The 57671-nt window shown below is 69.3% G+C and carries 40 protein-coding genes (2 of these 40 only partly in view); 19 read left to right on the top strand and 21 right to left on the bottom strand.

Going from position 1 to position 57671, the window contains the following annotated elements:
- The 4 genes from IFSED24_RS15555 to IFSED24_RS15540 all read right to left on the bottom strand — a co-directional run.
- Positions 1–381 carry the start of a hypothetical protein gene (locus IFSED24_RS15555; protein ID WP_491332394.1) on the bottom strand. Its footprint begins 735 nt before the window's first position, so 381 of the gene's 1116 nt are visible here — the first part of the coding sequence; its start codon is at positions 379–381; its stop codon lies off the left edge, out of view.
- 103 nt (positions 382–484) lie between these two features.
- Positions 485–1501 (bottom strand): hypothetical protein, encoded by a 1017-nt coding sequence (locus IFSED24_RS15550; RefSeq protein WP_491332393.1) that lies wholly within the window; start codon positions 1499–1501, stop codon positions 485–487.
- A 345-nt stretch (positions 1502–1846) separates the two neighbouring features.
- Positions 1847–3358, bottom strand: a complete 1512-nt coding sequence (locus IFSED24_RS15545) for a right-handed parallel beta-helix repeat-containing protein (RefSeq protein ID WP_491332392.1) — start codon at positions 3356–3358, stop codon at positions 1847–1849.
- Positions 3359–3529: 171 nt separating this feature from the next.
- Positions 3530–4111, bottom strand: coding sequence for a hypothetical protein (locus IFSED24_RS15540; RefSeq protein WP_491332391.1), 582 nt, complete (start codon positions 4109–4111; stop codon positions 3530–3532).
- Between the two features lie 176 nt (positions 4112–4287).
- Between IFSED24_RS15540 and amrS the strand changes: the two genes are divergently transcribed.
- The 6 genes from amrS (at position 4288) to IFSED24_RS15510 (ending at position 19742) form a co-directional block, all read left to right on the top strand.
- A complete protein-coding gene (gene amrS, locus IFSED24_RS15535; RefSeq protein ID WP_491332390.1) occupies positions 4288–5532 on the top strand; it encodes an AmmeMemoRadiSam system radical SAM enzyme in 1245 nt (414 codons plus the stop codon).
- A complete protein-coding gene (amrB, locus tag IFSED24_RS15530) occupies positions 5529–7052 on the top strand; it encodes an AmmeMemoRadiSam system protein B (protein ID WP_491332389.1) in 1524 nt (507 codons plus the stop codon). Before amrS ends, amrB begins: the two co-directional genes overlap by 4 nt.
- Positions 7053–7058: 6 nt before the next feature.
- Complete coding sequence (locus IFSED24_RS15525; protein ID WP_491332388.1) at positions 7059–9155, top strand: spermine/spermidine synthase domain-containing protein; 2097 nt, start codon at positions 7059–7061, stop codon at positions 9153–9155.
- 130 nt (positions 9156–9285) lie between these two features.
- Entirely contained in the window at positions 9286–16236 is a 6951-nt protein-coding gene (locus IFSED24_RS15520) for a DUF7483 domain-containing protein (RefSeq protein ID WP_491332387.1), read from the top strand.
- Positions 16233–18275 carry a PorV/PorQ family protein gene (locus IFSED24_RS15515; protein ID WP_491332386.1) on the top strand — a complete coding sequence of 681 codons (2043 nt, stop codon included), beginning with the start codon at positions 16233–16235 and terminating at the stop codon, positions 18273–18275. The genes IFSED24_RS15520 and IFSED24_RS15515 overlap by 4 nt, the downstream gene beginning before the upstream one ends.
- Positions 18276–18296: 21 nt before the next feature.
- Positions 18297–19742, top strand: a complete 1446-nt coding sequence (locus tag IFSED24_RS15510) for an HD domain-containing phosphohydrolase (protein WP_491332385.1) — start codon at positions 18297–18299, stop codon at positions 19740–19742.
- 134 nt (positions 19743–19876) lie between these two features.
- Here IFSED24_RS15510 and IFSED24_RS15505 read toward each other — a convergent pair whose 3' ends face one another.
- Positions 19877–20401, bottom strand: coding sequence for a class IV adenylate cyclase (locus tag IFSED24_RS15505; protein ID WP_491332384.1), 525 nt, complete (start codon positions 20399–20401; stop codon positions 19877–19879).
- A 16-nt stretch (positions 20402–20417) separates the two neighbouring features.
- A complete protein-coding gene (locus IFSED24_RS15500) occupies positions 20418–21242 on the bottom strand; it encodes a phosphatase PAP2 family protein (RefSeq protein WP_491332383.1) in 825 nt (274 codons plus the stop codon).
- A gap of 103 nt (positions 21243–21345) precedes the next feature.
- Between IFSED24_RS15500 and IFSED24_RS15495 the strand changes: the two genes are divergently transcribed.
- The 3 genes from IFSED24_RS15495 (at position 21346) to IFSED24_RS15485 (ending at position 24803) form a co-directional block, all read left to right on the top strand.
- Positions 21346–22260, top strand: coding sequence for a transporter substrate-binding domain-containing protein (locus tag IFSED24_RS15495; RefSeq protein WP_491332382.1), 915 nt, complete (start codon positions 21346–21348; stop codon positions 22258–22260).
- Positions 22257–24509, top strand: coding sequence for a hybrid sensor histidine kinase/response regulator (locus IFSED24_RS15490; protein ID WP_491332381.1), 2253 nt, complete (start codon positions 22257–22259; stop codon positions 24507–24509). The genes IFSED24_RS15495 and IFSED24_RS15490 overlap by 4 nt, the downstream gene beginning before the upstream one ends.
- 69 nt (positions 24510–24578) lie before the next feature.
- Entirely contained in the window at positions 24579–24803 is a 225-nt protein-coding gene (locus IFSED24_RS15485) for a DUF2905 domain-containing protein (RefSeq protein WP_491332380.1), read from the top strand.
- Positions 24804–24809: 6 nt separating this feature from the next.
- On the opposite strand, the gene IFSED24_RS15480 is transcribed toward IFSED24_RS15485, so the two are convergent.
- Both IFSED24_RS15480 and IFSED24_RS15475 read right to left on the bottom strand, forming a co-directional pair.
- Positions 24810–25946 carry an NAD-dependent epimerase/dehydratase family protein gene (locus IFSED24_RS15480; RefSeq protein ID WP_491332379.1) on the bottom strand — a complete coding sequence of 379 codons (1137 nt, stop codon included), beginning with the start codon at positions 25944–25946 and terminating at the stop codon, positions 24810–24812.
- A 75-nt stretch (positions 25947–26021) separates the two neighbouring features.
- Positions 26022–27068, bottom strand: coding sequence for a toll/interleukin-1 receptor domain-containing protein (locus IFSED24_RS15475; protein WP_491332378.1), 1047 nt, complete (start codon positions 27066–27068; stop codon positions 26022–26024).
- 200 nt (positions 27069–27268) lie between these two features.
- On the opposite strand from IFSED24_RS15475, the gene gshB reads away from it, so the two are divergent.
- The 3 genes from gshB (at position 27269) to IFSED24_RS15460 (ending at position 28953) form a co-directional block, all read left to right on the top strand.
- Positions 27269–28303, top strand: a complete 1035-nt coding sequence (gene gshB / locus IFSED24_RS15470; RefSeq protein WP_491332377.1) for a glutathione synthase — start codon at positions 27269–27271, stop codon at positions 28301–28303.
- On the top strand, positions 28287–28460 hold the full coding sequence (locus IFSED24_RS15465; protein WP_491332376.1) for a hypothetical protein: 174 nt from the start codon (positions 28287–28289) through the stop codon (positions 28458–28460). Before gshB ends, IFSED24_RS15465 begins: the two co-directional genes overlap by 17 nt.
- Before the next feature lie 67 nt (positions 28461–28527).
- Positions 28528–28953, top strand: a complete 426-nt coding sequence (locus IFSED24_RS15460) for an OsmC family protein (RefSeq protein WP_491332375.1) — start codon at positions 28528–28530, stop codon at positions 28951–28953.
- A gap of 4 nt (positions 28954–28957) precedes the next feature.
- Here the strand turns inward: IFSED24_RS15460 and IFSED24_RS15455 are convergent, their stop codons facing one another.
- The 5 genes from IFSED24_RS15455 to IFSED24_RS15435 form a co-directional block, all read right to left on the bottom strand.
- Positions 28958–30319, bottom strand: a complete 1362-nt coding sequence (locus tag IFSED24_RS15455; RefSeq protein WP_491332374.1) for an HD domain-containing protein — start codon at positions 30317–30319, stop codon at positions 28958–28960.
- A gap of 11 nt (positions 30320–30330) precedes the next feature.
- The gene (locus IFSED24_RS15450) at positions 30331–31641 is read right to left on the bottom strand and encodes a MipA/OmpV family protein (protein ID WP_491332373.1); all 1311 of its coding nucleotides are present in this window, start codon (positions 31639–31641) and stop codon (positions 30331–30333) included.
- 211 nt (positions 31642–31852) lie between these two features.
- Positions 31853–33709 carry a DNA helicase RecQ gene (recQ, locus tag IFSED24_RS15445; RefSeq protein WP_491332372.1) on the bottom strand — a complete coding sequence of 619 codons (1857 nt, stop codon included), beginning with the start codon at positions 33707–33709 and terminating at the stop codon, positions 31853–31855.
- 118 nt (positions 33710–33827) lie between these two features.
- Entirely contained in the window at positions 33828–36317 is a 2490-nt protein-coding gene (locus tag IFSED24_RS15440; RefSeq protein ID WP_491332371.1) for a glycogen/starch/alpha-glucan phosphorylase, read from the bottom strand.
- A gap of 81 nt (positions 36318–36398) precedes the next feature.
- Positions 36399–37598: a hypothetical protein gene (locus IFSED24_RS15435; RefSeq protein WP_491332370.1), complete on the bottom strand. Its 1200-nt coding sequence runs from the start codon at positions 37596–37598 to the stop codon at positions 36399–36401.
- Between the two features lie 291 nt (positions 37599–37889).
- Between IFSED24_RS15435 and IFSED24_RS15430 the strand changes: the two genes are divergently transcribed.
- Together IFSED24_RS15430 and IFSED24_RS15425 are read left to right on the top strand one after the other, a co-directional pair.
- On the top strand, positions 37890–39833 hold the full coding sequence (locus tag IFSED24_RS15430; protein ID WP_491332369.1) for a choice-of-anchor J domain-containing protein: 1944 nt from the start codon (positions 37890–37892) through the stop codon (positions 39831–39833).
- Between the two features lie 153 nt (positions 39834–39986).
- On the top strand, positions 39987–41426 hold the full coding sequence (locus tag IFSED24_RS15425) for a PQQ-dependent sugar dehydrogenase (RefSeq protein ID WP_491332368.1): 1440 nt from the start codon (positions 39987–39989) through the stop codon (positions 41424–41426).
- A gap of 11 nt (positions 41427–41437) precedes the next feature.
- Here IFSED24_RS15425 and IFSED24_RS15420 read toward each other — a convergent pair whose 3' ends face one another.
- Positions 41438–42103 (bottom strand): cyclase family protein, encoded by a 666-nt coding sequence (locus IFSED24_RS15420; protein ID WP_491332367.1) that lies wholly within the window; start codon positions 42101–42103, stop codon positions 41438–41440.
- 100 nt (positions 42104–42203) lie between these two features.
- Here IFSED24_RS15420 and IFSED24_RS15415 point away from each other — a divergent pair, with 100 nt between their 5' ends.
- From IFSED24_RS15415 to IFSED24_RS15395, 5 genes are all read left to right on the top strand, one after another.
- Positions 42204–42614, top strand: a complete 411-nt coding sequence (locus tag IFSED24_RS15415) for a hypothetical protein (protein WP_491332366.1) — start codon at positions 42204–42206, stop codon at positions 42612–42614.
- A gap of 319 nt (positions 42615–42933) precedes the next feature.
- Positions 42934–43566, top strand: a complete 633-nt coding sequence (locus IFSED24_RS15410; protein ID WP_491332365.1) for a hypothetical protein — start codon at positions 42934–42936, stop codon at positions 43564–43566.
- Positions 43567–43698: 132 nt separating this feature from the next.
- Positions 43699–45120: a FlgD immunoglobulin-like domain containing protein gene (locus IFSED24_RS15405; RefSeq protein WP_491332364.1), complete on the top strand. Its 1422-nt coding sequence runs from the start codon at positions 43699–43701 to the stop codon at positions 45118–45120.
- 183 nt (positions 45121–45303) lie between these two features.
- Positions 45304–49461 (top strand): hybrid sensor histidine kinase/response regulator transcription factor, encoded by a 4158-nt coding sequence (locus IFSED24_RS15400; RefSeq protein WP_491332363.1) that lies wholly within the window; start codon positions 45304–45306, stop codon positions 49459–49461.
- Positions 49462–49598: 137 nt separating this feature from the next.
- A complete protein-coding gene (locus tag IFSED24_RS15395; protein WP_491332362.1) occupies positions 49599–50750 on the top strand; it encodes a hypothetical protein in 1152 nt (383 codons plus the stop codon).
- Between the two features lie 64 nt (positions 50751–50814).
- Here the strand turns inward: IFSED24_RS15395 and IFSED24_RS15390 are convergent, their stop codons facing one another.
- From IFSED24_RS15390 to IFSED24_RS15360, 7 genes are all read right to left on the bottom strand, one after another.
- A complete protein-coding gene (locus IFSED24_RS15390) occupies positions 50815–52878 on the bottom strand; it encodes a S9 family peptidase (protein ID WP_491332361.1) in 2064 nt (687 codons plus the stop codon).
- A 136-nt stretch (positions 52879–53014) separates the two neighbouring features.
- Positions 53015–53956, bottom strand: a complete 942-nt coding sequence (locus tag IFSED24_RS15385) for a FlgD immunoglobulin-like domain containing protein (RefSeq protein WP_491332360.1) — start codon at positions 53954–53956, stop codon at positions 53015–53017.
- A gap of 360 nt (positions 53957–54316) precedes the next feature.
- The gene (locus IFSED24_RS15380; RefSeq protein WP_491332359.1) at positions 54317–55498 is read right to left on the bottom strand and encodes a tetratricopeptide repeat protein; all 1182 of its coding nucleotides are present in this window, start codon (positions 55496–55498) and stop codon (positions 54317–54319) included.
- The gene (locus IFSED24_RS15375) at positions 55495–56109 is read right to left on the bottom strand and encodes an energy transducer TonB (RefSeq protein WP_491335068.1); all 615 of its coding nucleotides are present in this window, start codon (positions 56107–56109) and stop codon (positions 55495–55497) included. Before IFSED24_RS15375 ends, IFSED24_RS15380 begins: the two co-directional genes overlap by 4 nt.
- A 5-nt stretch (positions 56110–56114) precedes the next feature.
- Positions 56115–56531, bottom strand: a complete 417-nt coding sequence (locus IFSED24_RS15370; RefSeq protein ID WP_491332358.1) for an ExbD/TolR family protein — start codon at positions 56529–56531, stop codon at positions 56115–56117.
- Positions 56528–57148: a MotA/TolQ/ExbB proton channel family protein gene (locus tag IFSED24_RS15365; RefSeq protein WP_491332357.1), complete on the bottom strand. Its 621-nt coding sequence runs from the start codon at positions 57146–57148 to the stop codon at positions 56528–56530. The genes IFSED24_RS15370 and IFSED24_RS15365 overlap by 4 nt, the downstream gene beginning before the upstream one ends.
- Positions 57141–57671: the end of a MotA/TolQ/ExbB proton channel family protein gene (locus IFSED24_RS15360; RefSeq protein ID WP_491332356.1), read on the bottom strand. It continues 876 nt past the right edge of the window; 531 of the gene's 1407 nt are visible here — the last part of the coding sequence; its start codon lies beyond the right edge, outside the window — the gene reads right to left on this strand; its stop codon occupies positions 57141–57143. Before IFSED24_RS15360 ends, IFSED24_RS15365 begins: the two co-directional genes overlap by 8 nt.

Below are 57671 nucleotides of genomic sequence, written 5' to 3'. Positions count from 1 at the left end.
CGACATTCGCTGTCGGATCTGCTCGTGGAAGAGCAGGCAGTGGCGGCCGAGGCGGTTGAGCTGGTTGTCGATGGTGGTCGGAGAGACCTTCAGGTCGGTGGCGATCTGGCGGTTGGCCATGCAGCCGACGGTCTTGGTCATCAGCTGAGGCAGGATGTCGGGGCGCTTGAGGTAGTAGGTGGTGGAGAAGGTCTGTGAACTGAAGGAGACACGGCAGTGCTTGCAGAGGAACCGGCGGATACGGTGGGGGGCGGCCTTGCGGTAGAAGAAGCCCATGCGTTTGCAGGGCCAGGGCTCGGGCAAGTCGTTGTGGAACTTGCAGTCAGGATTGGGGCAATGTGGGGGCCGCCAATCCTGATGATAGATATGGTGAGTATTCATGCCCCCGATATCGCAAATCGGAGGCCGGACACAGTCTCGATGGTACAACGGGGGCCAAGAGTCTCCTCTTGGCCCCCTTGGGAACTTCAATCAAGCCATCTGTTTAGTTGAACAGAGCCTTGACGCCAGTCCAGCTGTGGTTCTCGACGGCAGTGGTGCCCTCGATGTTCAGCTCGAGCACGTAAGTGAACTCGCCGGAGCCATCGAAGGTCTGGGGGCCGACCCAGTACCAGACAGTCGAGCCGGCAGCGCCACTGATGAACATCTCACCGGGGGTGCAGGGGCCGACGGGCACGTTCTGGACCACACCAACCGAGCCACAGTCCTGGGGACCCAGCTCGAAGGTGTAGGTAGCGAACTCGGCATCAGCGGTGATCTCGAGGACGCCGCTCTCGGGGATGACGATCTCGAACCAGTCGGTGTCACGGCTCTGGCCACCGTCAGCGGTGATGTACCAGCCGCTCACGCCGCAGAACAGGGGCTCGGTGATGGGCTGGAAGGGGTTGCCGAACTCGGGGCTGTTGCAGCCACCGTTGAAGGCATCCTCATAGCCGTCGACCAGCGCGGGCTCGCCCTCGATCTGGGCACCGGCCGGGCACTCGATGACACAGGGCTCGAAGCCGGTGATGCTGATCACGTAGTTACCGGAAGCGCCACCGTAGCCGTCGATCACGACGTAGTACATGACACCGGCGACCACAGGCATCTGCTCGATCTTCGAGACATAGTCGCTGTAGAAGTCGTCGTTGCAAGCCACGAGGACCAGGTTCTCGTCGTAGACGTAGAGCTTGGTGTCGTAGTCCGAGCCGAGCAGGTCGACATCGAGAAGGTTGTCAGCGTCGGGAACGAAGGAGTAGACGACGTCCGGCGAGGTGGAGCCGCTGTAGGGGCAGACCTCATCGTAGTCGTTGGTGTAACCAACGGTGGTACCCGTGCCGCCCTCGACGGGCAGGGTGACCATCACGGCGTCCAGAATGGTGTCGCCGCCCTGGCGGTCGCCGGAGGGAACGTTCTGGGGATAGTTCACGACGGGCTTGGCAGGCTTCTCGTTACCGAGATCGAAAGCCATGGCCGAGCCGACCAGGGTCAGCATCAGGGCGAACACTAGCAGTTTCCGCATGATGTAGTCTCCTCATTCGATTGTGTTTCCGGGCCCGGAAACAACTTCGTTGCGTAGGGGCGATTGGAGCCCCACCTCGGATGCTGGATGACGAGCTAATTCGCGTCATCCACCGGACCTGGGTCTTGATGCCGACATCAAAGATCAAACTAGTTGATTTCACTCTGATGTTGCAAATTGACTAATTCCAGGTTCAGGAGATATCGTAGCAGATTTTTTTTTGTATGTAAACATGGAAAATTGCGGTTGGTGTTTTATTTTTAGTGATACTCTTCATTGCAAAATACAACACGAACGGCGGACACAAGTCCGCCGTTCATCACGAATAGGCACAATAGCTCAAAACTAGCGAACCAATTGCATCCTTCCCTGGGCCTGCTGGTCGCCAGCCTTGATCCGATAGAGGTAGAGACCGGAGGGCAGAAACCGTCCATCGTCACCGGTCCCGTCCCACGATACCTCCCGGCGACCGGCCTGCATGTGCCCGGCATCGACGCGACGGACACAGCGGCCACGCGCGTCGAGGATACGCACCTCCACTCCGGTGGCCTGGCCCAGGGTGAAGGCGATCCGGGTCTGGGGATTGAAGGGATTGGGGTAGGCGCCGTGCAGGGTCAGCAGCGCCGGCGTCGACTCGGCGTGCGTGATGGCGTACTCGAGGATCGAGGGGTCGAAGTCCACCGGCCCCAGCGACAGATCGTCCGCCTGGTGCCAGATCCGGTCCTCGACATCCTCGAGGGTGAGCACCTCGCCGGGTGGCGCGTAGATGTTGTTCTCGGCGCTGATGGGATTGCTGGTGTTGTTGAAGATGGCGTAGACCTCGTCGCCGAGCCCGTTGTCGATCATCACGTTCCCGCCGCTCGACTGGCCTTCCAGCGCCTCGGCATGCCCGAGGTCGGGCTGGGCGCCGCCGGTGATGGCGATGCCGTACCAGTGCTCGCGGATGATGTTGGCCTCGATCACCGGCTGGTTGTCCCCGTTGCAGGCGATGCCGAAGCCCCAGTTGACCGTGTCGGGATTGATGGTGTTCGCCACCAGCCGGTTGCCGACGATGGTGGGATTGGCGCCAACGGAGTAGCAGAGGATCCCGTACCCGCAGTCGCGGATGTAATTGCCCTGGATCAGCGCCTGGCTCAGGTTCCAGATGGCGATGCCGCCGCTCTTGGTCTGGCCGCCGATGATCAGGCAGTCGCGGATGGTGGGCGAGTTCACGCCCTGCAGGCCGATGTTGATGTACGGGTAGGGACTGCTGTTGTCGAGGTTGTTGCGCTCGAGCGTGCAGTGGTCGATGAGCGGGCTGCTGCCCAGGGTCATGTAGATCGTCTGGGCCCGGTTGTCGGTCAGCAGGCAACCCACGACCTCGCCGCCGCTGCCGGTCAGGTCCACCGCCTTCTCGAGCGTGTGCCGGATCCGGCAGCTCACGAGCCGGATGTCGGCGTAGACCACATCCACGCCGTAGCGGCCGTACTCCAGGGTGCAACCCTCCAGGTCGAGCACCGATCCAGCGTCGGTGTCGCGGAAACGGACACCGTACCAGTCGCCGGGCTGGGCCGTGGCCGAGGTCAGGTGGGCCTGGCGACCGATCAGCGAGCCGTGGACGTCGAGCTGCACCTCGCCGCTGGTGTCGGCGAACACGAGGGTCTGGCTGTGCTGGAGCTCGAGGCGGTCGGTGAGCGAGACGGTGATGCTGGCGTGGACAGTATACTGACCTTCGCTGCCGGTGACCGCGCCGTCCGAGGCGGCAACCAGATCGTCGAGGGTCCACTGGACGCCGGTGCCGGGGGTAGCGTAGTCGGCGAGGGCGGGGGCGGCGATCAGCGCCGCGAAGAGGGCGAGGAACGCGAGTCGGCGGAACATGACGGTCTCCTGGGTGGGGGTTCACGGCCGGTGAAATATCGCCCCATTGTAACACACCGGCCGGGGTCCATGGGACACCCGGCCGGTGAGAGTGACCGCGGCTGGAGAGGGGACAGCCGCGGTCTTGGGAACGGACTCGCCTGCAGAGCCGCTCCCAGTTCCTGAAGCCCTCTACTTGGTGGTGGCCGCCACCTTGTTGGGGACCGCCGGCTTCTCGGCCGACTTGGTCGCGGTGCCGCAGCTCGTCTTGCCGCTACAACTGGAACCGCACGTGGCGGCCGCGGCAGCGGTCGCCTTGGCCGATTCCACGGCCTGGTCGTAGCTCGCCTTCAGGCCAGCAGCATCCTTGCCGCAGCAGCCCATGCCGGCGGTCACGGCCTTGGCGCAGCACTCGTGCATGCCGGCCAGAGCGGTCTGCTCGGCCCTTGCCGTGGCGACCTTCTCGGTGTAGGCGGCCTGCAGGGCGGCGGCATCCTTGCCACAGCAGCCCTTGCCCGCGACCACGGCAGCGGCGCAGCAGGCGTGCATGTCGGACAGGGCCTTCTCGTTGGCCTGGTAGTCCGCGTACTTGGCCGCAACGGCCGCCGCGTCCTGACCACAGCAACCCTTGCCGTTCTGCGCGGCCTCGACGCAACACTCGCCCATGGCGACCGGGTTCTTGGCCTGGGCATGCTGGTGCAGGTCTCCGGCCACGGCCACCGCCATGAGACTGGACAAGGCCAGGACGGTCAGCAGGATGGAAATGCGCTTCATGGAATCTATCCTCTCGCTCTCGGCCCTTGATCGGGCCGTGATATCCGCGAATCTCATCGGGTGAAATCCGACAAGATCAGTGTACTTTACTGGGTGACCCGACGCCAGAGATTTTTACACCCCCATTTCCTTGCCTTGCCGCGGTCCTGAACCGATGATGAGATGGGAGGTGCATCATGCCCCGATCCCCTCGCCTCGACCCCGGACGGCGGCGCTTTCTGCGCACGTTCCTGCGCTCGCTGGCCGCCACCGGCGCCCTGGCGGCCTGGCCCGGATTCACCCTGGCCGCCGACCGGCGCGGCGCGACCCTGGCCCAGCTCCTGGAACAGGCCCCGGTGGCCCGCTGGTGGGTGGGCGCCGACCCGGATGGCGCCAGGCCGGCATCGGACTGCACCTCCTGCCACGAGATCGCCGACCTCGCAGGCCGCACCAGCTTCACCCACGACCATGCTCCGGTCCGCTGCCTGCTCTGCGCGCACCGCTGCCTCATCGCTGCCGGCGAACGCGGCCGCTGCCGGGCGCGCTACAACGATGACGGCATCCTGCGCAGCCTGGTCTGGGGACGACCCATCTCCTCGCACACCGACCCCATCGAGAAGAAGCCCTTCTACCACTTCCTGCCCGGCGCCAGTGCCTTCTCCCTGGCCACCAGTGGTTGCCCCCTGCGCTGCCGCTTCTGCCAGAACTGGGAGATCAGCCAGGCGCGGCCGGAGGACTACGCCGCCGACATCGTCACCCCTGACCGCATCACCCTGACCGCCCGCACCCGCGAGGCCGCCGTGGTCGCCTTCACCTACAACGAACCCACCGTGTTCTTCGAGTACCTGTTGGACATCGCCGAGCTGGCCCGCGAGGAAGGCCTGCGCTGCGTGCTCGTCTCCTGCGGCTACATGGAGCCCGGCCCACTGCGCGACCTCTGCGGCGTCCTCGACGCCATCAAGATCGACCTCAAGGGCTACCAGCCCGCGTTCTATCGCGACGTGTGCCAGGCCGAACTGGCGCCCGTCCTGCGCACCATCGAACAGATCGCCGCGTCGGACACCCACCTCGAGCTGGTCAACCTGGTGGTGCCCACGCTCAACGATGCCGACGGCGACCTGCGCGGCCTCTGTGCCTGGGTCCACGACCATGCCGGCGCCGACACGCCGCTGCACTTCACCCGCTTCCATCCCGATTACCAGCTGCGCAACCTGCCGCCCACGCCGGTGGCCACCCTCGAACGCGCCCGGCGTTTCGCGCTGGACACGGGTCTGCACTATGCCTACGTGGGCAACGTTCCCGGTCATCCGGGCAATCAGACCTATTGCCCGCAGTGCGGCGAGGTGGTCATCTCGCGCCAGGGATTCTTCGTGGCGCAGACCGACCTGGTGGACGGGTGCTGCCGCCATTGTGGCGCCATCATCGAAGGAGTCTGGCGATGATCGTCCGCCTGCTGCTGACCCTGTCGCTGCTGGCCGCCTCGGCCCTGGCGGACACCGTCCCCGATCCAGGAGCCCGGCCCGCCGCCGTCGCGGGCAGCTTCTACGAGGCCGACCCGGCCCGACTGCGCGCCGGGATCGAGGCCTTGCTGCGCGACGCCAGGACTCCCCGGCCCGGCCGGCCCCGGGGACTGCTCGCGCCCCACGCCGGCTATATCTATAGCGGTCAGCCCGCCGCCGACGCCTGGCGACAGCTCCAGGACCGCGACCTCGACCTGGTGGTGATCCTCGGCACCAACCACACCTGCCAGCCGTTCCGCGGCGCCTCGGTCTACCCTGGCACGGGATACCGTACGCCCCTGGGCACCGCTCCGGTGGATCGGCCGCTGGCCCGCCTGCTCCTCGAGGACCACGGCCCGCTCTTCCGCTATCGCGCCGACTGCCATCGTCGTGAGCATTCGGTGGAGGTCCAGGTCCCCTTCGTGCAGGTCCTGCTGCCCAGCGCCCGCATCCTGCCCCTGGTGATCGGGACGCGGGACCCAGAGACCTGCCGCGAGCTCGCCGAGGTCCTCGCCTCGGTCCTGCGGGGACGGCGGGCGGTGATCGTGGCGAGTAGCGACCTTTCCCACTACCCCGACGGGTCGGTGGCCGTCACGGCCGACAGCGAGGTCCTCCGGGCCGCAGCCTCGCTCGACCCCGAGGCCGTGAGCCGCACCATCGATCGCCTCCAGCGTCAGTCGCTGCCCGGACTGGATACCTGTGCCTGCGGCGAGGGCCCGCTGCTGGTGATGTTGCACGCGGCCAGCATGCTGGGCGCCAACCACGGCGAAGTCCTCAGCCGTGTCCACAGCGGCGAGACGGCGCTGGGCGAGCCACAGAGGGTGGTGGGCTACGGTGCGCTGCTGGTGAGCGAGCGCCGCGAACCCGGCCGGGAACTCGGCGCGCTCACGCCGCCATCGCCCGCAGACCCCGAGCAGCCGTTGACCGATCCCCAGGAGTCCGCCCTGCTCGCGCTGGCCCGCCGCACCGTCCAGCAGTTCCTGGCCACCGGCACCGCCCCGCTGGCCCGTGACCTCGACCCCCGTCTCGCGGCCCATCAGGGCGCCTTCGTCACCCTGATCGATCAGGACGGTCGTCTGCGCGGTTGCATCGGGCACATGGCCGAGGACCGCGCGCTCGGCGAGGTCGTGGGCGCCATGGCGATCCAGGCCGCCGTCGGCGACCGTCGCTTCCCGCCGGTGACCGCGCGCGAGATGCCGTCGCTGCACGTGGAGATCTCGGTGCTCACGCCCCTGCACCCGGTGCCCGGCCCCGAGGCCGTGCGCGTGGGCCGCGACGGGGTGGTGATCCGCCGCGGTGATCGCCAGGCGGTGTTCCTGCCGCAGGTGGCCACCGAGCAGGGCTGGGACCGCGACACGCTGCTCACCCGGCTGTGTCGCAAGGCGGGGCTGGACGGCAGCGCCTGGCGGCGTCCGGGCTGCGAGCTGTCGACCTTCCAGGCCCAGGTTTTCGGAGAGGAATGACCGACCATGCAGCTGGTCCTCGTCGGCTTCGCCACCCTCCTCGCCCAGGTCGTCCTGCTGCGCGAGATCGGCGTGGCGAGCTACGGCGGCGAGATCGTCTACGTGCTGGGCCTGGCCATCTGGCTCGGGGGAGGGGCGATCGGCGCGGTGGCCGGGCGCGCTCGCCCGCAGGCCTTGCCACTAGCGGCCCTGGTGCTGGCCGCGGCGGTGCCGGCCGGTCTGGTGCTGGCGCGCGGCCTACGCCCGCTCCTGGGCACGGCACCCGGCGCCGACCTGGAACTGGGCCGCCTGCTCGTCGGCACCATCCTGGTGCTGGCCCCGTCCGGAGCCGCCGCCGGCGTGCTCTTCCGCCTGGCGGCGGCACGGCGTATCGCCGACGGCGGCGTCCCGGGACGGACCTATGCCCTCGAATGCCTCGGCGCGGCCGGGGGCGGCGCCATGGCCAGCGTCTGGCCCGCGCTGGGCTGGCCCGCCCTGCTGGCCGCGGCCCTGGCGAGCCTGGCGAGCCTGGCTCTCGCCGCCACGGGCGGCCGCGGCTGGCGGCTGGGAGCGGTCGGCGCTCTCGTTCCCCTGCTCGTCATCGCCATCGTGGCCGGCGACACCGATCGCGCCCTGACCCGCTGGACCCACTCGCACCTGATCGACACACGCGACACGCCGCACGGCCGCCTGACCATCGAGGTCGACCAGGGGCGGCTCGCGATCTTCCAGGACGACAACCTCATCTTCTCGAGCGAGGATCCCAGCGGCGAGGAGCTGGTCCACCTGGCGGCCACCCAGCGCGACAGCCTGGGCCGGGTGCTCGTCCTCGGCGGCTGGCTCGAGAACCTAGCCCGCCAGCTCGCCCCTTACCGGCCCACCACCCTGGTGCAGGTGGAACCCGACGCCGACCTGGTCCGGCACGCCTTTTCCCATCTGCCCGACCGCGACCCGCCCTCGGCCGTGATCCTGGCCGACCCGCGCGCCTGGCTGCCCGCCAGCCAGGGCCGTTTCGACCTCGTGGTCTCGGCCCTGCCGGACCCCCTGACAGCCCGAGCCAATCGCTACTGGACCCAGGAATTCGCCGAGCTCTGCGCGCGGCGCCTGACCCCGAGCGGCGTCCTGGCCCTCCGCCTACGCACCAGCGAGAACCTGTGGACACCACGCCAGGCGCGACGCGTGGCCTCGGTGTACCGCGCGCTGCGCAACGTGTTCGCCGACGTCCAGGTCCTCCCCGGTCAGGCCACCGTGCTGCTGGCCTCGCAGCGGACCCTCGTCCGCGATCCGGACCGCCTCGCCGCTCGTTTCACGGACGCCGCCCCCAGCACCGCCCTGGCCTCCCCCGCCTGGCTCCGCTGGCGCTGGACGGGCGACCGCACCGCCGAGGTGGCCTCGGCGCTGGCCGAGGCCCAGGTGCCTGCCAACACGGACGTGCGCCCGGTCTGCTTCGGCGACACCCTGCTCTGGAATCTGGGCCGGGTCTTCCCTGGCCTGGGCTGGCGCTCGGCGCCGCGGCCCGGCCGCTGGCTCGCGCCCACCGTGGCGGTGGCCGTGGTCCTGGTCCTGCTGATCCGCCGGCGAGGCCGGGGAGTCCGGGCCCTGGTGGCCGGCTACGCCGGCCTCGCCGCCATGATGCTGACCAGCGTGCTCCTGCTCCATCATCAGACGCGGCTGGGCGTCCTCTATCGCGACCTGGGCCTGCTCCTGACCCTGGTCATGCTGGGCCAGGCGTTCGGCGCCCACCTCGGTTCGTGCCGTCGACTCCAGCGCACGGGCCGCTGGCGCCTGCCCGGGCTGCTGGTGGTGCTCTCGTTCTGGAGCTTCCTGGCCACCCTGGGCCTGCTCGCCGGCGGCAACCTCGTCGCCAGCGCGCTCTGGCTCACCGGGACCGGCATGATCACCGCCATGATCTTCGCCTCCACCGCCTGCACCCCCGGCGCCGACGTGGGCCGCCTCTACGCCGCCGACCTCGGCGGCGGGGGCCTCGGCGCCCTGGCCGCCGCCGTGCTCCTGATCCCCTTCAGCGGCCTGCCCGCCACCGCGCTGACCGTGGCCACGCTGGCATTCCCCGCCGCGCTGGCGGTCTGGCCTTTCGGCGTCCAACCCGGACCAGGACAGTCCTGAGCTAAAGCAGAAGTCTTTCCGACCGATCCCCAAACCGACGGAGGAGAAGCCGGACTGGTCGTGAGATCCGTCTGGGATTCGTCAACCCACTACATCGGACCGGACCAACGTGCCGGCTGGATCGAACCACATGTCCTGGCCGCCAAGCCGTAAAGAACGTTCCGACTCCTGCGCCAGGCGTCTCCTGGCGCTGGTGCTGGGCCTGTCGGCCATATGGGCGACCGAGGCCGGAGCCCTGATGACCACCGGATCCTATTCCGGCAACGGCGTCAGCGGCCACGAGATCGCCGGTCTGGGTTTCCAGCCCGCCGTGATCATCATCAAGGGCAACACCACCGAGTCGGCCATCATCCACACCGAGGCCATGCCGCCGGGCTGGTCGAAACAGCTCGCCCAGGAACGCGACTTGCTGCCCGACCGCATCACCGCGATCACCGCCGACGGTTTCCGTATCGGTAGCGACTGGGACGTCAACCGCGGCGGTGTGGACTATCATTACGTGGCCTTCAGCGACGATCCAGGCACGCTCGTCACCGGCACCTACGTCGGCGACGGCGCCGCCGATCAGCTCGTGGACGGACTCGGTCTCGCACCGGGCATGGTCCTGCTGATCCCGGGCAACTCGGCCCGCTGCCGGATCCGCACGGTGGACATGCCGGTGGGACAATCCGTTCCCTTCGATGATGTGGGCCTGGAAGGCGACGCCATCACCCAGACCACGGCGGACGGTTTCCACGTAGGGTCGAGCTGGCAGGCCAACGAGGCGGGGACGACCTACAATTACGTGGCCTTCGCCAGCACGGCGGGGCGGACCAGCTTCGGTTCATACACCGGGGATGGCTCCTCCAACCGGGTCCTCAACGTCGCCGACTTCCGTCCACTCTGGGCGTTGACCAAGGCTGGCGGCAGCGCACCCGGCGCCCATCTCACCACGGAACTCGCCGGCAGCAACGAGTCCCTGAACTTCTGGCCCGAGCTTAACTTCTCCGAGGGGCTCAAGCAGTTCACGGGCCAGGGCTTCTCCGTCGGTGCCCATCCCCAGGTCAACGAGGACGGCCAGACCTACTACTGGGCGACCTTCGCCGACGGCGGCGACATCGCCGACCTCGGCGTCGCCCTGGACCTCGACCTCACGGACGTCGAGCGCGGCGACACCGTCACCTTGACGGCCACCCTGTCCAACGGTGGGCCGAGCGCGGCCACCGGAGCCATCCTCCAGGTCGAGATCCCCGCGGGGCTCGCCCTGCAGTCCCTCACCCCCGACGCCGGCGTCACCGACGACCAGTCCACCGCGGACCTCGTCCATCTCGCCTGGGATATTCCCGGCGGCGAGCAGCGCCAGGCGGTGGCCGTCTTCACCGTGGAGACCGGAGCCGCCACCCGCGCCGTTACCGGCCGCGCGGTCAGCAGCCTGCAGCCCGACGACAACACCGCCAACAACGTGACCACCGCCGAGCTGACCGTGGCCACCGCCGACCTGGCCGTGACCATGGCCGCCGACGATCCGACCCCCACGGCCGGCACCGTGGTCCAGCTCACCATCGGCCTGGACAACGCCGGACCGGACGAGGCCCTGGGCACCGAGCTCACCGTCACCCTGCCCGCCGGCCTGACCCTCACCGGCTGGACTCCGGAGACCGGCAGCTTCGATGACGCCACCGGCGTCTGGACACCCGGCCCCGTTGCCATGGGCGGCCACACCGAGCTGCTGCTCGACCTCCTGGTGGGCGGCGACCAGGGCGGCCAGACCCTCACGCCCACGGTGGCGGTCACCGCCGGCCGCAACGACCCCCAGCCTGCCGACGACACCGCCAGCAGCGCCCTCATCATCGGCGACGCCTTCGACCTCGCCCTGGCCGCCGTCTTCGCCCCGCTGGCCGCCGACGCCGGCGACACGGTCGCCCTCACGGTGACCGTGAGCAATGCCGGTCCGGGCGCCGCTCCCGGTTTCGCGGCCACCGTGGACCTGCCCGCCGGCCTGGTCCTGGTGGACCACGCGGCGGACACCGGCAGCTTCGATGCCGGCACGGGCGCCTGGACATCCAGCGCGTCCCTGGACGCCGGCGACGCCCCCGCGCTCACCCTGAACGTCACTTCCAACGCTGACACCAGCGGCATCCTCACCGCCAGCGCCAGTCTCGACACCCTCGCCGGCGACACCGATCCTGGCAATCACGAGGCCACGGCCGATCTCACCGTGATCGCGGTGACCGACCTCGCCGTCACGGCCACCATCGAACCGGCCATGGCCTGGCCCGACGATCCGGCGACTCTCACGGTGATCCTGGCCAACGACGGCCCCGGTCTCGCCCCGGCCGCGCGGGTCCAGCTCTCGCTGGCCGCCGACCTGCTGATCGCCGGGCAGAGCGCCGACGCCGGCGTCTTCGAGCCCGGTACGGGCCTCTGGTCGCTCGACACGCCCCTGGCCAGCGGCGCCACCCGCACGCTCAGCCTGGATCTGATCGTGGATACTGGCGCCAGCGGCGTCCTGACGGCCATGGCCGTCGCCACCACCCAGGGCAGCAGCGATCCCCAGGCCGCCAACGACACCGCCGTCGCCGCGCTGACGGTGGGCGAACCCTCGGACATCGCCATCGAGGCCGCGGCCATGGCGGCCGACGAGCGCGCGCTCCTGCCCGGCGGTCCCGACGACGAAGTCCTGGACTTGCGTGTGATCAACCACGGCAGCCAGGCGGAACGGCTCACCGCCCTGACCCTGCACAACGCCGTCACCGGTGGCGTCGACCAGGCGGTCCAGGATGCTTACTGGAGCGATGTGGTGCTGCAGGATCATCACGGCATGGTCCTGTCCACCGACGGCTTCAGCGACGGGAGGCTAGAGGTCACGGGCCTCGACCTGATGGTGGCCGCCGGCGATACGCTCACGCTGCTCCTGCGCGGCGCCGCCGATCTGAATGCCCCCGACGGCGTCGAGCTGAGGCCCGAGATCCAGTCGGCCGGCGACCTGGCGTTCGCCGCGCCGGTGACCATCGTCGGCGACTGGCCGGTCCATGCGCCCGGCATTCTGAGCATCGACGGCATGACCGCCGCCCAGATCACGCTGCACGAGGTGGGCGCCGAGGTCTTCCAGATGGGGTCGGTGCGCAACCTGGCTCTGGACGTGACCCTGCCCGCCAACGGCGGTCAGCCCGATCATCTGACCAGGCTCAACGTGATCAACCTGGGCACGGCGACGCCGCTCTCGGTGATCGCCCGCGTGGAGGCCTGGGCCGACGACGGCGACGGGACCTTCGACGCCGCGGCCGACACGCGGATCGGCGACATGTACTGGACCGGCGGCCAGCGCTACGAGGCCAGCGAACTCTGGCAGCCCATCACCGCGAGCGGTCTGCGGGTCTTCGTCACCGTCGACGTGAACGAGGCCGCGCTGGGCGGCACCGTCCAGCTCAGCCTGCCCGCCGGCGACGACACCGGCGTGGGCGTGGCCAGCGGTAACGACGGCCCGGTGGATGTGCCGGTGATCAACCCCTACGTGCAGACCATCTCGGCCACCGACAAGGTCGTGGTCACCACGGTCTCCATCCCCGCGCGCATCGTCCATCCCGGCGACCAGCGCGTGCCGCTCCTGCATCTCGTGGCGCGCAACCTCTACGCCGGGGAGCGCACCGTGCGCCGGTTGCGCGTGCGCAACGTCTCCAAGGGCGTCGCCGGGGGCGCCAGCCAGGACGACCTCGACGGCATGGTCGATCAGCTCTTCCTGCAGGTCGACGGCGATGGTGACGGCCAGCTCGACGGGCCGGACATCGACCCCGTGGTCACCTCCACCACCTGGGTCGACGGTGTCGCCACCTTCGAAACCGTGCGCTGGGTCCTGCAACCCGACGCCGTGTCCCATCTCTTCCTCACCGCCAACGTCGCCACCCTGGGCGCCGCCGATGGCGACAGCCTGGGCGCCGTGGTGGGCGGCGCGGCCGACCTCGACCTCGATCCGCCCTCGGCCCTGGTCGGCGCCTGGCCCCTGGCCAACAACGCACGCCATCAGATCGACGGCATGGTGGCCGCCCAGTTGACCTGCCCCGCGGTGCCGCCGGTCTCGCTCACGGCCGAAGATGGCCCGGTCCTGGCACTGGACCTCACCATCCCGGGCAACGGCTACCTCGCCGACACCATCACCAGCCTGCGCCTGGCGAACCTGGGCAACGCCACCCCCGGGGACATCGCCAGCCTCGGCCTGTGGGCCGACGACGGCGACGGCATCTTCATGCCCGGCCTGGACACGCCCCTCGGCGATCTCGTCGGCTCGGGACAGGACTGGATCGCCCTGGACCTCGACCTGCCCGTGCCGGCCGCCGGCCAGCGGCTCTTCGCCGGCCTGACCGTGGCCACAACCCCCACCGATTCGGCCACCGTGCGCCTCAGCGTCCCCCGCGACGGCGTGGAGATGGTCTCGCAGAACGACGGCCCCCTCGACGGCGCGGTCACCAGCCCCACCTCGCTGCTCATCTCCACCGCACCCCTGCTCTCCAGCCTCGCCTTCGAGCTGGAGCGCAGCACCACGGAGATGAGCGTGCCGGTGACCATGACCGTCTCCAACGTGGGGGGCGAGGACGTGGTCGGCATCGTGCCCAGCGACCTACAGGCCACCGGCGACGGCAGCGTCACCCTGGCGTCGGGCCCCATCCCGGCGAGCCTCGACCTCGGCCAGGGCGAGAGCGGCACCTTCACCTGGGTCTACGACGCCACCGGCGCGGGTCCCGTCTTCATGACCGGCCGCTGCGAGGGCGACGGCGTGGTGGGCGGACAGCCGCGCGGCTCGCTGGCCACGGTTTCGGCGCCCCACACGGTGCTGCTGCCCGCTGTCGATCTCGGTCTCTTTCCGGTGACCAACATGCCCTTCTCCATCAACCGTGGTCAATCCGGAGTGGTCCCGCTCTCCCTGACCCTGCTCAACAGCGGCGGCCCTCAGCGCGCCGACCTGCGCCTCGAGCAGCTCGTGATCACCCTGGACGACGGCGACGACAACCCGGTGGCGCCCGCCGATCTGCTGTCGCGAGTGACCGTACACGAGGGCATCAACATCTACTGCGACCGCACCGAATTGGAGACGTCCGGCCAGACCATGACCCTGGCGTTCGATCCGCCCGTGGTGGTGACGGCCAGCGAACCGGTGAGCCTCCTGCTGCGTCTGGAAATCCTTCTGGATACCCAGGTGAGCCGCTTCCGCGTAAGCCTGGAATCGCCAGCCGATCTCCGGGTGGTCGACAACCTGAGCGGACTCTCCCGCAGCGTCCAGCTCGTCGATGAAGACTTCCCCATCCGCTCGACCACGGGCAGCATCGTGGCCCAGGCCACCGGCTTGACCGTGGCCGCCGCCCCCCTCGCCGATCGCACCGTCGGCGCCGGCCAGGACGCGGTCGAGCTCCTCCGGCTGCAGCTCGCCAGCCAGGGCGACGAGACGGGCAGCGAGGTCGAGGTCGGAGCGTTCGCGGTATCGGTGGTGGACACCCTCGGGCGACGGCTGCCCGACGTGGCGACACGGCTGTCCCGGCTCTGGGTCCAGGGTCCGCTGGCCACGCACGCGGTGCGCGACCTGACCGGTCCTGCCGACACCCTCGTGGTGTTCGAGTGCCTGCCCCAGATCACCGTGCCCGTGGGATCGCCTCCGGTCAACGTGTCGGTGCTGGGCGACCTGACTGCGGATCCCGTCCTGGGGCCGCTCCGCCTCCAGCTCGAGCCCGCCGACCGCTTCGATGCCCGCGACGCCAACATGGCCACCGACGTGCCGGTGATCTACCAGCCGGCCGCCATCGCCGGCCCGGTGGTCACCGCCCAGGCCCCGGCCTCCACGCTGGAGCTGAGCGGCTTCGCCCAGCTGCCGCCGCGGATCGCCCAGGGGGCCCACGACGTGGCGGCCCTCACCTTGCACCTGGACCATCCCGGCCAGCCCGGCACCGCCGCCGTCCGCCTCGACACCCTGCGCCTGGCCTGCCTCGACCATCGGCGCCGGCCCCAGGACGCCGACACGATCCTCGACGGCTTCCGGGTGCTCTGGAACGGCGTCGACCTCGCGCTCCCGGTCGCCTACCAGGACGACTTCGTGCTGCTGCTGCTCGACGGACGGCTGCTCGCACCGCAGACCCGGACCACCCTGGAATTGCGCGTCGACATCGAGGCCAACGCGCCGGCCGGCGGCCTGGAGCTGCTGGCCACGGCCGCCTGCCTCGTCGCCCGCGACGCCAACCTCCTGACCCCCGTCGCGGTGACGCCCGCCACCGGCGCCATCCTGCCCGTCAGCTCCGGTCTGGCCCAGCTGCAACCCGCCTCGGGCGAGGCCGTGGCCGGCTGGCTCGACCGCCTGCCGCCGCTGCTGCCCATCGACGGTTCGCTGACCGAGGCGGCCCACCTCGTGCTGACCAATCCGGCGCCCGCGGGTGCCGCGCCGCTCGAGCTGCCCAGCCTGGTCGTGCACGCCACCGACCGCGACGGGACCCCGCTGACGGCGGGAGCGGCCCTCACGTCGGCGGAGATCCTGGTCGGCGATGTCCTCTGGGCTTCGCTGGAGATCGCCGAGACCGACACCGCCATCGCGCTCGCCGCCGATCCGCCCCTCGTGCTCCCTGCCGGCGAGAGCCTCGCACTCGTGCTCCACATCGCGGGCCGCGCGGGCGGTGCCGCCCGCGGCGTGAGCCTGATGGTGTCGGCCGACGACCTGGTCTGCACCCAGCCCGGCAGCACCGATCGCGTCACGGTCCGTCCCGACGCCGGCCTGGTCTTCCCGTTCCGCACCCAGGCGGCCGGCCTCGGCGCCGCCGACCTCGCCGCCAGTTACATCAACTTTCCCAACCCCTTCGCCGCCGGTCGGCAGGCCACGGCCTTCGCCTTCAACCTGCCGCGTCCGGGGCGGGTCTCGCTCCGCATCTGGACGCCGCGCGGCGAGTCGGTGACCACGCTCCTGCGCGACCGTTCGCTCGGCGCCGGCCTCCATCAGGATCTGGGCTGGGACGGCCGCAACGGCAAGGGACAGGTCGTCCGCAACGGGGCCTACCTCGCCGAACTGACCGTGGATTACGAGGGCGGCGGCCGCGAGCGGCTGCTCCGCAAAGTGGCGGTGGTCCGATGACGGCGCGGCGCGGCCCGAGCCGCCTCCTCGCATCGCTGCTCCTGCTGTCGTGCTGCGTGCCGGCCTGGACCGCGCGCGCCATGGACGACGGCGGCGGACGCTCGGTCTTCGCCACCGGCGCCGGCAACCGCGCCCTCGCCATGGGCGGCGCCTTCTGCGCCCTGGCCGACGACGCCAGCGCGCCGATCTGGAATCCCGCCGGCCTCGGCCGCGTCCAGCGTCGCGAGCTGCAGGCCAGCCAGACCACCCTCTTCGGCCTGGGTTTCAACGAGCAGTACGCCTCGTTCGTGCTGCCGAGCTGGCGCTGGGGCACCACCTCGCTGACCTGGCGCCGTTTCGGGGTCGACGGCATCGAGGAGCGCGACGACCGCGGCTTCCTGCTGGGCGACGACCTCGAGGACAGCGAGACCGAGCTGGCCCTGGGCTTCGGCCGCAGCCTCCTGGACGGCGACCTCGCCCTGGGCGGCACGCTCAAGCTCCAGCGGCAGGCGCTGGCCGGCTATCAGGACAGTGGGGTCGGCATGGACCTGGGGATCTGGGCCCGCCCACTCGCCCTGGCCGGCTCGCAACATGGACTGGCCCATCAGCTGGCGCTGGGCCTGTCGATCCGCAACGCCATCGAGCCCACCATCAAGCTGGATCAGGACAACGTGCCCGACCCCACCGCCATCCGCGCCGGGCTGGCCTGGGCGGGCGACCTGGCCAGCGGCCTGCGGCTCCGCGTCGCCACCGATCTGGAGCAGACTCGTGGCATGGACAGCCGCTGGCACCTCGGCGCGGAAGCCCGGTTGCACGACATCCTCGCCGTCCGGGTCGGATCGGCCGCCGGCGACCTCACCGCCGGCCTCGGCCTGAGCTGGCAGGGCCTGGGCGCCGACTACCAGTACGAGGACAATCCCCTGGGCGACATCCACCGCTTCGGGCTGGCCATCCGCTTCGGCGCCACCGTGGCCGAGAGCCGGCAGGCCGCCCAGGCCGCCGCCGAGGCGGCGCTGCAGGAGCGTCTGGATTCGGCCTTCGCCAGCCGCAACCAGCAGCGGGAGCAGCAGCTGGTGGCCAGTACCCGCAGCGCGCTAGACGCCGGTTCCTGGCAGCGGGCTCTGGACCTGGTCGGCACGCTCACCGTGCTCGCCCCCGAACGCACGGACCTGGACGACCTCGCCGCCACCGCCTGGCGCGGACTGGCCCGCGATCAGGAACGCTCCGGAGACCTCAACGCCGCCGCCCTCAGCTGGCGCCGCGTGCTGACCATGGTGCCGGACGACTCCCAGGCGCGCCAGGGGCTCGCTCGCGTGCAGGCCGAGAGCGACCAGCGCGCCACCCGCAGTCGCGAGATCCGCGCCCGCTTCGCCGCGGCGCTCGACGCCTTCAGCAGCGAGGACTGGTTCACCGCCCGCGACGGTTTCGCAGCCATCCTCGAGATCTCGCCCGACGATACCGACGCCGCCACCATGCTCGACCGGACCGAGAGCGCCATGACCCGCCGCGCGGCGGCGCTCGCCGAGGAGGCCGTGACCCTGGCGCAGGCCGGTCAGCTCGAGATCGCCGGCAAGCGGCTCGAAACCGCCCGTCGTCTCGACCCCGAGGCGCCAGGCCTGGCCGCCGCCGCAGCCGAGTTCGACCACCAGGTCGCCCTGGCTTCCAGTCGCCTGGCCGAGGATCACCAGCGCGTCCAGCCTGACAGGGAGGCGCCAGGCACCCCGACGAGCGCCAGCCTGTCGCCCGAACGCCGGCGCGAGATCGCCGATCTCTACCGCCGCGGCCTCGACGCCATGGCGGCCGATCGCCGCCAGGAAGCCGTCCGCTACTGGGAACTGGTCTGGTCGGCCGACCCCGACCACGAGAACGTGCGGGAGCTCCTGGCCCAGGAGTACCTGTCCACCGGCATGGAGGCCTACGCCGGCGGCGGTCTGCGCCAGGCCGTGGCCAGCTGGGAGCAGGCACTACGCGTCGACCCCACGGACTCCCGGGCCCGCGGCTACCTCGAGCGCGCCCATCAGCAGCTCTCCCGCATGGAGAAGATCGTCGGCAGCCGCTAGCCTCCGGAAAGGATCGCCCTGATGACACCCCGACGACGACGCACCATGAGCATGAAGTTCATGATCTCGCTGGCCTCGGTGGGCCTGGTCTGTCTGGCGGTGGTCGGCATCTTCGGCATGACCGAGCGAAACGTGCGACGCGCGCTGCAGCGCGAGATGGAGACCCGGCTCCTGCTCGAGGCCCGCCACCTGGCGCTCCTCAGCGCGGACGCCCTGCTCACCGATTATCCAGAACTGACCCTCTGCCCCATCGTCAGCGAGATGCTCCAGCGCCGGCCGGACCTGGCCCGGGCCGTGGTCCTCGACCACGTCGGCCGCATCCAGGGTCATCCCGATGTCCGCCGGCTCGGCACCCAGCTGACCCTGCTCGACACCTTCACGCCCCACATGGCGCTGGCCAGCCTGGAGGACGACGAGATCATCCTGGTCAACAACGACATCATGGCGGCACGGGTCCCGGCGCGGCACGCCGGCGGCCAGGTGGTGGGTTCGGTCCTCGTGGCCCAGGACCGCCACCACATCACCACGGCGCTGGCCAGGAACCGCAAGCAGGTGGCCATGCTGACCGTGGCCCTGGCCACCGTGGCGGCGCTGGTCACCCTGCTGGTCATGGGCCGTCTGCTCGCCCCGCTGGATGCGTTGCGCGCCGGTCTCGAGCGCATCGGCCAGGGCGATCTCGACACGCCGATCCGGTTGCGCAGCCGCACCGAGCTGGGGTTGCTCGCCGAGGCCATCGACACCATGGCCGCCGAGCTCAAGGAATCGCAGGCCGAGACCCGCGCCAAGGAACAGGAGATCATCGCCACCCAGAGCGAGGTGATCCACACCCTGGGCGAGGTCGTGGAGAGCCGCTCCCACGAGACCGGCAACCACGTCGACCGCGTGGCCGAGGGAGCCGCGCTCCTGGCCCGGCTGGCGGGCCTACCGACCGAGGAATGCGAGCTGTTGCGTCTGGCCGCCCCCATGCACGACGTGGGCAAGATCGGCATCCCCGACGCCGTCCTCAACAAGCCCGGCAAGCTCACCGACGCCGAGTACGACCTCATGAAGACCCACACCACCCTGGGCCACCAGATCCTCTCCCAGTCCGACCGCCCCATCATGCAGGCGGCCGCCATCGTGGCCAACGAACACCACGAGCGCTGGGATGGCCGCGGCTATCCCAACGGGATCGCCGGCGAGGATGTCCATGTCTTCGGCCGCATCGTCGCCATCGTCGACGTCTTCGACGCCCTGACCAGCGACCGCTGCTACCGCCCCGCCATGCCACTCGCCGAGGCGCTCTCCATCATGGTCGAGGGCCGGGGCAGCCAGTTCGATCCCGAGCTGCTCGACCTCTTCCTCACGAACCTCGGCCGTTTCCGGGATTTCATGGAGGCGCGCTTCGACGAGGGGCAGCTCCTGCAAGAGGCAGGCGCACCGGCGCCGGATCAGGAACCGGAAGCACCCATGCTGATCGAGGTCTGAGGGAAAAAGAGGGAGGGGACGGAGGTACCAAAGGCCCCAACCCCCGCCCCCTTTTGGAGGGAGTCAACGACGTGAACAAGAAGGCGTTGACCCCTGGTAGAACGAAATCGGCCCGACAAGGTTCCATCCGAATCTCAGCCCGCCCCCGCACCCCCCGCCAGGAGATCCACGTAGGCTCCCGTCACCAGATCCTTCGCCGGCACGCCCAGCGACGCCATGAGTTCGTGCGCCTCCCGCTCGCCCGCCGCGGGGTCCTCCCCCTCGGCCAGGACCACCTCCAGCTCGAGGAAGGCGCCCAGGCCTTCGACCTGATCGAGATGCACGCGCGTGCGGCCCACCAGGTATAGCCAGCGCTCCTTGCGCACCTCCCCGGCACTGCCGAGAGCGGCCGAGAGGACGGCGTGGAGACCAGCAGTGTCTCCCGTGCGGTAGAGCCGGTAGGACGATGTCTTGGGGCCCGGCAGATCGGGACGACGGTAAGCGATGAGCTCGCCGGTGCCGTCGGGGAATCGGCGCAGCTTCAGGCGACCGGTGGGAGCGTGGTAGAACGTGTCGTGCTGGTGGATGACCTCGGGCGCCATCGCGGCCAATCGGGTGGCGACGGCCGCGACCCGCTCCGGGTCGCACAACCGCGCCTTGATCTCGACGTTGCTGGGCATCGATGCTCCCCATCGTTCAGAACCGGAAGGCGAAGGTGAGGCCCGGGGCGGCCTTGTCGGCGCCGCCGCCCGGATGGTCGACCTCGTGCAGGCGCGGCACCAGCCAGCCGATGAAGGTGCCGATGGCCGCGCCGGCCAGGACGTCGGTGGGATAGTGGCGGCCGGCGCGAACGCGCAGCCAGCCGGTCACCGCGGCAAGCGCCAGCGAACCGCCGCGCACCCAGTGGCGGCCGGGGTCGTCGGGATTCAGGCGTGCGTAGACCTCGCCGGTGAACATGGCCGAGGCGAAGGCCGTGGCGGTGTGGCCGCTGGGAAACGAGCGCACCGCGGTGTGGCTGCGCCTCAGTTCGGCCGGGATGCGGGGGTCGTCGTTGTAGACGAAGGGCCGGGGACGGCCCACCACGGTCTTGAGCAACCCCACCACGCCCTGATCGAGCAGGTGCGTCTGGGTGTACATGACCAGGAAGTCGCCCGAGCTCATGGCCGACCCCGTCTCGCCCAGCAACAGCAACGGGCCGGCGAGCATGCCCACCTGCAAGACATCACTGGCGGTGGCCGCAGCCGGCGACCACTGGCGCGTGGCCACGCGGTCGAAAGCGGCGATCCGGGTACGGTCCCGGCCGGTGAGATCGACGTCGGTGAGGGTCTCCTGGCGACCACCGAGCTGCCAGGTGCCCAGGCCGGCCAGCAAGCCCGTGCCATAGAGCGCGGCTTCGCGCCCGCTGTCGAGATCATAACGGTCGCCGGCGGTGGCCAGACGCAAGGGCATGATCGACAGCAGGACCGCCCAGCCCACGAGCGTCCCGCTGGATATGCGCCGTTTCGCCTTATGACCCGCCATGGAATCCGATCCCATCTCAAGAAAGGCTACATCGGTCCGATAAGGAGGAAGAACGGATCCGTACAACCCGACCATCTTACGTGTTAGCGCCGGAGAACCCAAGATGAGACCGATACCCCTGGCCCTGTTCCTCTGGCTGGCCCTGTCCTGGTTTGTGGCCCTCCCCGGCCAGGCCGCCGCCGGCGAGGCGCTCGTCGACCACGATCTGCCCACGGTGCTCGCCCGGGGTCAGCTACGCCATCTGGGCATCCGTTACGCCAACTTCGTGAACGGCGATGGCGGACTCGACGTCGAGCTCGTGCAACGCTTCGCCGCGCACCTCGGCGTGGCCTACGAGTTCGTGGAATCGGACTGGGACCACATCATCGGCGACCTCCTGGGCCGGACCGTGGTCCGCGACGGCGACCGGGTCTCGCTCGGCGAGGCCATCCCCGTACGCGGCGACCTCATCGCCACGGGCATGACCGTGCTGCCCTGGCGCGAGAAGCTGGTGCAGTTCTCGCGTCCGGTCTTCCCCACCCAGATCTGGCTGATCGCCCCGGCCGAGGCCGCCCTGAAACCCATCGACCCCTCGGGCGACACCTTGGTGGACATCCGCACGACCTGCCGCCTGCTGGCCGGCCTCTCCGTGCTGGCCAAGCCCAACACCTGCCTCGACCCGGGTCTCTACGACCTCGCCGGCCAGGGCGCCGAGGTGATCCTCTTCCAGGACAGCCTGAAGTTCATGGCGCCGGCGGTGCTCACCGGACAGGCCGAGGCCACCATCCTCGACGTCCCCGACGCCCTGGTGGCGCTCCGCCGCTATCCCGGCCGCATCAAGGTGCTCGGACCCATCAGCACGCCCCAGCACATGGCGGCGGCGTTCCCCCCGCAATCCACCGCGCTGTCCGTCGCCTTCGACCGTTTCCTGTCCGAGCTGCGGGCCGACGGGACCTACGACGCCCTCATCGATCGGCACTACCCCGCCGTGCGGCGCTACTATCCCACGTTCTTCGCCGCGGAGGTCGCGACCCCATGAGCTGGTGGCGCCGTCTCGCCCGGACGACACACTTCTGGACCAGCGCCACCCTGGTGGTCACGGTCGCGCTGGCCGGTTGCATCGGTCATCTGCTGCTGAACAACTACCGCGGCGATCTGGGGCTCCTGCAGAGGGCGCAGGCGGACACCGAACAGCTCACGCGCTACCAGGCCACGAGCATCGGCATGTCGCTCCTGAACGCCAACGACAAGCTCGTCGACCTCGGCCGGTCCACCGCCATCCGTGGCTATTTCGCCGGCCGCAACCTGGGCATGAGCATGCGCTATGGCCTGGGCGCCGCGGTAGCCGAGGTCGAGCAGTCATTCGCCGAACTGTGCCGAGACCGCCAGCTCTCGACCGCCACGTTCTCCAGCATCGCGCTGCTCGACCACACCGGTCAGATCGTGGCTTCCTACCCCGGACAGGGTGACCTACCGCTCGCCCTCGATCAGGCGCTCCCGATCGTGGGGCACCTGCCCACAGGCGGCACGCTCCACCTGCCACGGGCTGCCGGACAGCACTCTTGCTTGATCTCCATGCCCCTGGCGGATGACGGCCACTTGCACGGCACCCTGGTGGGCGCCATCCCGCTCGAGGAGCTGCTGGAACTGGTGAGCGCGCTGCACGAGGAACGGCTGGCCTGCTCGGGACTGGCGCATGGCGGCCGCGTCCTCGGCACCCATGACGCCGCGCACGACGGGATCTGGAACACGGAACCGGTGACGGCGGCGATCGGCACGCCCACGCCCTTCCAGTTCGTCCAGCCAGACCCAGAGCAGCGGCCGCTGCAACTGGTGCAGGCCCGCATCCCCTGGTCGCAGCTCGACCTCATCCAGATCCGCCCCTTGCCGCCGGAAATGGCGTCCGGCACGCCCCTGCGCAACCTGCTGCTCTTCGGCGGCGCCACCCTGGTCCTGCTGGCCGCCTCGATCCTGATCCTGCGCAGCCAGCTCAACACCATGCGCCTGGCCTCCCGGCTCGACGAGGAGGCCACCCGATCACGACTGCTCAACCAGCAGAAGGAGCTGCTGGTGCGCGAGATGGAGCAACGGGCCGGCTACGAGCAACGGCTGATGACGGCCAAGGAGACCGCCGAGCACGCGAGCAAGGCCAAGAGCCTGTTCCTGGCCAACATGTCGCACGAGATCCGCACCCCGCTGAACGGCATCCTCGGCATGACCGACCTCGCGCTGGAGACCGGACTGGACGAGGAGCAGCTCGAGTACCTGCAGATCATCAAGGACTCGGGCCGCGCGCTGCTCGGAGTGATCAACGACATCCTCGACTTCTCCAAGATCGAGGCGGGCAAGATGGAGGTCGCCAGGACGCGATTCGAACTGCGCACCGAGATCCAGAACATCACCAGGATGCTCGCCCCCAAGGCCGAACAGAAGGGCCTGGAGCTGGTGGTCGAGATCGCCGAGGACATTCCCGCGCACCTGCTGGGCGACCCGGTCCGCTTGCGCCAGGTCCTCGTCAACCTGCTGGGCAACGCGCTGAAGTTCACCCAGGAAGGATCCATCCGGCTCGAGATCCGCAGCGCCGCCATGGGCCACGAGCGGGTGACCCTGCTCTTCCACGTCCACGACACGGGCATCGGTATCGCGCCCGACCAGCAGCAGGCGATCTTCGAGGCCTTCAGCCAGGCCGACGGTTCGGCCACGCGAGAGTATGGCGGCACCGGCCTGGGCCTGACCATCAGCAGCCGGCTGGTGAAGCTCATGGGGGGACAGCTAGTGCTCGAGAGCGAAATCGGGCGCGGCAGCACCTTCAGCTTCAACCTGCCCTTCGAGCTGGCGGCCGGAACACCGGCGGTGGTGGTCGACGAGGACCTCTGCACCGCGGATCAGCGGCCGTTGCGGGTGCTGGTGGCCGAGGACAACCCCATCAACATGCGTCTGGCCACGCGGCTGCTCGAGAAGTGGGGGCACGTCGTGACCATGGCGACCGATGGCGCCCAGGCCGTGCAGGCCTGGCGGGACGGGACCCACGACGTGATCCTCATGGACGTGAAGATGCCGGTCAGCGACGGCATCGAGGCCACGCTCAGCATCCGCCGGGCCGAGGCCCAGCGGGGCGACGACCGTCACGTGCCCATCGTGGCCCTGACCGCCCAAGCCTTCGCCGAGGACCAGCGTCGCTGCCACGACGCGGGCATGGATGCCTTCCTCAGCAAGCCCATCCGCTCGGAAGAGCTGCGGCGGATCCTGGCCCAGGTCACGGTGAGATCGCCCCAGTCCGTCGCCTGAGAGGGCTTCCAACCTGACACCGGCATGGTATCCTCGCCGGGTGCTGATACGACTGCATCCGGAGGCTCCATGACACCCCTGGCCCTCGGCAAGTTCATCGTCCTCATCGGCCTGCTGGTCGTGATGGTCGGCCTGCTGGTCTGGTCCGGTGCGCTGAACTGGTTCGGGCGCCTGCCCGGCGACATCCGCATCGAACGTGCCGGCGTGAGGGTCTACATCCCCGTGATCTCGTTGCTGCTGGTCTCCGCGGCCTTCAACCTCCTGGTCTGGCTGGTCCGTCGCTTTCTTCCCTGAGACTCCTCAGGTCCGGGCATGCCAGGCCGCCAGGATCTCGCGCTCCCGCGCCGGATCGAGGCCGGCCCGCGCCTTCTCGCGCCGCTCGGCGGGCAGGGTGTCCCACCAGGCCAGGATGTCGCGGACGGTGTCGGCCAGCGGCCGGAAGCTGAGACCGGCGCCGACCGCCTTGCGGCCGTCGATGGTGCACATGCCCAGATAGTCGTCCACGGGGGGGATCCACACCGTGAGGTCCATCCAGCCGCCGATCTCGTGTTCGGCCAGGAATTCCCGCGTGGTCCAGGTGAAGGTGCAGGCGTTGCCCTGGGTGGCGTGGATGCCGTGGAGCAGGCCCGCCACGCTGCAGCGAGAGAGCGGACCGACGGCGTTGAAGGTGTCGTCCAGCTTCGCCTCGAGGGCGTGGATGGTGAAGGCGGCCAGGTCGCGGGCGTCGATCCACTGCACGGGATCGTCGGGCGGCGGGGCGAGGATCTCGCCGCCGCGGGCGATGCGGAGCGGCCAGTAGGTGAACCGGTCGCTGCCGTCGTAGGGGCCAGCGATGAGGTGGGGCCGGATCACGGTGGTGCGGCCGGGGAAATGCTTCTCGGCCTCCTGCTCACACAGCACCTTGAGGCCGCCGAAGTTCTCGCCCGTGATCTGTTCGGGATCGATGTCGTCGGGCGGCGGGGCGAGGGCGCCGGTCTCGTCGATCCCCTGGGTCAGGTAGGGATGATAGACGCCGGTGCTGCTGATGAAGAGGTAGCGGTCGACCCGGCCCGTCACGGCCTCGGCCGCCTCGCGCACCCAGCGGGGGCGGTGGGCGGAGTTGTCGATGACGGCGTCCCAGCGTCCCTCGGCCAGTGCCGCGTAGTCGCCGGTGTCCCGGTCGCCCTGACGCCTGTCGAGGTCGGGGAAGAGGTGCGGGTTGGACTTGCCCCGGTTGAAGAGGGTGACCTCGTGGCCGCGGGCAAGGGCATGCTTCACTTGGTGCGGACCGATGAAGCGGGTGCCGCCGAGGAAGAGGAGCCGCAGCTTGCGGTCCGCGGGGCGGATATCCCGGGGCTCGGCCCAGGGCTGGGCGGATGCGGCGGCGGTGGCGTTCAGGGCGGCCAGTCCGGCGGTGGCCGTGGCCGTGGTCTTCAGGAACGTGCGGCGCGTGGTCATGGCGATCTCCCGGTGGTTCTGGCTCCGGACATCCCCGACCTACGCAACCCGTGCCGGCACTGTTCCAGATCGCACTCAGGCCTCCGCGGAACGGGCGCCGCGCTCGGGTCGCAGCGGCAGGTAGGCGAAGTGCAGGTGACCCAGATCCAGAGGGACGTCGGGCATGGGTCGGCGCCAGAAGACCGGGCGGATGAAGCGTGGTCGCTCCATCCCGAGCGCATACCGCCATTCCCGCGCCACGAACGTCGACTGGCTCGCGGCCTGGGACCAGCAGAGCTGGAACACGTCGGCCTCGCGGATCCGATCCTCCAGGGCCTCGCTCCAGACCTCCCCGCTGCGCAGCACCTTGATGTCGCGCAGGTAGGTGTCGCCCAGGGCGGTGTAGGCGGCCTCGAGGTGGCTGACGATCTCGGTGTCCTGGTGCGAGTACGAGACGAAGATCCGGCGGTAGGCTGCCGCGGCGCCGCGGTCCCAGCCCACGTCGGCGGTGCCCGTCTCGTCCACCCGCAACGCCAGTGCCACCTCGCCCACGAGCACGGTGCCCACGTAGAAGTTGACCCGACCGGTGACCACGCCGCCCCGGGTCGTCGGACGCTCCGGAGCCTGCATGCGGAAGGCCGCGAGGTGCCAGTCGCGCGTCAGTTCGATATTGATCACCGGGGGGTCGAAACGGAATCCTATCAGTTCGGGGCAGACGGTGATCTGTGCACCGGCCGCCACCGTCTCGCGAGCCAGCGCCGAGCCCGACGCGAAGGCCTCGCCGGCGGCTTCCAGTCGCGTCAGGGCGTCCTGCGAGGCCGCCTCCAGACCGGCCTGATTGACCACGATGTAGACCAGCAGATCGCGCCACTGGTCCACCGGCACCGGGTTGTGCCAGTAGGTGTGGAAGGCGAGGCGGTCGGGGTCGGCCGGTGGTGGCGCCGTCGCCTCGGCTTGGTCCATGCTCGCGGCCGGTGGTTGGACACGAACCTCGGACACGTCGGCCGAGTCTTGAGCGCCATGACAGGTATCGCCGTAGGCCATGTCCCGGCGTGCGACGGAGCGGCGGTGACGCAGGAAGAACCAGCCGGCCAGGACGAGCGCGGCGAGACCGGCGGCGATCAGGACCAGAGTCGTTGCCATGACGGACCCTCCTTGCCAGAGATCAGCGGGAGCCGTCTCGGTCGTCCGTCCTGGTGCACGTCCCTCACCGATCACGATACTGGCACGGGGGTCGGGTGGCCATTGTGCCGCCGTCCTCCTTGGCCTATCTTACCGCTCCCCACGGCATGCGGTCACCGCGCAGGCGCCGATCGGCACGTCTCATCCCCCGAGGGAAGACCATGAACATCTGCTTCCTCATGTACCCGTGGGAACACATCTCCCCGGAGACCGACACCACGTTGCGCCTGATCCACGAGTCGGCCAGCCGCGGCCATCGCGTGGCGGTGACCTCGCCCCACAGCCTGACCATCCGCGACAACTTGGCCCACGCGTTCTGCCAGGTGATCCAGAACAACAAGATCTCGGCGAACATCCCGTCGTTCTACCGGCACATCGAGTTCAAGCGCAGCAAGCTGCCGCTGTCGGGCTTCGACGTGATCTTCATGCGCGCCAATCCGCCGCTGGATCCCGTGGTCCTGAACTTCCTCGACCAGGTCCGCACCGACACCTTCATCATGAACGACATCGACGGGCTGCGCATCGCCAACAACAAGCTCTACACCGCCTCGTTCAACGACCCGGACAGCACCTTCATCCCGGTCACCCACGTCTCCAAGAACAAGGAATACCTCGACCGGGTGCTCCGCGAATCCGAGCACGACAAGATGATCATGAAGCCGCTCAACGGCTTCGGCGGCCGCGGCGTGATCCTCATCGAGAAGAACGCCCGGCAGAGCTTCCGCTCGCTGCTCGACTTCTACATCGGCGAGGGCCCCCAGAGCAACTACGTGATCCTCCAGGAGTACGTGGAGGGCGCCGAGCACGGCGACGTGCGCATCCTCATGCTCAACGGCGAACCCATCGGCGCCATGCGCCGCATCCCCCACGAGGACGACACGCGCAGCAACGTCCACGTCGGCGGCACGGTCAAGAAGCACACGCTGACCCGCCAGGAGAAGGCGCTCTGCAAGCACATCGGGCCCAAGCTCGTGCGCGACGGCCTCTTCTTCGCCGGCCTCGACGTCATCGGCGGCAAGCTCATCGAGGTCAACGTGCTGAGCCCGGGCGGCATCACCAGGATCAATCGTCTCAACCGCGTCCGACTGCAGAGCCAGGTCCTCGACTTCGTCGAGAACGTGGTGCAGACCCGGGAGAAGCTCATCACGCGCAAGAACGCCTTCCGTAAGGTGATCGAGGATGCCCACACGCCCTGAGCAGGAGCGGCTCGACCTCATCGACGAGCTGCGGACCCGCGACCTGGTCATGGCGCCGAGCTTCGTGCCGGCCACCTTCACCGAACCGGTGGCCGCCGACCCCGTGCTCGAGTTCGTGATCCGCTCGATCCAGGAACCCGGCAAGTCGTGGGGCTGAGCGCGGACTTGCCTCAGGCTTGCACGCGTACCAAACTCCCCGGAGACCATCCACCCAGGAGGCCAGCATGATCGTCCGCACCGTCGGCGAGACCACCGGCAAGACCACCGTCCGCATCGTGCACGAGGACTCGGGCTCGGTCATCGAGACCATGGCCCCGAAGGACAACGGCGGCGAGGGCCTGCTCTTCTCCCCCACCGACCTCTGCGCCACGTCGCTCGGCGCCTGCGGGTCGACCATCATGAACATGTACGCGCACAACACGGGCATCCCCGTGGCGCGGATCGGATTCGCGGTGGAGAAGGAGATGTCGGCCAACCCGCGCCGCATCGGCCGGCTGGTGGTGCGCTACGAGATCGTCACCGACTGCAGCGATCAGGACTTCCAGAAGCTGATCAACGCGGGCAGGACCTGTCCGCTGCGGCACTCGCTCCACCCGGACATCGTGCTCGACGAGGAGTACATCCGCGTGTCACCGGCTGCGGTGGACTAGGATCTCAGCCCGTACGGCCGCCGACCGCGAGCCGCGCCTCCAGCGTCCGCGTCAGACCCAGGATCAACGGCCAGTTGTGCGTGACGATGTCCTGGGCGTGGGCCAGGTTGTTGCGGAGCGACTCCAGCTCCTGGACCACCAGCCGGGCCTCGCGCCTGGTCCGGAAGCCCAGGTCGCGCATGCCGGCCTCGTCCTGCAGGAGGATCTGCGCCTTGTCACCGAGCTGGAGGCAATCCAGCAGCGTACAGGGCTGGCCGCGGCGCTCGCGTTCGGCCTGCAGGTCGCGCGCCCGGACGAGCCGGGTCTCGGTCACGTGCTCGGCCCAGCTCTCGTTCGGCCACTGCTCGCGCACCCGCTCGGTGAGATTCATCTCGATCATCGTGATGACGCCGAAGAGCCACATGCGGACGATGGGTTTCTGGATGTCGGCCCGCGTGACCACCCCGCCGACGTCGTCGAGTAGCGAGACGAAGCAGTGGTCGTGGCGGCTGAGGACCTCGACGACCTCGGAGAACGCGGCCTCGCCCGTCACGACCTGGTCGTCGCGGAACAGACGCTGGACCTCGGCCGCGGTGCCGCCGGTCAGATCCATGAGCAGGGCATAGCCCGTCACCTCCCCGGCTCGACGCAGACCCACCACGTGCAAGTCCAGGTCGACCATGCGGTCGCGGATCTCGGGCGCGGGACGCTGGCCGTCGAACGAACGCAACGGCTCGGCGATCTCGCGCGCGGCGAAGGCCCGGATGAACAGGCGCTGCAGCTCGAGGTTGCTGAGCACCGGCCGGCGGGGCGTGTGCCGCGGCACGTCGTCGGGATCACTGGCCGGCACCGTGGGCAGCGCGAGATCAAGGCGGTCGAGGCACTGGCGCAGGGTCTTCTGCGCGCGGGCGAAGAGCGTGGCGTCACCCTCGCCGAGCACCTCGAGCAGCGCCGCCATCTCGATGGCGTAGACCCGGGCGAAGTGCTCGTCGTGCTTGCAGATGTCGCGGCAGTTGTCGATGAGGTCGGCCAGCTTGATGGTCTGGCCGCGCCGGGACGCCCGGGCCAGGTGGGCGCGGTCGAGGGCCTTGCGCACCGCGCGGTTGCCGTCGGCGGTGCGGCTGACGTCGGTGACCTCGGCCACCAGCTGCGACACGCCCGGACCGAACTCCAGCTCGATGTCCTGGAACGTGGCCGGCGTGTCCTCCACCGTATCGTGCAGCCAGGCCGCGGCGATCATCTCGGGATCCTCGCTCACCTCGGCCACGATTCCGGCCACCGCCTTGAGGTGGACCTCGTAGGGCTGGTCGGTGTACTTGCGGCGCTGGTCGATGCGCTGGTGCGCCTGGGTGGCGAAATGCCGGGCCCGCTTGACGAGGTCGTCCATGGTCCGTCCGATCAGAAGTCCCGTTGCAGGTACAGGGTCTGGAAGTTGCTGCCGCCCTTGATGCGGCCGAATTGCTGGGCGGATTCGAAGATGGCCGAGCGATGGTGGATGCTGTAGCCGAACCACCACCGCTTGGCGCCTTCGCCGCCCACGATATCGCCGATGTTCAGGTCGACCGAGAAATCCAGGAAGTTCAGCAGATTGCTCGGCTCATAGCCCTTCTTGGCCAGCTGCGTGCGCTCGACGTAGGGGATCGTGTTGACCCAGCTCATGCCCTCGGCGGCGCCCAGCTTCCAGCGGATGGGCCAGGGCACGGTGTAGTAGAGCTTGATGGCGATGACCAGCTCCTGGGCATGATCCTGCACCGACGATTTCCAGTGCCATACCAGACCACTGTGGAGGTAGACCGCCAGCGGCAGGCCGAAGAGGGTGTCGGACAGAGGATGGCCGTAGAAGATGGAGGTCATCATGTTGTCGTAGGGGTCGTCCTCGGCCTGGAAGCGGATGATCTTGGCCAGCGACGACGGCGTGGCCCAGCCCTGGGCCAGGCGCAGGTAGCGCGGGTTCTCGAGCCTCGACGGCGCCGGCTTGCTCTTGTCGCTGGAGAAGCCCAGACCGAGCCAGGCCTCGACGTGCCAGTCCTTGTCCACGAAGGAGATGTTGCGGACCGGCCGGTCGAGGTGGGCGACCTCGGCGGCCGCCACGAGGTAGAGGTTGCTCAGGACGTAGTAGTTCGTGGTGAAGCCCAGGCTCAGTTCGGTGCCGGCGGAGACGTCCTCCTGCTCGAGCCCGTAGTAATAGCTGTTGAACTTGCTGCTCTTGAGCTGGAGCTGGGCGTAGGGCTTGAACTCCCAGCGCAGCGACTCCCAGCGCGCGCCGACCCGGCCGTTGAGGAACGGCTTCCAGCGCGGGTCGGTCATGGCCTCCAGCGCCACGAACCAGGGCCCGAAGGGATTGTAGCGCGCCTGCAGGCCCCACATCATGTTGTCGCCCTGGATCTTGTTCTGATACTCCCTGGGGATGTCGAAGAAGCGCAGGCGGCCGAGGGCACTGAATTCCCAGTCGCCGGTGCGGTGCAGCTTGAGGCCGCCCTCGACGCCGCGGAAGAAGAAGCGCTCGCCTTCGTAGTAGACGAAGGGATAGAAGGTGGCCACGGTGCGCTCTTCGGTCTCGAAGGGAATGGACGCCGAGCGGAAGAGCGCTCCGACGGCCCAGGTCTGCTGCTCTGCTGCCGAGACCGTCGTGTCGGCCGGGGCGGCGGCGGTGGCGGCGGTGGCCAGGATCGGGGCGAGCAAGAGGGCGGCGATCAGGACTCTGGACATGGGTGTCGTGCTCCCGGTTGGTGGCCGCGGTCTGGTAAGGCTGAGCAGTGTTTCTTGGGGGGATGTTATACCAGGGGACTTGGGAAAGGCGAGTGTTCAGGCAGTGACTCATTCAGCCGAGGGCTCACCATCTGCTGAATGGACAGGATTCCGGCGCTCTGGTCATGGGAATCTGCGGACGTCCGCAGGTTCGTGATACTTTCCCCTGCTGTCAGACGCTCTTGCGGATCTCCCCCATGAACGCCTCGCCGAACTTCTCCAGCTTGGCCTCGCCCACGCCGCTGAGCCGCAGGAACGACTCCGGCGTCAGCGGCCGGTGCACCGCCATGGCGGCCAGCGTCTTGTCGTGGAAGATGACGTAGGGCGGCACGCCCTGTTCGTCGGCCAGCTCCTTGCGCTTCGCGCGCAGCCGGTCGAAGAGCGATTCGGTGTCGCCGTCGAGCTGTTCGACCACCGCCGAGAGCGCCTCGTGCGCGGCCGCGCGGTGCTTGCGGGACGGGCGGGCCGGGGCCGCCGAATCGAGGATGTCCCGCCGCAGTTCCAGCGCCGCCTCGCCGCGCAGTACCGGACCGGCGGCCGCGGTCAGCTGCAGGCCGCCGTAGCCCTCGGGATCCACCGCCAGCAGCCCTCGCGCCACGAGCTGCCGCACCACGCTGCGCCACTCGCGGGCGCTCAACTCGGTGCCGATCCCGAAGGTGGGCAGGCGGTGGTGGCCCCACTGGCGCAGGCGCTCGCTCTCGCTGCCGCGCAGGACGTTGATCAGGTGCTGGGCGCCGAAGCGCTGGCCGGTGCGCACGGCGCAGGAGAGGACCTTCTGGGCCGCCACCGTGCCGTCGAAGGTCTCGGGCGGCGCGAGGCAGGTGTCGCAGTTGCCGCAGGGGTCGGGCAGGGTCTCGCCGAAGTACTGGAGCAGGACCTGGCGTCGGCACCGGGTGACCTCACAGTAGCCGAGCATGGTGTCCAGTCCCTGCTGCTCGCGGCGGCGGTGGAGGTCGTCGGCCTCCGACCGGGCGAGCATCTGGCGCAACAGGACCACGTCCTGCAGGCCGTAGCAGAGCCAGGCGTCGGCGGGCAGGCCGTCGCGGCCCGCGCGGCCGGTCTCCTGGTAGTAGGCCTCGAGCGACTTGGGCAGGTCGAGGTGGGCCACGAAGCGGACGTCGGGCTTGTCGATGCCCATGCCGAAGGCGATGGTCGCGGTCATGACCAGGCCGTCGTCGCGCAGGAAGCGCTCCTGGTGGCGCCGGCGGACGTCGCCGTCCAGGCCGGCGTGGTAGGGCAGCGCGGTGATGCCGTGGTCGTTGAGGAAGGCGGCGGTCTCCTCGGTGCGGCGGCGCGACAGGCAGTAGACGATGCCGGCGTGGCCGGGATGCTCGTCGCGCAGGAAACGCAGGAGTTGCTGGCGCGGCTGCGTCTTCTGGACCACGCGGTAGCGGATGTTGGGGCGGTCGAAACCGCTGATGGAGACCAGGCCATGGCGCAGCCGCAGGCGGTCGAGGATCTCCTCGCGGGTGCGCTCGTCCGCGGTGGCGGTGCAGGCGAGGCGGGGCACGCCCGGGTAGCGGGCGGCCAGGACGTCGAGCTGGAGGTACTCCGGGCGAAAGTCGTGTCCCCACTGGGAGACGCAATGCGCCTCGTCGATGGCGAAGAGCGCCAGGCCGCCGGGGCCCGAGCCCGCGTGCACCTCGTCCAGCAGCGCCAGCGTCCGTTCCTGGAGCAGGCGTTCGGGGGCGACGTAGAGCAGGTCCAGCTCGCCGCGGCGCAGCAGGTCCTCGGTGCGGCGGACGTCGTCGTAGGCCAGGGTCGAGTTGAGGAAGGCGGCGCGGAGGCCGAGCTGGCGCAGCGCCGCGGTCTGGTCCTGCATCAGGGCGATGAGCGGCGAGACCACCACGCCGGTGCCCGGGCGCAGGAGCGCCGGGATCTGGTAGCAGAGCGACTTGCCCCCGCCGGTGGGCATGAGCACCAGCGCGTCGCCGCCGCCCACGAGGTGGTCGATGATGGCGGCCTGGGTGTCGCGGAAGGACGCATAGCCGAAGGTGGTGCGCAGGATGTCGAGGGCGGTGTCGGGCATGCGTGCGGGACTCCTGTCGGATCGCCGGAAGCGGTGATGGCTGGCCGGATGGTCGCGGCCAACGTGGAACAGGCGCAGCCCGATTGCAACCGCCGGGCCCGCCCGGACCGGCGGCCGGCTAGGCTTCCTCGCGCTGGGCCCCTGGCTTCACAGCCAGCGGCGCCACCCCCCAGATTTCCGTGGCATACTGCCGCATGGTCCGATCCGACGAGAAGAACCCGCAGCGCGCCGTGTTGAGGATCGAGCTCCGCGTCCAGGCCTCCTCGTCTCGGTACGCCTCCTCCACCCGGTCCTGGATGTCGAGATAGGCCCGGTAGTCGGCCAGCAGCAGATACTCGTCCTTCTCGAGCAGCGAATCCACGATGGGCCGCAGCAGCTCCGGATCCCCGCCGGCGAACTCGCCCGACGCGATGCGATCGATGGCCGCGCGCAGCTCCTGGTCGCCCTCGTAGTACGACCGCGGCTGGTGGCCGCGCTCCTTGTGCGCCATCACCTCCTCGGTGGTCAGGCCGAAGAGGAAGAAGTGGTCGGCGCCCACGTGCTCGCGGATCTCGACGTTGGCGCCGTCGAGGGTGCCCACGGTCAAGGCGCCATTGAGCGCGAACTTCATGTTGCCGGTTCCCGAGGCCTCCTTGCCCGCGAGCGAGATCTGTTCCGACAGCTCGGCCGCGGGGTAGATCAGCTCGCCCTGGCTCACGTTGAAATTCTCGAGGAACGTCACGCGCAGGCGGCCGGCCACGTCGGCATCGTGGTTGACCACGTCGCCGATCCCGTTGATCAGGCGGATGATCAGCTTGGCCATCCGGTAGCCCGGCGCCGCCTTGGCGCCGAAGACGAAGGTGCGGGGCACGATCACGCGCGCGGGGTCGGCCTTGAGGCGGTCGTAGAGCGTGATGATGTGCAGCGCCTTGAGCAGCTGCCGCTTGTATTCGTGCAGGCGCTTGACCATGACGTCGAACAGCGAGGCAGGGTCGAGTTCCAGGTCCTGGTGGTCCGCCACGTGGGCGGCGAGGCGCTGCTTGTTCTGCTGCTTGATCGCGCGCCAGGCCAGGCGGAAGGCCGGGTCTTCGGCCAGGGGTTCGAGCTCGCGCAGGCGATCGAGGTCGGTGAGCCAGCCGTCGCCGATGTGGTCGGTGATCAGCTCGGACAGCAGCGGGTTGGCCAGCCTGACGAAGCGGCGCGGCGTCACGCCGTTGGTCTTGTTGTTGAAGCGGTCGGGATAGAGCCGGGCGAAATCCGCCAGCACCTGGTCCTTCAAGAGCCGCGACTGCAGCTCGGCGACGCCGTTGATCGAGAAGCTGCCCACGCAGGCCAGGTGTGCCATGCGCAGCCGTTGCTCACCATCTCCGGTGAAGAGCGAGACGCGGTGTGGCAACTCGGCATCGTCGGGGAAGCGCTCGCGGACCTCGGCCAGGAACCGCCGGTTGATCTCCTCGACGATCTCCAGATGGCGCGGCAGGAGCTGGCCGAACAGCGCAGTGGGCCACTCCTCCAGCGCCTCGGGCAAGAGCGTGTGCTGGGTCGAGGCGATGGTGCGCGTGGTCAGCGACCAGGCCTGGTCCCAGCCCAGCGCCTGCTCGTCCATGAGGATGCGCATCAGCTCGGGGATGGCCACCACCGGATGGGTGTCGTTGAGCTGGATCACGACCTTGTCGGGTAACGCCTCCCAGTCGTCGTTGAGCAGGCGGAAGCGCGCCAGGATGTCCTGGAGCGAGCAGGCCACGAAGAAGTACTGCTGGCGCAGGCGCAACTCCTTGCCCTGCGGCGTGTGGTCGTTGGGATAGAGCACCTTGCTGATGTTCTCGGAGCGGACCTTCTGATCCACGGCCCGGAGGTAGTCGCCCTCGTCGAAGGGTTCGAAGTCGAACTCCTCGCTGGCCCGCGCCCGCCACAGGCGCAACAGGTTCACGGTGTCGTTGCCGTAACCGGGCACGAGCATGTGGCACGGCTCGCCGAAGACGGTCTCGCCCTGACGCCAGCGCACCCGTCGAGTGCCGTCGCGCCCGTCGATGATCTCGGTGTGGCCGCCGAAGCCGACGCGCACCATGTCGTCGGGCTGGGGGAACTCCCAGGGGTTGCCGTACATCAACCACTTGTCGGGCAGCTCCACCTGCCAGCCGTCGCGGAAGATCTGCTTGAAGATGCCGAACTCGTAGCGGATGCCGTAGCCCACGCAGGGCATGCCGAGAGTGGCCAGCGAGTCGAGGAAGCAGGCCGCCAGCCGACCCAGCCCGCCGTTGCCCAGGCCCGGTTCCACATCCATGGCGAGGTAGTCGTCCAGATCGAGACCGTAGCGGGCCAGCGCCCGTCGGGCGAGATCCTCGGTGTCGGTGTAGAGCAGGTTCTGCTCGAGCTGCTTGCCGAGCAGGTACTCGGCCGAAAGGTAGTAGACCGTCTTGGGGTTGCTCTTGTAGTAGGTATCGCAGCTCCGGCGGTAACGCTCCATGAGATGGTCGCGCACGGTCTTGGCCACCGTGGCGTAGACATCGAGCTGGGTGGCGGTCTGCACCGCCTGGCCGCGCGAGAAGTAGAGGTTGTCCGCAAGGGCGCGCTGGAAGGCGGCGACGGTGCGGCCGGTGCGGCCATCGTCGTGCTGGCTGGTGGGCATGGCGAATCCTCCGGGCAAGGGTCGGAATCCTTCCCCATGGGTAAGGACACTGGAGAGCGTCGGCAATGGCCTGGGTCCGGATCAGTCGCCTGGCGGATCCGGCGACTGCAGCTTCAGCACCACCGCGGCCGGCACCGGCGGGTAATGCATGAGGAAGCGGTAGCCCCGGAACTCCTCGGCCCGCCAGCCCAGGCAGCCGTAGACGTGCTCGAGCAGGCGCGGGTAGTCGGGATAGCGCGGCGTGGTGGCGCCGGCGGTGCCGCCCCCCAGCGGCAGGGCCCGCACCGACAACGGCAGATTCTGGTGCGGTTCGTTGGCGCCCGTGTACCCGCGTTCCAGGCTCAGGCGGTCGAGCAGGATCGTCTCGGGCGGACCCTGGTACTCGAGATCCCGATGCAGGAACATGTCGAAGATCAGGAGTTCCGATGGTGTCACCAGATCGATCATCGCCGACAGGTAGAACGAATCCTCGGTGCGGTAGCGCGGGAAGTCGGGCTTGAAGACGTCGGCGAAGACGCAGGTCAAGGCGCCGGTGTTGCCCAGGGGACCGGCGGGGATCTCGATGCGCCGGCCGTAGGAGGTCTTGATCGGCTGCAGCTTCGGCAGCGGTTCGGTGCAGAACCTGGGCACCAGGGGTAGGCTCTCTGGCGACGTGACCTCGGGGTCCACGGCGTGCGAGACCATGGGCATGACCCGCCCGTCGTCTTCATAGCCGTGTTGACGATGCAACGGCCAGGGCACCGGTCGCAGGCGGCGGAACTGGACCAACCCCTCCAGCCTGGCGGTGGTGATGTTCCTGGGGTCGTCCACCGAGGGTGCGTGGATGGTGGTCTTGAAGTTCACCCGGGCTTGTACGCCCCAGATGGAACTGTTGCCGTAGAAGGTCTGCCGTCGCATGTCCTCCTGGCGCCTGGTCACGTCGTCGTAGTCCAGCCCCGCCGCCACCGCGATGAGCGATTCGCGGTCATCGAAGACCTCGTTGACCACGGCCTCGAAGCGCTGGCTGATCTGGCGGACCTTCTCGGCCAGTTCGAAGGGAGCCCCATGGGATTCGCACGCCCTGCAGAGCTTGGCGATCTGGTTCTGGCTGGGAATCTCGCTGACCGCAGCCAGGATGTCCGGCGCATTCACGACCCTGGTGATCTTCCAGACCAGGTTGCGATCCAGGTCGAGCGCTCGGGCGGTCTCCCGGGTCTTGCCCGGATCGGCTCCGGTGGCTTGGAGGAGTTGCCGAAAGGCGTCGCGGACCTGATGCAGCAGGGCCAGGAGATCGTCCGGCATGCTGCAGGATGCTTGGAGCTGTCCACTGATTCGCTGATCCACGGAGATGTGACCTCATCGGGTGATTGGTGACGATGACTGACCTTCAACTGCTTTATAGCACAGATGAATCGATTCAGCCAGCAAGAGTAAAGATGTCATCAAGACGCCTGCGAGACGGTTGTATCAAGCCTCCGAATGGGATATAATCCCCCCGTTGGTGCGCAGCACGGGCGCCCGGATCCACCTCCTGGTACCGGGGATCGGGTCATCGACCCCGCCCGTGCATCTCTCCCGCCTGGAGGTCCTCTCATGCCACGCTGGTTCCTCGCCTTGGCCATGATCTGTCTCATGGCCAGCCTCGCCCTGGCCACCCCACCTGAGAAACCTGCCCGAGCACCCCGCGACAACACCATCTCGAAACCGCTCTTCCAGCCCACCGCCGGCGACCGCCTCGACCTCGTCTTCGAGGGCTTCGAGGACGGCGTGCCCCCCGCCGACTGGACCATCATGTCCACCGGCCAGGCCGGAACCTGGGAGCAGGCCACCGGCGAGGCCCACTCGGGCAACGCCTCGGCCGCCGTGTTCTACGGGCCCACCGGCACCTGGCAGGACGAATGGCTGGTGACCCCGGCCCTGAACACCCAGGGGCTGAGCATGCTCATCCTGCAGTTCTGGGAGGCGGAAGCCTACTGGGCCGACTGGGGCTACGTCCACTCCGTCATGGTCTCCACCACGGTCGCCGATGATCCCGCGGCCTTCACCCAGGTGGCGGCCTGGACCCCGAGCGACCATGTCATCGACAGCTGGAACACGCCGCTGGACGTGGATCTGAGCGCCTATGTCGGCATGGACACCGTGTACATCGCCTTCCGTTACGAGGGCGAATACGCCGACGACTGGTACATCGACGACGTCTGGGTCTACGAACCCAGCGACCACGACGTGCGCGCCGTCGGGATCACGCCCGACGACACCATCCTGCAGGCGGGCGTGCCGGTGGCACCCGTCTTCACCGTGCGGAACATCGGCCAGAACACCGAGTCGTTCCCGGTCAACCTGACCATCGCCCAGGGAGGCATGGTCGTCTACGACGAGTCGGCCAGTATCAGCGACCTGGCCCCCAACACCAGCTACGACGTCACCTTCCCCGACTTCACGCCCGAAGCCGGCTACATCTACACCCTCACCGGCACCACGCAGCTCGAGGGGGACGAGGAACCCGGCAACGACGTGGCCACCGCCACGGTCGAGTGCTTCAGCGGCCAGCGCATGCCGCTGGGCCTCCTGGTCACCAACTGGGACTGCGGCCCCTGCGTCCAGGCCAACGTGTTCCTGGACGACTACTACCCCGCGCACAGCGACGAGATCGCGCTGATCCGGGTCCACTGCTGGTGGCCAGGCGACGACGATCCCATCTATCGCGCCAATATGGAGCAGGCAGAAAACCTGATCGAGGGCACCCCGACCGGCTCCGACTACGCGCCGCATCTCTGGATCGACAACATCGTGGACGCCTCCTCGAGCGCCACGGAATTCGCCGGTTTCTTCGAGGCGCAGCAGCAAGTGGCCGCACCGCTCGAGCTGAGCCTCCAGTACGCCCAGGGCGCTTCCTATGCGCTGGTCACCGTGGATGTGCTCGACCCCCTGAACCCGGAACAGGACTACGCCCTCTACGTGGCGGTCACCGAGGACCACGTCGAGGCCCTCGGCTCCAATGGCGAGCAGTTCCACAACCAGGCCTTCCGCATGCTCTACCCCGACCTCGCCGGCCTGACGGTGCCCCAGACTCCTGGCCAGTACATCTTCCAGGTCGACCTGGCCCTGGACGAGGCCTGGGTGTTCGACAACCTGCGCGCCACCGCCTACGTGCAGAACCTGGCCACCGGCATGGTCCAGAACGCCGGCAGCATGTTCCTGCACGAGGGCTCGGTGGCCATCGAGGATCCCGCGCTGCCGGACGATGCGGTGCCCGCCCTGGCCACGAGCCTGACCGGCGCCCATCCGAACCCGTTCAACCCGCAGACCGACATCAAGTTCAGCCTCGCTCGCCAGGAGCAGGTGCGGCTCGCGGTCTACGACCTTGAGGGACGCCGTGTGGCCGAACTCGCCGACGGCGTCTTCCCGGCCGGTGAGCACAGTGTCCACTGGAACGGCCAGGACCAGGCCGGACGCGATCTGCCCTCGGGCATCTACATGGTCCAGATGGTCACCGAACGCACGGTGCGTTCGAGCAAGATGACCCTGGTTCGCTGATCCCCTGGCCCGGTTCCCCTTCGACCGTGGCCGAACACGGCGCCCGCTCCGGCGGGCGCCGACCTTTTCGTTCCCCCGGCCTCGCCGTATACCAAACCAATGTTATCCTAGAAAGGTCGTTTTCCCCTCCCAGGTCGCCCGGAGGTCCTCATCATGCTGTTCATCGTCCTCATCTGCCTGCTCCTTTTGCCGGCCTCGGCCTCCGCCCTGACCAGCAGCCTCGCCCTCGACGGCCTGAACCAGCCCGTGCGCCTGGGCGCCCCCACGGACGATGAGCGTCTCTTCGTGGTGGAGAAGACGGGCCGCATCCGGGTCTTCAACAGGGACGGAGCCCCGCTCGGCGTGTTCCTCGACATCGCCGACCAGATCAGCTTGGGCGGCGAACGCGGCCTCCTCGGCCTGGCCTTCGCACCGGACTACATCACCAGCGGCCGCTTCTTCGTCAACTACACCGACGGCGGCGGCGACACGCGGGTGGTGGGCTATCGCGCCGACCCGGACAACCCGGATCGCGCCCTTCCCGCCAGCGCTGCTCCGGTCATCACCATCGACCAGCCCTTCAGCAACCACAACGCCGGCCACCTCGAGTTCGGCCCTGACGGGTTCCTCTACCTGGGCACCGGCGACGGCGGCGGCGGCGGCGACCCCCAGAACCGGGCTCAGAACCCGCAATCGCTCCTGGGCAAGATGCTCCGCCTCGACGTGTCCGGCCCCACGGGCTATACCGTCCCCGCCGACAACCCGTTCGTCGGCCAGGCTCCCCGCGACGAGATCTGGGCGCTGGGCCTGCGCAATCCCTGGTGCTACGGCTTCGACCGCCTGACCGGCGACCTCTGGATCGCCGACGTCGGCCAGGAAACGCTGGAGGAGATCGATGTCCAGCTCGCCGGATCACCCGGCGGCGAGAACTACGGCTGGCGTCTCATGGAGGGCAGCGACTGCTACGACCCGCCCGCCGACTGCAACGACGGCTCGCTGGTCCTGCCCGTGCACGAGTACAGCCACGGCGGTTCGCCCTTCCGCTGCTCCATCAGCGGCGGCTACGTCTATCGCGGCCTCGCCAGCAGCGAGCACCGGGGGCGCTACTTCTACGCGGATTACTGCAGCAACCAGATCTGGTCGCTGGACTGGACCGCCACCGGCGGCGTGGGTCAGGTGGTCGACCACACCGCCGAGTTGACCCCTCCCGGCGGCTTCTCCTCGGTGGTCTCCATCGGCCAGGACAGCCTGGGCGAGCTCTACATCGTCGACCTCGGCCGCGGGGCGATCTACCACATCCAGGGCGACACCACCGCGGCCGACGATCTCCCCGCCGCCTTCCGGCTCGACCAGAACGTCCCCAACCCCTTCAACCCCCAGACCACCATCAGCTACGTGGTGCCCAGCGACGGCACGCGCATCCGGCTGGAGATCCTCGATGCGGCCGGCCGTCTCGTGCGCACCCTGGTCGAGACCACGGCCTCCGCCGGCCGACAGACCCGGGTCTGGGACGGCCGGGACGATGGCGGGCGGGAGGTGGCGGCCGGGATCTACCTCTACCGGCTGACCGCCGGCGAGAACGTGACCGCGCGGAAGATGGCGCTCATCCGCTGACCGCCGCCCGCTCAGGACAGCAGCGCCACCGCGCGCACCGGAGCGCCATCGGCACCGGCGATCTTCAGCGGCAGGCAGCAGAACAGGAAGGGCCCGGCGGGCAGGGCCTCCAGCCCGGCGAGATTCTCCACCAGGAGCACGCCCGCGCCGAGGAGCACCCGGTGCACCACGAAGTCGGTGGCCGCGGCCGGATCCACCGAGATGGCGTCCACCCCCACGCCGCCGACACCCTGGTCCACGAGCCAGGCGGCGGCGTCCGCGGTCAGGGTCGGAAAACCGGTGAAATAGGCCGGCTCGCCCCAGCGCGCCGACCATCCCGTCCGCAGGAGCACGAAACGGCAACCGGCGATCCGCTCGCCGTGAGCCGCCAGCGTCGCGCGGTCGATGGTATCGCTGCCGAGCCCGGTCAGATCGAGACACACCGCCGGGCCGACGAAGCGGTCGGCGGGATACGAATCCAGGGTGGGGCCGTCGGCGAGCATGTGCGCCGGCGCGTCCAGGTGCGTGCCGGTGTGGGTCGCCATGGTGATCTCGTGCTCGAGGAAACCATGGGTCGCCACGGTGCAGGGGGCGTGCAGCACCGGACGGGGCGTGCCCGGATAGACCGGCATGTCCGCGGTGATGCCATGGGTCAGGTCGACGATCCTGGTCGGGTACCAGGCGCTGGCGGAGTTCATGGTTCTCCCTTCTCGGCTGTTTCGCCTCCCGACAATGTCGGTTAGATTGACCCCATCCGGAAGCACCCTTTTCCGCCGACCCCGACCAGGAGATCCTGCCATGAGACGATTGATCGCCCTCTTCGTGACCTGCGCCCTTTTCGTCGGCTTCGCCCTGCCCGTGCTGGCCGCCGACCAGCAGAAGGTGGAGTTCGCCTCCTACTGGGTGGTCTACGCCGAGAAGGGCCCCAACTGGAAGCCCCAGACCGACCAGGAAGGCATGGACCGGCGCATGCAGGTCATCGAGAACCTCGGCAAGCTGGTCCGCAGCGGCGAGGTGATCATCGCCGGCCTGGTCAACGACGGCAGTGAGGCCGAGTTCATCATGATCCTCCAGACCGAGGACGAGATGGGTTTGAAGGAGAGTCTGAACAACGCCGAGAACGTCAAGAACGGGATGTACAAGGCGCGTATCCACTCCTGGTTCGCACCCAAGGGGCTGAAGCTGGAGATGGTGCCGCGGGCCAAGTGACCCGCAGGCCTTGATGGCCCGATGCGCAGGGCGGCGGCCTCGACCAGGCCGTCGTCCTTGTTTTGAGCCCCCAGCGTCGCCCCCTTTCCGGCGTCGAGAACCCCTCAGGGCTCCGAAAACCCCCAAAATACACGATTGAGACCCCAGAGCAAAGGTATGCGACGGGCGCGTTAGCCAGGCCGACACCGGATGGTGCATCATTTCCGCAGTTCGATCGGAGGGACCCGGTCAGCGGTCGCGCTGAGGCGAAACCGTCCCGATCCCTCCTCGGCCGGAAGATTCCGGCCGGCAATCGTGAACCCGCGCAAGGGAGACCATCATGCGGAAGATCATGCTAACGACCCTGGCCATCCTGTCCCTGGCCGCCGTGGCCGGCGCCGAAGTCCTCTGGGACCAGTCCGAGGCCGATATGGGCGCCCCCGGCTTCTTCAACACCGAATCGGGTGCGCCGCCCTTCGGCTTGACCGTGTTCACCGTCAACGACATCGTCGTGGACCAGATGTGGACCGTCACCACCATCTCCACCTACTGGTCGATCCTGGACGAGAACTGGGCCTCCCTCAGCGAGGGCTACCTCCACGTCTTCCCCAAGACCGGATCGCTCCCGGGCGAGTCCGACGATCCCACCTTGAGCATGCTCGTGCCCATGACCGCCACCGTGGAAAGCAACTTCGGGACCCTGGTGGCCGGTGGCCTGGACCTGACCCTCGAGCCCGGGGAATACTGGATCGGCATCACCCCCATCGCTCCGTCGGGTCCGTTCGGTCCCGAGGTGCACCTCTCCAGCACCATGCTCATGGGTGACGATTCCGCCTCGTACGACCCCTATGGCATGCCCGTGGCCTGGTTCAACTTCAACCCCGGCTACGACGCGACCATCCTCATCGAGGGTGAGACGACCGTGGCCACCGAGGCCAAGAGCCTGAGCGAGGTCAAGGCCCTGTTCCGCTAGCCGTTCGACGGCTCGAGATTGCCGCGGGTCGCCGCGAGGGCGACCCGCGGGATCAGCAGGCGAGGCCGCCCTCGCCGCCCACTGGCCCACGGTCCGGGCAGAACCCGCCCGAACGACTGGAGAAGCTAGACCATGCAGAACGTGCGCAGCTTATTCCTGATCCTGCTGACGAGCCTGATCGGCATCTCCGGCGTGGCCGGTGCCGAGACCGTCACGGTGCAATTCCTCCAGAGCGTCATGGCCACCGACCTGAGCGCCGACGGCTCGGTCATCGTGGGCAACAGGCAGGGCAACTACGAGACCTTCCGCTGGACCCAGGAGACGGGTGTCGAATTCCTGGGGCGGTCCACCTTTGACGTCCTGGGTGTCGGCGCCGGCGGCCCCAAGGTCTCGGCCGACGGTACCCGGATCTCCGCCACCATCCTGGGCGAGGACGGCACTTACGCCACGCAGGGGCGCTGGACCCTGGGCGAGGGCTGGCAGCAGACCATGCCGCCCGCGCCGGCCGACGGCGGCCTGTTCGACGCCGCCTACGGTTCGGCCTGGGGCCTTTCGGGCAACGGCGAGGCGCTCGTGGGCCTCTACTGGCGGCCGGGGCAGTCCGACGGCCTGGCCCACGCCAGCATCTGGACCGAGGCCACCGGCGTGGTCGATCTCGGTTCCGGCGGCGGCAACAGCCGCGCCAACGCCGCCAGCTACGACGGTTCGGTGGTGGTGGGCTGGGACGAGAACCCCGACTTCGGCAACTGGTGGCCCACGGCCTGGCGGGACGGCGTCCGCACGGTCCTCAACGAGACCGAGGGCTGGTGCCTGGCCAACTGCGTCACCGACGACGGCACCATCATCGGCGGCGTCACCTACGACCCGGGACTCCGCTCCCGCGTCGGCGCGCTGTGGCGGTGGAACGGCAGTGACTACGAGGAAGAGATCCTCGGCCTGGTCGACGGCACCATTCCCAGCGACTACGCGCAGGCCATCGTCAACGGGATCACGCCCGACGGCAGCATGGGCGTGGGCTACAACCAGTTCGCCTTCAATCCCGGGAATGCCACCGGCTTCATCTGGACCCCGGAGGGCGGCATGGTGGACGTGGTGGACTACCTGGCGGCCCACGACGTCACGATTCCCAGCGACATCATGATCTCGACCCTGACCGGCGTCGCGGACGACGGTTCGGTGATGGTGGGCATCGGCCAGTACCTCACGCCCCCGTTCGACAACGTGACGGTGATCATCCGGGTCGAGACCACGACGGACGTTCCCGACCAGGCGAACGGAATGGCCCTGGGCGCCGCCTATCCCAACCCGTTCAACCCCCAGACGCGGATCCCGGTGTCCATGGCGCGGGACGGCTTCGTGAGGCTCGAGGTCTTCGACGCCGTCGGACGCCGGATCCGCACCTTGCATCAGGGCCAGCTGGTGGCCGGCGAGCACGAGTTCCGCTGGGATGGCCGCGACATGCGCGGGTTGTCCGTGGCCAGCGGCGTGTACCTGGCGCGCATCAGCGACGGCCAGGGTCGCTCGGCGAGCCGGCGAATGACGCTCATGAAATGATCCGCCCCCGCGGATGACCACCAAGAGCCGGCCGTCGGGACACGGATGTCGCGACGGCCGGCTCTTGCGTGACGGCAGGCGCCGGTTCCAAGGTGGCTACCAGATGCTCCGCCATAGTAGAATGATCATGTTCGGATCGATCCCCATCCCGCCATCCGGGACCAGGCCGTGCAAGCGACGCGAATGATCTGCATCTTGGTGGCCGCGATGACCGCAGCGCTGGCCGGCGGCGGCCTGGCCTCGCCCGATCATGCCGCGCAGGCGGCCTTCGAGCACCTGACCGTGTCCGACGGCCTGCCCGACAACTCGGTCCGCGCCATCGTCCAGGATCGCCTGGGATTCCTCTGGTTCGCCACCCAGAACGGTCTCGTCCGTTACGACGGTCTCGAGATGGTCCCCTTCGGACCCGTGAATCCCGAGACCGGCAAGGTCGTCAACCTGGCCGCCACCAGCTTGCTGGAGGATCGCGAGGGCGACCTCTGGATCGGGACCTTCGCCACGGGCCTCTGGCGCCTGCGCCGCCGCGACAACTCGTTCGAGCACTGGGGCGCCGACGAGACCGCGGCCCACCAGCTGGGTAGCCTCATGGTCTCCAACATTCATCAAACGGACGACGGGACGATCTGGGTCGCGCACGGCGATGGCGGACTCGCGGCCATCGATCCCGCCGCCGGCTCGGTCCGTCAGATCGGCCGGCGCCCCGGCGATCCACTGGCCAGCGCCCCGCCAGACACCGCGCTCAACGTGGTGCTGCAGGACCGGGGCGGAAACCTCTGGGTCGGCAGCGAAGGTCTTGGACTCGCCTGCCGTTCGCCCGACAGCGACCACTGGCGTCATCTCCGCCACGATCCCGACGATCCGGGCAGCCTGCCCTCGGACCTGGTCACCGACCTGCACGAGGACGCGGTCGGCCGTCTCTGGGTGACCACCCGCCGCGGGCTGGCCCTCTGGAACCCGAGTTCCGCCCGCTTCACCGTCGCCATCCCTTATCCCGACGATCCGGATGCCATGGCCAACTACTGCGTCGCGCTGGATGACGACGGCCACGGTCAGCTATGGATCGGAGCCGCCGTGGGGCTCTATCGCTACGACCCGGACTCGGGCACCTTCCAGCATTTCACCCACGACCCGCGCCGCGAGGATTCGCTGCTGCGCGGGCCGGTCCTCAGCGTGCTCTGCGACGCCTCGGGCATCATCTGGGGCGGGACCTGGCAGGTCGGCCTCAACAAGCTCGACCCCAACGCCCATCGTTTCACCGCCGTGGGGGCCGACCCCGGCGACCCGGAAGCCCTCGACTTCGAGTCGGTCCTCGCCGTGCTCGAGGACGCCAGCGGGGTCCTCTGGGTCGGCACGGGCGACCGGAGCGGCGGCCTGAGCCGCGGCGGGCTCAACAGCCGGCTTCCCGGCGAGACGTCCTTCCGCCGCCACGGCTTCCCCACCGACGACCCCGTCCAGCCCAGCGCCGTGCTCGCGCTCTGCGAGGATCCCCAGGGGACGCTCTGGATCGGCACCGACCGCGGCCTCTGGCGGCTTGGACGCGGCCAGCGGCAACCGCAGCGCACCGTCTACAACGCCGGCAGCGGCGCGCCGCTGCACGACGGCAACGTGTCCGCGCTCTGCCTCGGCCCCGGCCAGGAACTCTGGATCGGCACCTACGGCCGCGGTCTCTACGTGCTCGAACGCGACACCGGCCAGCTCCGCCATTACGTCCACGACCCCGCCGACTCCACGAGCTTGCCCCAGATGCATCCCATCTCGCTGTTCCGCGACCGTCGCGGCCGCATGCTGGTCGGACTGGACACGCGCGGCCTGGCGATCTACGACGCGACCAGCGACGCGTTCCTGCCCCGCTTCTCGCCGGCCAGCGGTCTGACCTCGCCCGTGGTCATGGTCCAGGATCCCCAGGGCAGCATCTGGGTCGGCGCATTCGGCGGCCTCTTCCGTCTCGACGACGACGGCTGGGTCGTGCAGGCGGTGACCCCGCAGGACGGTCTGCCCAACGCCGCGATCACCGCGGTCCTCCCCGACGACGATGGTCGGCTCTGGCTGTCCACCGGCCGGGGCCTGGTGCGCTTCTCGCCGGCCGATGGGGAGATCAAGACCTATGACGAGCGCGACGGACTGCCCTCCGCCGAGGTCTGTGTCGCCCAGTGGCGAGGACGCGACGGAGCGATCTATTTCGGTGGTCGCCGGGGCCTGGTGAGCTTCGATCCCGCCGCCGTGCACGACTCGGAATACCGGCCACCGGTGGTGATCACCGCGTTGCGCGTGGCCGGAGTGCCGCTGGTGCCGGGGCCGGGATCGCCCCTGCCGGTGCCGGTGGAACAGGCGACGGAGGTGGTGCTGGACCACGACCAGAACGATCTGACCCTGAGCTTCGCGGCCCTGCACTTCGCCCGACCGGAGCGCAACCGCTATCTGTACCGGCTGGACGGCGTGGACGACGAGTGGCGCGACGACGCCGGCGCACATCGCGCCACCTACACCAACCTGACACCCGGCCGTTACCGCTTCGAGGTCCGCGGGAGCAATGCCGACGGAGCCTGGAATCCCGAGCCCGCGGCGCTCACGGTGCGGATCCTGCCGCCGTGGTACCGCACGACCTGGGCTATCAGCGTGTACATCCTGCTCGCCATCGGGCTGGTGGCGCTGATCTACCGGCAGGTCATCCAGCGCGAGCGCATGCGCTCGGCGCTGGAGGTCGAGCGTGCCGAGGCGCATCAGCTCCAGCAACTCGATGCACTGCGGTCGCGGTTCTTCGCCAACATCTCGCACGAGTTCCGGACCCCGCTCACCCTCCTGCTCGGCCCGCTGCAGCGCCTCGAGCGGGATCCCGAGACCGGCGACGCCGCGCTCTTCGCCATGATGACCCGCAACGCGCGCCGCCTCAGCCAGCTCATCGAACAGCTCCTGGACCTCTCGCGCCTGGAGGCCGGCCGCCTGCCGCTCAACTGGCGCCATGACGATGTCAGCGCGTTCCTGCGGGCGATGGTCTCCCCATTCGCCACCATCGCCGAGGATCGTGACATCGTCCTGAAGCCGGAGATCGCCGCGGATCCGCTCGTGGCCTGGTTCGAGGCCGACATGCTCGAGAAGGTCGTCAGCAACCTGCTCTCCAACGCGCTCAAGTTCACGCCGAACGGTGGCACCATCGAGGTCGCGACCCGCGTCTCGGAAACGCTCCAGCGCCCGGTCCCGCGCTCCCCCGGCAGCGACACGCCGGCCTGCGAACTGCCGGCACGGTTGCTGCGGATCGCGGTGATCAACAGCGGATCCTACATACCACCGACTGAACAGCCCCGCGTCTTCGACCGTTTCCACCAGCTGGCCGGCAGCTCGCGGACCGGCGGGTCGGGGATCGGCCTGGCGCTGGTCAAGGAGCTGGTGGTGCTGCTCGGCGGATCGATCACGGTGAGCAGCGATCCGCACACCGGTACCTGCTTCGATGTGGAGCTGCCGGTCCTGATGGCGGCCCCGCCGGGCGCCCGGGAGACGGCGGCCTCGACCGGCGGCGTGGTCGCCGCCGCCGCACTCGCGGAACAGGACCTCGCGGCGGATCTCGACCTGCCGGAACCGGAAGGGGCGACCGCCACGATCCTCGTGGTGGAGGACAACGCCGATCTGCGCGGCTTCGTGGTGCGCGAGCTCGCCGCCGAGTACCGCGTCCTCGAGGCTCCCGACGGCGAGCAGGGGCTCGCGGCGGCGCTGGAGCACGTCCCCGATCTCGTGGTCTCCGACGTCATGATGCCGGGGATCGACGGCTTCGAGCTGTGCCGCCGGCTCAAGGGGGACCTGAGCACCAGCCATGTTCCGGTGATCCTGCTCACCGCCCGGGTCGAGCTCGAGAGCCGTCTCGAGGGACTCGAGCAGGGGGCCGACGACTACCTCGCCAAGCCCTTCGACGCCCGCGAACTGCGGGTGCGGATCGCCAACCTCGTCGCCATGAGGCGCAAGCTGCAGGCGCGGTACGCCGACCAGGTGGTCACCCTCGACCTGGAAGCCATGCCGGTGACCTCGGCCGATGAGCGCTTCCTGCACCGCTGTCGAGCGGTGGTGGAAGAGAACCTCGACAATGAGGATTTCACGGTGGAGACCTTCGCGCGCGAGGTCGGCCTGAGCCGGGCCCAGCTCCATCGCAAGCTCAAGGCCCTCATCGACCTCGCCCCCCGCGACTTCCTGCGCACCCAGCGCCTGCAGCGCGCCGCCCACCTCCTGCGCAGCCGCTACGGCAATGTCACCGAGGTCGCCTACGCCGTGGGTTTCAAGAGCCTCTCCCACTTCGCCCGCAGCTTCCGCGAGCAGTTCGGGGTGTCGCCGTCCTCCTACCCGGACGGCGATTGAATCGGGTTAAAACCGGGATTTCCGGGTGCGAACGACCTCCAGGCCAATCCATGCGACGTGGAGGAGAGCGCCGGAACGCGCGCCGGGATATGATCGGTCCCGATCCGTCGCCGCCATTCCATGGAAAGAGGTCCGACTTGTTGCGCTGGGTCATCGCCTGCATCGCCGTCCTCGGCGGGATCTGGGCCCCGCCGGCTGCGGCGGTCTCCTTTGAAGTGCTGGACGTCCCCAGACAGTCTCCCTGGGTCCAGGGAGCGCTGTCGGACGACGGCTCGCAGCTCGCGCTGAACGCCGGCGGTCAGTACTACCTCTGGACACGGGATGCGGGCTTCACCGCGCTGGGCGCCGGCCATCCGCTGGCCACGACCGTGGACATCAGCGCCGACGGAAACGCGGTCTGCGGCACCGTCATCGACTCCACCGGGCGACGCACCGCGGCGGTCTGGCGCTCCCCCGGCGGCTGGTCGCCATTGGCTCCGACCGGGGATGCCGCCCCGGGGATCCGCGACCTCGGCAGCGGCTACGCGATCGACAGCGAGGGCTCGGTGGTCGTGGGACTGGTCTGGATCGAGAGCGGCGCCGCCGCCTGCCGCTGGTCCACTCCCTCCGACCCCGTCCGGCTCCCCGATTCGGGACGCGGCAGCCGGGCCACGGCCGTGGCCCAGGACGGCCACGTGATCGTGGGCTTCGACGAGCATCCGCAGACCGGCTTCCGCCGTCCGGCGCGCTGGCGCGGCGGGACATTCGACCTGATCGCCGGTCCCGACCGCATCGGGGAGATCTGCGCCATCGACCCCGCCGGCCGGCGCTACTGCGGCCAGGTCGATGGCCGTGCCTTTCTCGGCGACGACGCCCGCGGCCTGGTGGACCTCGGCCTGCTCGAGGATGGACCGTGGGAACAGAGCCTGGCCAGCTCGCTGAGCGCCACGGGAGTGGTGGTGGGCTGGAGCGGCGACCCCACCTGGGGCCTGCTCGATGCCTTCGTCTGGACCGAGGACGCCGGCATGCAGCCGGTGGCGGTCTGGCTGGCCCGGCTCGGGATCGCGCTGCCGGCCGAGCTGCGCCTCGCCAGCGTCATGGACATCAGTGCCGACGGCTCCACCATGATCGGAACCTGGCAGGACCCCGACTGGCAACAGGGCACCTGGCTGGTCGCGGGCCTGGGGCCGGAGGCCTACGCCCTGCTGGCCGAGCTGAGCACCGGCGCCCCGGCCTGGCAACGCCACGGCCTGTTCCCAGACGAGTCCCCGCCACCCGCGCCGCCGGGGCGCCCCGTCCGCTTCCGCTGATCCCCACGAACAGCGGGCCGCCCATCCGGACGGCCCGCCTCACGACCTGGATCCGCTGTCGGACCTAGTTGGTGCCCGGTAGATTCACCTCCACCGTCGACACGTCCACCGTGATCTCCTTCAGACGCTCGGCCGTCTCGGGCCGCACGTCCTCCTGGTAGCGTCCGCCGAGCTGCTTGCTCAGGAACTTCTCCATGGCCACGGCCAGCGCCTTGCGGTTGTTGGGAGCGCGGAAGCCGTGACCCTCGTCGGGCGCCACCACGTACTCCACCTCCTTGCCTTTCTCGCGCAGCGCCACCACGATCTGGTCGGACTCGTGCTGCTTGACCCGCGGGTCGTTGGCGCCGTGCACCACCAGCAGCGGGGCCTTGATCTGGTCGCACTTGAACAGCGGCGAGCGTTCGATGAGGTCCTGGCGGTCGGCCTCCACCTCGGGATCGCCCACCCGCTTGTACCACGACCCCTCGAGGAAGGGCTTCCAGTACTCGGGGAAGCTCTCGATGAGGGTGATCAGGTTGGACGGACCGACATACGGGATGCCGCAGGCGTAGAGGTCGGGCGTGAACGTCACGCCGGCCAGGGTGGCGTAGCCGCCGTAGCTGCCGCCGAAGATGGCGACCTTCTCGGGATCGGCGATGCCCTGGTCGATGAGGTAGTGCACCGCGTCGGTGACGTCGTGCTGCATGGCGCCGATGCCCCACTCGCGGTTGCCCGCGTTGAGGTACTGCTTCCCGTAGCCGGTGCTGCTGCGGTAGTTGACCTGCATCACGGCGTAGCCGCGGTTGGCGAGGAACTGGCAATAAGGTTCGTAGCCCCAGTAGTCGCGCGCCCACGGACCGCCGTGGATGTACATCACCACCGGCAGGTTCTCGGGCTGCTTGCCCTTGGGCAGCGTGAGGTAGCCGTGGATGGTCATGCCGTCGCGCGCGGTGTAGCGCACCGGCTGCATGTGCGCCAGGTGCTCGCTCGGCAGCTCGGGCCGCGAACGGTACTGCAGCGTCGCCTTGCCCGTGGCCACGTCGAAGAGGTAGACCGAGCCGGGATCGACGTCGCTGGAGACCGCGGCGAGCATCCTGGACATGTCGGTCGTGGTGCTGTTGATGGAGATCTCGCCCTCGGGCAGCGCCTTCTTCAGGCTCTCCCAGATCCGCGCGGCCTCGTCGGTCTTGGGATAGACGCGCACCCTGTCGCCCACGTAGAAGGTGGCCATGAGCTCGTCCTTCTCGGGGTGGAAGTTGGCGCCGCCGAAGTCGACCTCGCCGTCGGGATCGCTCTCGACGAACTGCATGACGCCGGTCTCGGTATCCATGAGCATGAGCTGCTCGAGGTTGGCCTCGCCCACGTTGGTGGCCACGTAGCAGTGGCGGCCGTCCTTGTGGAAGCGGATGGGATTGAGCTCTTCCTCGTAGGTGGCCTCGGCGAGCTTGGTGTAGCCCTGCAGGTCGACGCGCAGCAGCTCGGTGCCGCCGCCCGGGACGGTGCGCACCGCGAGGCGCATCTTGCCCTCGAGGTCGAACTGCCAGCCGGCGATGCCGTCGGTGTTCTCGCGGATGAGGTCGCGCTCGCCGGTGGCGATATCCACGCGGTAGACGTCGTGGAAGCTCGGGTCGCGGTCGTTGAGGCCGACGATGATGATGTCCGGCGCGTTCTTGGGCACCGAGTAGATGTAGGCGCGGACGCCGTCGACCGGGGTCAGATCGCGCGCCGGGGGCACGCCGGTGGCCTCTTCCACCTGGTCGGCGGGATTGACGGCCCAGACGTGGAAGTTCTCGTTGCCGCCCTTGTCCTGGACGTAGAGCACGTACTGGCCGTCGCGGCTCCAGAAGTAGCCGGGCACCGGCCGCTCGTCCGCGGTCAGCGGGCGGGCGCTCTCGAACGGTTCGTCGGCCTTCTTGATCCAGATGTTGCGGGCGCCCTTGTAGGGCTTGACGAAGCTCATCCACTGGCCGTCGGGCGACAGCTGCGAGCCGGAGACTTCCGGATCGCCGAAGAAGAGTTCACGATCGAGCAATGGGGGCATGGCCTCGGCGACCTCCTGGTTTCCGGACTGGCCGCCGCAGCCGCCGATCAGGGCGACCGACGCGGCGAGGGACACGGCTCCCAAGATTAGCCATAAGAAACGCTTCATGACAGGGCTCCTTGCGGGGTCAAGGACTTGGCTCCAGACCTGGGATCCTACGCGAGCAGCGGCAAAAGGTTGTCGTCAAATGATAACGGCGGCCCGTGGGGACCGCCGTCGCGGATCTTGATCGTCCCGGCGGCACTCAGGGCGCCAGCACCACCTTGACGCTGTCCTGCCAGCGCTCGCCGCGCACCTGGACCAGGTAGACGCCGGCGGGAGCGCGGTGTCCGGTGCGGTCGAGTCCGTTCCAGGTCAGGCGTTGCGGACCGGCGGGCAGCCGCCCCTGATGGAGGGTCCGCAGGCGGCGGCCGGCCAGGTCGAAGACCGCGGCCTCCACCTGCTGGTCCCGTGGCAACGCGAAGACCACGCTGGTCAGCGGGTTGAACGGGTTGGGCCAGGCGCGGACGGTGGGCTGGATCGCGGGGGTATCCGGAGCGGTCACCAGGGGCTCGGCGCCGGAGAGGTCGAACCGGCCATCGGAGATGTTGACGAAGAAGAAGAAGTTGTCGAGATCCACGGTCGTGCCGCTGAAGGTGCCGAAGAGGGTGTCGGCGTTGCAGGCCGCGATGTTGATGGTCCCCGAGGTGGAGACGAGCTTGTGGTAGGCGGGCAGGTCCTGCAGCCACTGGATGACCGTGGCGTTGTCCAGGGTGTCGGGCAGCGCGAATTCCTCGGCGTCGTCGATGAAGCCGAAGAGCGCGGTGCCCTCCTCGATATCGACGGGATAGGAGCCCGCGGTCAGGGGGCCGATGGTCTTCAGGCTGAGCAGGGCGCCGTCGAAGGTGCCGTCGGCGTTGGCGATGACGGCGTAGGCCACCGTGGCCACCGTGTCCAGGACGGTGGCCGCCGACCCGCCGCCCACGGCCTGCAGGATGCCGGGCGGCAGCGTGCCGTCGGGGGCCAGGCCCTCGCCCTCGGCCTCGAAATCGCCCGCATACCCGGGGAACGGGGTCTGGACGTAGCTGAAGGAGAGGCGGCCGGCGTCGTAGAGCGTGTCGGGCTCGGCGAGCTGGGCGGCCGCGGGCAGGGCGGCCAGCAGGGCCAGAAGGAACAAGGTGGAAACGAGGGGGCGACGGGCTGGCATGGCGGAATCCTCCAGGATTCGCTGGGCGAGGGAAGGGACCGGTGCCGGGAGTCTACCATGGACGGATCGGGGGAGGGAAGGCCGTAAGGTCGCCATGTCGCATATCGTATACCGTGGACAATGGATTGATGGATAAATATTGAGGCTATTGGGTCAATATTCTGGGTGTCGACACGCAGCTTCAGGTTCATCGCTGCCTCGACAATCGGGCATAAAGAAGCGCGAAGAGCAAACACCAGGCAGGGGGGCTGCGCCGTTTACGGTCCGCTCTTCGCGCTTATCCCTGAGGACACCGATATAGACGCAGGTCGAGCGAAGCGATCACACCGATCACGACAATAATCTCGAGTGGCCATCGGCTCAGCGCCCCGAGACCTGCGCCAGCAACCGTTCCGCCTGAGCACGCACCGCCGGATCCTCTCCGGCGCGCAGCAGATACCGCGAGGCTGCATCGTTCCGACCGCGTCGCACCTCGCAGGCCCCGAGCATGAGCCAGCCGCGACCCCGTCCGGGCTCCAGCGCCACCGCCCGTTCGTAGGCCGCCACCGCCGCGTCCCACCGCTCGACCTCGTACTCCAGATCGCCCAGCAGCATGAACAACCGCGCTGTCGGCGCCGCCGCCACGGCGTCGGCGAGCACCACCCGCGCGCTGTCGGGCTCGTGAGCGTTCAACCAGGTCGCGGCCAGCGGTTCGGCCAGCGAACGCTCGCCGCGGCCCTCGTCCCAGAGCCGGGCGTAGAGGCGGGCGGCCTTGCGCGGGGCACCGGCCGCGGCGTAGAGCTCGGCGAGGTGGCGGGTCTCGTCGGCGGAGGGGTCGGTGAGCCAGGCGGCCACCTGCAGCCGAATGGCCGCGAGGCGGATGTCGCCGGCGAGCTGGGCGAGCTGGCTGGCCAGGCGCCAGGACCCGGGATCGTCGGGATGGTCGTGGAGCAGACGCGTCACGCCGTCCGCCGCCCGGGCGGGCTGGTCGGCGGCGGCGGCGGCCGAGACCAGGGCACCGACCCAGTCGCGGGGGACGGTGTCGGGAACGTCCGCCACCAGCGGTGCGAGCACGTTCAGGGCGCTATCGGGCCGGTCGGCCATGATCCAGGCGACGCCGCTGTAATGGAGCAGCGCCACGTCGGGCGGAGACTCGGCAGCAGCCGCCTGGCAGCGATACGCGCGCCCGAACGCCGCCGCAGCCTCGGCATGACCGCCGGTCTCGTAGGCGGCGCGCGCCAGGTCGCGCCACACCAGGGCGGCCTGCGGTGCCTGCCGGCTGGCCGCGCGCAGGTGGGGCAACGCCTCGGCGGGGCGGTCCAGTTCGAGGAGATAGACGCCGAGCCGGTAGCGCAGCGCCGGATGGTCGCGGCTCTCGCCGGCGTCCAGGGCGTCGGCCAGGATGCGGCGGGCCTCCTCCAGGTCACCGCGCTGGCGCACGGTCTCGGCGCGGAACACCGCCCGGCGCACGGGCATGGGCGCCTGGGTGGGGTCGAGCGGATCCTCGTCGGCGGCCAGGGCTAGCAGCGGTAGGGCCAGGATCAGGAGCAACCAGCACCTCATGGCCGGCCCCCGCTCAGGTCGAAGCGCAGCGGCTGCACCACCCACGCCGCCACCGCCTCGCCGGCCAGCCGGCCCGGTTCGAAGCGCCAGCGCGACACCGCCTCGCGCACGGCCTCCTCGAACACGCCAGCGGGATCGGCCGACTCGATGATCACCTCGCCGACGGTACCGTCGCGCCGCACCAGGAAGCGGACCTGCACCGTGCCCTCGATGCGTCGTTGCCGCGCCTTGTAGGGATAGACCGGCGCCGTGGCCACCGTGGCGCGTGGCGGCGTGTCGAGGTCGCCCGCCTCGAAGACCAGCTCGCCGAGCGCGGCGGCCTGGCCGAAGAGAGCGGGGTCCAGCGCCACCGCCGGGCCGGCCAGGGCCGGGGCGGTGAGCGACGGGGTCGGCAGCTCGGGAGCGAAGTCCAGCTGGGGCGGCTCGCGCGGCGGTTCGGGTTCCCGGGTCCTCTGCCGTTCGGGCTCGACCTCGTCCCGCGGCATGGCCACCAGCGAGACCGGCATCGGCTCCGAGATGTCCTGCGCCAGAGGACGTTCGTGGACGAGCCGCGCCGCCACCACCAGCAGCACGCCGGTGATCAGCACCGCGACCACGGCTGCCAACGCCATCCGTCTCACGGGCCGGGCTCCCGCTTCGCCGCCAGCGACACGTTCTGCGCACCGGCCAGCCGGCACTGGTCCATGACCTGGACCACCTGGCCGGTCTGGCTCTCCTTGTCCGCCACCACCACCACGCCCGCCTCGGGATCCTCGGCCAGCGCGCGCTCCACCAGGCCGCGGACCGACCGCACGTCCACGCGCTTGCCCTCCATCCAGACCTCGCCCTCGCCCGAGACGCCCACCATGATCGAACCGCGCTCCATGACCTCGGCGGTGGCCGCGGTGGAGCGCTGCACGTCGATGCCCGATTCCTTGACGAAGCTCGTGGTCACCACGAAGAAGATCAGCAGCAGGAACACCATGTCGATGAGCGGCGACATGTTCACGTCGACCGCGTCGGTGCCGCGGATCGTGCGTCGGACGTTGATCATGACTCACCTCCGGAAGCGACGGCGGCGCGGCGGCCGAGGTCGCGGTCGAGCATCTGGGTGGTCTCGGCCAGACGCAGGCGGAGCTGCTCGGCCCGGTCGCGCAGACGGCCGCTGAGCACGAGCCCGGGGATCGCCACCAGGAGTCCGGTCTGGGTGGTCACCAGCGCCACCGAGATGCCGCCGGCCAGCGCGCGGGCGTTGCCCGTGCCGAAGAACGCGATCACCTGGAACGTCTCCATCATGCCGAGGACCGTGCCCATCAGGCCCAGGAGCGGCGCCACCGCGGCGAGCACCGCGATCACCTCGTGGCGGCTCTCCAGGTCGCGGTCCACCGCGCGCTCGCACTGGGCGAGGATCTCGCGATCCAGCCGCGGCTGGCCGCTGCGCACCGCGAGGAACGACCGTACCAGCCGGCCGCGCAGACCGCCGTCGACCGGCGCCGGCCCCTCGCCGCGCACCGCCGCCAGCGCCGCCGGCAGGTCGAGGTCGCCCCGGACCAGCCCGTGCAGCACGTGCCAGCGCTCGACGATCAGGGTCCACATCGCCACCGACACCACCACCAGCGGCAGCATCACCCAGCCGCCCTGGCGCAGGTAGGCCAGCGTCGCCTCAACCACGGCCGGGCTCCTCGCGCTGGCGATCGATGGTGTTGACCAGGTGCATGGCCTGCTCCTCCATGTCGCCGATGACGTGGTCGGTGCGGCGCTTGAGCCAGGTGTGCAGCAGCATGATGGGGATGGCCACCGCAAGGCCGATCATGGTGGTGACCAGCGCCTCGGAGATGCCGCCGGACATGAGCTTGGGATCGCCCGTGCCGTGCAGCGTGATGATGCGGAAGGTCTCGATCATGCCGGTCACGGTGCCCAGCAGCCCCAGCAGCGGCGCCACCGCGGCCGACACCGCCAGCATGGCCAGGCCGCGCTGGAGCAGCGGCAACTCGTGGAGGATCGCCTCCTGTAGCACGCTCTCCTGGATCTCGCGGGGCTCGTGGCGGACCTCGAGGCCGGCGCGCACCACGCGCGCCACGGGGGAGCGCCGGCAGGCCGCGTCGTCGACCAGCGTCTCGCAGGCCGCCCAGCCGCCGCGCGCCGCTTCTTCGTTCACCCTCACCATGATGCGGTCGGTGTTGGCGTGCACGCG

The organism is Candidatus Latescibacter sp. IFSED24, assembly GCF_058273205.1.
This window is presented reverse-complemented; position numbering and strand designations above follow the sequence as displayed.

Excerpts from the sequence above, each read along its gene's own strand:
- IFSED24_RS15465 (WP_491332376.1), top strand. The coding sequence starts at position 28,287 with ATGCCCACACGCCCTGAGCAGGAGCGGCTCGACCTCATCGACGAGCTG.
- recQ (WP_491332372.1), bottom strand. The coding sequence starts at position 33,709 with ATGCCCGACACCGCCCTCGACATCCTGCGCACCACCTTCGGCTATGCG.
- IFSED24_RS15485 (WP_491332380.1), top strand. The coding sequence starts at position 24,579 with ATGACACCCCTGGCCCTCGGCAAGTTCATCGTCCTCATCGGCCTGCTG.
- IFSED24_RS15440 (WP_491332371.1), bottom strand. The coding sequence starts at position 36,317 with ATGCCCACCAGCCAGCACGACGATGGCCGCACCGGCCGCACCGTCGCC.
- IFSED24_RS15390 (WP_491332361.1), bottom strand. The coding sequence starts at position 52,878 with ATGAAGCGTTTCTTATGGCTAATCTTGGGAGCCGTGTCCCTCGCCGCG.
- IFSED24_RS15520 (WP_491332387.1), top strand. The coding sequence starts at position 9,286 with ATGTCCTGGCCGCCAAGCCGTAAAGAACGTTCCGACTCCTGCGCCAGG.
- IFSED24_RS15540 (WP_491332391.1), bottom strand. The coding sequence starts at position 4,111 with ATGAAGCGCATTTCCATCCTGCTGACCGTCCTGGCCTTGTCCAGTCTC.
- IFSED24_RS15385 (WP_491332360.1), bottom strand. The coding sequence starts at position 53,956 with ATGCCAGCCCGTCGCCCCCTCGTTTCCACCTTGTTCCTTCTGGCCCTG.
- IFSED24_RS15480 (WP_491332379.1), bottom strand. The coding sequence starts at position 25,946 with ATGACCACGCGCCGCACGTTCCTGAAGACCACGGCCACGGCCACCGCC.
- IFSED24_RS15400 (WP_491332363.1), top strand. The coding sequence starts at position 45,304 with ATGATCTGCATCTTGGTGGCCGCGATGACCGCAGCGCTGGCCGGCGGC.
- IFSED24_RS15545 (WP_491332392.1), bottom strand. The coding sequence starts at position 3,358 with ATGTTCCGCCGACTCGCGTTCCTCGCCCTCTTCGCGGCGCTGATCGCC.
- amrB (WP_491332389.1), top strand. The coding sequence starts at position 5,529 with ATGATCGTCCGCCTGCTGCTGACCCTGTCGCTGCTGGCCGCCTCGGCC.
- IFSED24_RS15435 (WP_491332370.1), bottom strand. The coding sequence starts at position 37,598 with ATGCCGGACGATCTCCTGGCCCTGCTGCATCAGGTCCGCGACGCCTTT.
- IFSED24_RS15460 (WP_491332375.1), top strand. The coding sequence starts at position 28,528 with ATGATCGTCCGCACCGTCGGCGAGACCACCGGCAAGACCACCGTCCGC.
- IFSED24_RS15475 (WP_491332378.1), bottom strand. The coding sequence starts at position 27,068 with ATGGCAACGACTCTGGTCCTGATCGCCGCCGGTCTCGCCGCGCTCGTC.
- IFSED24_RS15495 (WP_491332382.1), top strand. The coding sequence starts at position 21,346 with ATGAGACCGATACCCCTGGCCCTGTTCCTCTGGCTGGCCCTGTCCTGG.
- IFSED24_RS15500 (WP_491332383.1), bottom strand. The coding sequence starts at position 21,242 with ATGGCGGGTCATAAGGCGAAACGGCGCATATCCAGCGGGACGCTCGTG.
- IFSED24_RS15510 (WP_491332385.1), top strand. The coding sequence starts at position 18,297 with ATGACACCCCGACGACGACGCACCATGAGCATGAAGTTCATGATCTCG.
- IFSED24_RS15515 (WP_491332386.1), top strand. The coding sequence starts at position 16,233 with ATGACGGCGCGGCGCGGCCCGAGCCGCCTCCTCGCATCGCTGCTCCTG.
- IFSED24_RS15430 (WP_491332369.1), top strand. The coding sequence starts at position 37,890 with ATGCCACGCTGGTTCCTCGCCTTGGCCATGATCTGTCTCATGGCCAGC.
- amrS (WP_491332390.1), top strand. The coding sequence starts at position 4,288 with ATGCCCCGATCCCCTCGCCTCGACCCCGGACGGCGGCGCTTTCTGCGC.
- IFSED24_RS15420 (WP_491332367.1), bottom strand. The coding sequence starts at position 42,103 with ATGAACTCCGCCAGCGCCTGGTACCCGACCAGGATCGTCGACCTGACC.
- gshB (WP_491332377.1), top strand. The coding sequence starts at position 27,269 with ATGAACATCTGCTTCCTCATGTACCCGTGGGAACACATCTCCCCGGAG.
- IFSED24_RS15505 (WP_491332384.1), bottom strand. The coding sequence starts at position 20,401 with ATGCCCAGCAACGTCGAGATCAAGGCGCGGTTGTGCGACCCGGAGCGG.
- IFSED24_RS15550 (WP_491332393.1), bottom strand. The coding sequence starts at position 1,501 with ATGCGGAAACTGCTAGTGTTCGCCCTGATGCTGACCCTGGTCGGCTCG.
- IFSED24_RS15380 (WP_491332359.1), bottom strand. The coding sequence starts at position 55,498 with ATGAGGTGCTGGTTGCTCCTGATCCTGGCCCTACCGCTGCTAGCCCTG.
- IFSED24_RS15425 (WP_491332368.1), top strand. The coding sequence starts at position 39,987 with ATGCTGTTCATCGTCCTCATCTGCCTGCTCCTTTTGCCGGCCTCGGCC.
- IFSED24_RS15450 (WP_491332373.1), bottom strand. The coding sequence starts at position 31,641 with ATGTCCAGAGTCCTGATCGCCGCCCTCTTGCTCGCCCCGATCCTGGCC.
- IFSED24_RS15410 (WP_491332365.1), top strand. The coding sequence starts at position 42,934 with ATGCGGAAGATCATGCTAACGACCCTGGCCATCCTGTCCCTGGCCGCC.
- IFSED24_RS15415 (WP_491332366.1), top strand. The coding sequence starts at position 42,204 with ATGAGACGATTGATCGCCCTCTTCGTGACCTGCGCCCTTTTCGTCGGC.
- IFSED24_RS15525 (WP_491332388.1), top strand. The coding sequence starts at position 7,059 with ATGCAGCTGGTCCTCGTCGGCTTCGCCACCCTCCTCGCCCAGGTCGTC.
- IFSED24_RS15490 (WP_491332381.1), top strand. The coding sequence starts at position 22,257 with ATGAGCTGGTGGCGCCGTCTCGCCCGGACGACACACTTCTGGACCAGC.
- IFSED24_RS15370 (WP_491332358.1), bottom strand. The coding sequence starts at position 56,531 with ATGATCAACGTCCGACGCACGATCCGCGGCACCGACGCGGTCGACGTG.
- IFSED24_RS15405 (WP_491332364.1), top strand. The coding sequence starts at position 43,699 with ATGCAGAACGTGCGCAGCTTATTCCTGATCCTGCTGACGAGCCTGATC.
- IFSED24_RS15375 (WP_491335068.1), bottom strand. The coding sequence starts at position 56,109 with ATGGCGTTGGCAGCCGTGGTCGCGGTGCTGATCACCGGCGTGCTGCTG.
- IFSED24_RS15455 (WP_491332374.1), bottom strand. The coding sequence starts at position 30,319 with ATGGACGACCTCGTCAAGCGGGCCCGGCATTTCGCCACCCAGGCGCAC.